Source organism: Streptomyces sp. NPDC090127, from assembly GCF_044746945.1.
Classification (GTDB): Bacteria; Actinomycetota; Actinomycetes; order Streptomycetales; family Streptomycetaceae; genus Streptomyces.
Genome location: NZ_JBIVDE010000008.1, coordinates 283,296 through 338,210, shown reverse-complemented (window position 1 = coordinate 338,210; position 54,915 = coordinate 283,296). Strand labels below are relative to the sequence as shown.

General features: G+C 72.3%; 52 protein-coding genes, 1 tRNA gene and 2 pseudogenes (1 of these 55 cut by a window edge). 30 read left to right on the top strand and 25 right to left on the bottom strand.

The features are described from left to right. The 3 genes from ACIPPS_RS28250 to ACIPPS_RS28240 all read right to left on the bottom strand — a co-directional run. Positions 1 to 1,314, bottom strand: partial view of a DHA2 family efflux MFS transporter permease subunit gene (locus ACIPPS_RS28250; protein ID WP_401437555.1) — the 5' portion only. The gene continues 333 nt to the left of window position 1, outside the view; the window shows 1,314 of its 1,647 coding nt (coding positions 1–1,314); it begins with the start codon at positions 1,312 to 1,314; the stop codon falls past the left edge of the window. Positions 1,315 to 1,431: 117 nt separating this feature from the next. Further along, positions 1,432 to 1,917 (bottom strand): MarR family winged helix-turn-helix transcriptional regulator, encoded by a 486-nt coding sequence (locus ACIPPS_RS28245; protein ID WP_401437552.1) that lies wholly within the window; start codon positions 1,915 to 1,917, stop codon positions 1,432 to 1,434. 38 nt (positions 1,918 to 1,955) lie between these two features. Further along, positions 1,956 to 2,360: a MerR family transcriptional regulator gene (locus tag ACIPPS_RS28240; RefSeq protein WP_401437756.1), complete on the bottom strand. Its 405-nt coding sequence runs from the start codon at positions 2,358 to 2,360 to the stop codon at positions 1,956 to 1,958. A gap of 115 nt (positions 2,361 to 2,475) precedes the next feature. Between ACIPPS_RS28240 and ACIPPS_RS28235 the strand changes: the two are divergent. After that, positions 2,476 to 3,570, top strand: a pseudogene (locus ACIPPS_RS28235) (alkene reductase); the annotation flags it as partial. Between the two features lie 205 nt (positions 3,571 to 3,775). Here the strand turns inward: ACIPPS_RS28235 and ACIPPS_RS28230 are convergent. Continuing rightward, complete coding sequence (locus tag ACIPPS_RS28230; RefSeq protein ID WP_401437550.1) at positions 3,776 to 4,675, bottom strand: NAD(P)-dependent oxidoreductase; 900 nt, start codon at positions 4,673 to 4,675, stop codon at positions 3,776 to 3,778. Positions 4,676 to 4,724: 49 nt separating this feature from the next. Here ACIPPS_RS28230 and ACIPPS_RS28225 point away from each other — a divergent pair, with 49 nt between their 5' ends. The 5 genes from ACIPPS_RS28225 (at position 4,725) to ACIPPS_RS28205 (ending at position 8,513) form a co-directional block, all read left to right on the top strand. Beyond that, positions 4,725 to 5,078 (top strand): winged helix-turn-helix transcriptional regulator, encoded by a 354-nt coding sequence (locus tag ACIPPS_RS28225; RefSeq protein ID WP_401437547.1) that lies wholly within the window; start codon positions 4,725 to 4,727, stop codon positions 5,076 to 5,078. A 370-nt stretch (positions 5,079 to 5,448) separates the two neighbouring features. Then, positions 5,449 to 6,876, top strand: a complete 1,428-nt coding sequence (gene rox / locus ACIPPS_RS28220) for a rifampin monooxygenase (protein ID WP_401437544.1) — start codon at positions 5,449 to 5,451, stop codon at positions 6,874 to 6,876. Between the two features lie 94 nt (positions 6,877 to 6,970). Then, a complete protein-coding gene (locus ACIPPS_RS28215; protein WP_401437542.1) occupies positions 6,971 to 7,474 on the top strand; it encodes a helix-turn-helix domain-containing protein in 504 nt (167 codons plus the stop codon). Positions 7,475 to 7,502: 28 nt separating this feature from the next. Further along, positions 7,503 to 8,081 (top strand): hypothetical protein, encoded by a 579-nt coding sequence (locus ACIPPS_RS28210; RefSeq protein WP_401437539.1) that lies wholly within the window; start codon positions 7,503 to 7,505, stop codon positions 8,079 to 8,081. A gap of 87 nt (positions 8,082 to 8,168) precedes the next feature. Further along, the gene (locus ACIPPS_RS28205) at positions 8,169 to 8,513 is read left to right on the top strand and encodes a DUF2516 family protein (RefSeq protein ID WP_401437537.1); all 345 of its coding nucleotides are present in this window, start codon (positions 8,169 to 8,171) and stop codon (positions 8,511 to 8,513) included. Between the two features lie 105 nt (positions 8,514 to 8,618). Here ACIPPS_RS28205 and ACIPPS_RS28200 read toward each other — a convergent pair whose 3' ends face one another. The 3 genes from ACIPPS_RS28200 to ACIPPS_RS28190 form a co-directional block, all read right to left on the bottom strand. Then, entirely contained in the window at positions 8,619 to 9,872 is a 1,254-nt protein-coding gene (locus tag ACIPPS_RS28200; protein ID WP_401437534.1) for a PP2C family protein-serine/threonine phosphatase, read from the bottom strand. 258 nt (positions 9,873 to 10,130) lie between these two features. Then, positions 10,131 to 11,252, bottom strand: coding sequence for a C40 family peptidase (locus ACIPPS_RS28195; RefSeq protein ID WP_401437531.1), 1,122 nt, complete (start codon positions 11,250 to 11,252; stop codon positions 10,131 to 10,133). Between the two features lie 226 nt (positions 11,253 to 11,478). Then, entirely contained in the window at positions 11,479 to 12,291 is an 813-nt protein-coding gene (locus ACIPPS_RS28190; protein ID WP_401437528.1) for a class I SAM-dependent methyltransferase, read from the bottom strand. A 325-nt stretch (positions 12,292 to 12,616) separates the two neighbouring features. Between ACIPPS_RS28190 and mshA the strand changes: the two genes are divergently transcribed. The 3 genes from mshA to ACIPPS_RS28175 all read left to right on the top strand — a co-directional run bounded on the left by mshA (position 12,617) and on the right by ACIPPS_RS28175 (position 16,256). Continuing rightward, positions 12,617 to 13,960, top strand: a complete 1,344-nt coding sequence (gene mshA, locus ACIPPS_RS28185) for a D-inositol-3-phosphate glycosyltransferase (protein ID WP_401437525.1) — start codon at positions 12,617 to 12,619, stop codon at positions 13,958 to 13,960. Next, positions 13,953 to 14,444, top strand: a complete 492-nt coding sequence (locus ACIPPS_RS28180; protein ID WP_401437521.1) for a YbjN domain-containing protein — start codon at positions 13,953 to 13,955, stop codon at positions 14,442 to 14,444. Before mshA ends, ACIPPS_RS28180 begins: the two co-directional genes overlap by 8 nt. Positions 14,445 to 14,597: 153 nt before the next feature. Beyond that, positions 14,598 to 16,256 (top strand): glycosyl hydrolase family 28-related protein, encoded by a 1,659-nt coding sequence (locus ACIPPS_RS28175; RefSeq protein WP_401437519.1) that lies wholly within the window; start codon positions 14,598 to 14,600, stop codon positions 16,254 to 16,256. Here the strand turns inward: ACIPPS_RS28175 and ACIPPS_RS28170 are convergent. Next, positions 16,246 to 17,667 (bottom strand): MDR family MFS transporter, encoded by a 1,422-nt coding sequence (locus ACIPPS_RS28170; protein ID WP_401437517.1) that lies wholly within the window; start codon positions 17,665 to 17,667, stop codon positions 16,246 to 16,248. The two genes, ACIPPS_RS28175 and ACIPPS_RS28170, sit on opposite strands and share 11 nt — an antisense overlap. A 146-nt stretch (positions 17,668 to 17,813) precedes the next feature. Here ACIPPS_RS28170 and ACIPPS_RS28165 point away from each other — a divergent pair, with 146 nt between their 5' ends. The 7 genes from ACIPPS_RS28165 to ACIPPS_RS28135 all read left to right on the top strand — a co-directional run bounded on the left by ACIPPS_RS28165 (position 17,814) and on the right by ACIPPS_RS28135 (position 23,342). Further along, the gene (locus tag ACIPPS_RS28165; protein ID WP_401437514.1) at positions 17,814 to 18,572 is read left to right on the top strand and encodes a phosphoglyceromutase; all 759 of its coding nucleotides are present in this window, start codon (positions 17,814 to 17,816) and stop codon (positions 18,570 to 18,572) included. A 175-nt stretch (positions 18,573 to 18,747) separates the two neighbouring features. Then, a complete protein-coding gene (locus ACIPPS_RS28160; protein ID WP_401437512.1) occupies positions 18,748 to 18,840 on the top strand; it encodes an LPXTG cell wall anchor domain-containing protein in 93 nt (30 codons plus the stop codon). Beyond that, entirely contained in the window at positions 18,833 to 19,387 is a 555-nt protein-coding gene (locus tag ACIPPS_RS28155; protein ID WP_401437510.1) for an RNA polymerase sigma factor, read from the top strand. The genes ACIPPS_RS28160 and ACIPPS_RS28155 overlap by 8 nt, the downstream gene beginning before the upstream one ends. Beyond that, positions 19,384 to 19,722 carry a hypothetical protein gene (locus ACIPPS_RS28150; RefSeq protein WP_401437508.1) on the top strand — a complete coding sequence of 113 codons (339 nt, stop codon included), beginning with the start codon at positions 19,384 to 19,386 and terminating at the stop codon, positions 19,720 to 19,722. The genes ACIPPS_RS28155 and ACIPPS_RS28150 overlap by 4 nt, the downstream gene beginning before the upstream one ends. A 130-nt stretch (positions 19,723 to 19,852) precedes the next feature. After that, positions 19,853 to 22,087: an FG-GAP repeat domain-containing protein gene (locus tag ACIPPS_RS28145; RefSeq protein WP_401437506.1), complete on the top strand. Its 2,235-nt coding sequence runs from the start codon at positions 19,853 to 19,855 to the stop codon at positions 22,085 to 22,087. An 88-nt stretch (positions 22,088 to 22,175) separates the two neighbouring features. After that, a complete protein-coding gene (locus ACIPPS_RS28140; protein WP_401437503.1) occupies positions 22,176 to 22,613 on the top strand; it encodes a glutaredoxin domain-containing protein in 438 nt (145 codons plus the stop codon). A gap of 354 nt (positions 22,614 to 22,967) precedes the next feature. Continuing rightward, positions 22,968 to 23,342 (top strand): VOC family protein, encoded by a 375-nt coding sequence (locus ACIPPS_RS28135; RefSeq protein WP_401437500.1) that lies wholly within the window; start codon positions 22,968 to 22,970, stop codon positions 23,340 to 23,342. Between the two features lie 178 nt (positions 23,343 to 23,520). Here ACIPPS_RS28135 and ACIPPS_RS28130 read toward each other — a convergent pair whose 3' ends face one another. Together ACIPPS_RS28130 and phoU are read right to left on the bottom strand one after the other, a co-directional pair. Further along, complete coding sequence (locus ACIPPS_RS28130) at positions 23,521 to 23,673, bottom strand: hypothetical protein (RefSeq protein ID WP_401437498.1); 153 nt, start codon at positions 23,671 to 23,673, stop codon at positions 23,521 to 23,523. Between the two features lie 221 nt (positions 23,674 to 23,894). Beyond that, complete coding sequence (phoU, locus tag ACIPPS_RS28125; RefSeq protein ID WP_401437495.1) at positions 23,895 to 24,575, bottom strand: phosphate signaling complex protein PhoU; 681 nt, start codon at positions 24,573 to 24,575, stop codon at positions 23,895 to 23,897. 265 nt (positions 24,576 to 24,840) lie between these two features. Here phoU and ACIPPS_RS28120 point away from each other — a divergent pair, with 265 nt between their 5' ends. Beyond that, positions 24,841 to 26,070 (top strand): sensor histidine kinase, encoded by a 1,230-nt coding sequence (locus tag ACIPPS_RS28120; protein WP_401437493.1) that lies wholly within the window; start codon positions 24,841 to 24,843, stop codon positions 26,068 to 26,070. Further along, complete coding sequence (locus ACIPPS_RS28115) at positions 26,067 to 26,747, top strand: response regulator transcription factor (protein WP_017242433.1); 681 nt, start codon at positions 26,067 to 26,069, stop codon at positions 26,745 to 26,747. Before ACIPPS_RS28120 ends, ACIPPS_RS28115 begins: the two co-directional genes overlap by 4 nt. A gap of 279 nt (positions 26,748 to 27,026) precedes the next feature. On the opposite strand, the gene ACIPPS_RS28110 is transcribed toward ACIPPS_RS28115, so the two are convergent. Beyond that, positions 27,027 to 27,719, bottom strand: coding sequence for a DUF461 domain-containing protein (locus ACIPPS_RS28110; RefSeq protein WP_401437491.1), 693 nt, complete (start codon positions 27,717 to 27,719; stop codon positions 27,027 to 27,029). A gap of 879 nt (positions 27,720 to 28,598) precedes the next feature. Here ACIPPS_RS28110 and ACIPPS_RS28105 point away from each other — a divergent pair. The 6 genes from ACIPPS_RS28105 to ACIPPS_RS28080 all read left to right on the top strand — a co-directional run bounded on the left by ACIPPS_RS28105 (position 28,599) and on the right by ACIPPS_RS28080 (position 35,327). Then, on the top strand, positions 28,599 to 29,081 hold the full coding sequence (locus tag ACIPPS_RS28105; protein ID WP_003953493.1) for a CarD family transcriptional regulator: 483 nt from the start codon (positions 28,599 to 28,601) through the stop codon (positions 29,079 to 29,081). Between the two features lie 406 nt (positions 29,082 to 29,487). Continuing rightward, positions 29,488 to 30,237, top strand: coding sequence for a 2-C-methyl-D-erythritol 4-phosphate cytidylyltransferase (gene ispD, locus ACIPPS_RS28100; RefSeq protein ID WP_401437489.1), 750 nt, complete (start codon positions 29,488 to 29,490; stop codon positions 30,235 to 30,237). After that, entirely contained in the window at positions 30,227 to 30,730 is a 504-nt protein-coding gene (ispF, locus tag ACIPPS_RS28095; protein ID WP_401437486.1) for a 2-C-methyl-D-erythritol 2,4-cyclodiphosphate synthase, read from the top strand. Before ispD ends, ispF begins: the two co-directional genes overlap by 11 nt. 215 nt (positions 30,731 to 30,945) lie before the next feature. Continuing rightward, positions 30,946 to 32,343: a cysteine--tRNA ligase gene (gene cysS, locus ACIPPS_RS28090; RefSeq protein WP_401437483.1), complete on the top strand. Its 1,398-nt coding sequence runs from the start codon at positions 30,946 to 30,948 to the stop codon at positions 32,341 to 32,343. Positions 32,344 to 32,419: 76 nt separating this feature from the next. Beyond that, entirely contained in the window at positions 32,420 to 33,379 is a 960-nt protein-coding gene (rlmB, locus tag ACIPPS_RS28085) for a 23S rRNA (guanosine(2251)-2'-O)-methyltransferase RlmB (RefSeq protein ID WP_401437480.1), read from the top strand. A gap of 328 nt (positions 33,380 to 33,707) precedes the next feature. Then, positions 33,708 to 35,327: a DoxX family membrane protein gene (locus ACIPPS_RS28080; RefSeq protein WP_401437477.1), complete on the top strand. Its 1,620-nt coding sequence runs from the start codon at positions 33,708 to 33,710 to the stop codon at positions 35,325 to 35,327. A gap of 390 nt (positions 35,328 to 35,717) precedes the next feature. On the opposite strand, the gene ACIPPS_RS28075 is transcribed toward ACIPPS_RS28080, so the two are convergent. From ACIPPS_RS28075 to ACIPPS_RS28065, 3 genes are all read right to left on the bottom strand, one after another. Continuing rightward, the gene (locus ACIPPS_RS28075; RefSeq protein ID WP_401437475.1) at positions 35,718 to 36,437 is read right to left on the bottom strand and encodes an NDP-sugar synthase; all 720 of its coding nucleotides are present in this window, start codon (positions 36,435 to 36,437) and stop codon (positions 35,718 to 35,720) included. Positions 36,438 to 36,510: 73 nt separating this feature from the next. Further along, positions 36,511 to 36,924, bottom strand: coding sequence for a hypothetical protein (locus tag ACIPPS_RS28070; RefSeq protein WP_401437472.1), 414 nt, complete (start codon positions 36,922 to 36,924; stop codon positions 36,511 to 36,513). Positions 36,925 to 37,112: 188 nt separating this feature from the next. Continuing rightward, a complete protein-coding gene (locus ACIPPS_RS28065) occupies positions 37,113 to 38,210 on the bottom strand; it encodes an ABC transporter ATP-binding protein (RefSeq protein WP_401437470.1) in 1,098 nt (365 codons plus the stop codon). A 183-nt stretch (positions 38,211 to 38,393) separates the two neighbouring features. On the opposite strand from ACIPPS_RS28065, the gene ACIPPS_RS28060 reads away from it, so the two are divergent. Continuing rightward, a tRNA-Thr gene (locus ACIPPS_RS28060) sits at positions 38,394 to 38,467 on the top strand. A gap of 65 nt (positions 38,468 to 38,532) precedes the next feature. On the opposite strand, the gene ACIPPS_RS28055 is transcribed toward ACIPPS_RS28060, so the two are convergent. Next, positions 38,533 to 39,933: an NAD(P)/FAD-dependent oxidoreductase gene (locus tag ACIPPS_RS28055; protein WP_401437468.1), complete on the bottom strand. Its 1,401-nt coding sequence runs from the start codon at positions 39,931 to 39,933 to the stop codon at positions 38,533 to 38,535. 139 nt (positions 39,934 to 40,072) lie between these two features. On the opposite strand from ACIPPS_RS28055, the gene ACIPPS_RS28050 reads away from it, so the two are divergent. The 3 genes from ACIPPS_RS28050 to ACIPPS_RS28040 all read left to right on the top strand — a co-directional run bounded on the left by ACIPPS_RS28050 (position 40,073) and on the right by ACIPPS_RS28040 (position 42,490). Beyond that, a complete protein-coding gene (locus ACIPPS_RS28050) occupies positions 40,073 to 40,738 on the top strand; it encodes a DsbA family protein (protein ID WP_401437466.1) in 666 nt (221 codons plus the stop codon). 202 nt (positions 40,739 to 40,940) lie between these two features. After that, positions 40,941 to 41,834, top strand: a complete 894-nt coding sequence (locus tag ACIPPS_RS28045) for an aminoglycoside phosphotransferase family protein (protein WP_401437464.1) — start codon at positions 40,941 to 40,943, stop codon at positions 41,832 to 41,834. Positions 41,835 to 42,013: 179 nt separating this feature from the next. Continuing rightward, the gene (locus tag ACIPPS_RS28040) at positions 42,014 to 42,490 is read left to right on the top strand and encodes a GNAT family N-acetyltransferase (RefSeq protein ID WP_401437462.1); all 477 of its coding nucleotides are present in this window, start codon (positions 42,014 to 42,016) and stop codon (positions 42,488 to 42,490) included. A 123-nt stretch (positions 42,491 to 42,613) separates the two neighbouring features. On the opposite strand, the gene ACIPPS_RS28035 is transcribed toward ACIPPS_RS28040, so the two are convergent. The 4 genes from ACIPPS_RS28035 to ACIPPS_RS28020 all read right to left on the bottom strand — a co-directional run bounded on the left by ACIPPS_RS28035 (position 42,614) and on the right by ACIPPS_RS28020 (position 45,947). Next, positions 42,614 to 43,759 carry a methyltransferase gene (locus tag ACIPPS_RS28035; protein ID WP_401437460.1) on the bottom strand — a complete coding sequence of 382 codons (1,146 nt, stop codon included), beginning with the start codon at positions 43,757 to 43,759 and terminating at the stop codon, positions 42,614 to 42,616. 356 nt (positions 43,760 to 44,115) lie between these two features. Next, positions 44,116 to 44,334 carry a hypothetical protein gene (locus ACIPPS_RS28030; RefSeq protein WP_401437458.1) on the bottom strand — a complete coding sequence of 73 codons (219 nt, stop codon included), beginning with the start codon at positions 44,332 to 44,334 and terminating at the stop codon, positions 44,116 to 44,118. 126 nt (positions 44,335 to 44,460) lie between these two features. Beyond that, positions 44,461 to 45,303: a helix-turn-helix domain-containing protein gene (locus ACIPPS_RS28025; RefSeq protein WP_401437456.1), complete on the bottom strand. Its 843-nt coding sequence runs from the start codon at positions 45,301 to 45,303 to the stop codon at positions 44,461 to 44,463. Next, positions 45,300 to 45,947, bottom strand: coding sequence for a DUF6879 family protein (locus ACIPPS_RS28020; RefSeq protein WP_401437454.1), 648 nt, complete (start codon positions 45,945 to 45,947; stop codon positions 45,300 to 45,302). The genes ACIPPS_RS28025 and ACIPPS_RS28020 overlap by 4 nt, the downstream gene beginning before the upstream one ends. A 72-nt stretch (positions 45,948 to 46,019) precedes the next feature. On the opposite strand from ACIPPS_RS28020, the pseudogene ACIPPS_RS28015 reads away from it, so the two are divergent. After that, a pseudogene (locus ACIPPS_RS28015) lies at positions 46,020 to 46,277 on the top strand (GNAT family N-acetyltransferase); the annotation flags it as partial. A 157-nt stretch (positions 46,278 to 46,434) separates the two neighbouring features. On the opposite strand, the gene ACIPPS_RS28010 reads toward ACIPPS_RS28015, so the two are convergent. Together ACIPPS_RS28010 and ACIPPS_RS28005 are read right to left on the bottom strand one after the other, a co-directional pair. Beyond that, complete coding sequence (locus tag ACIPPS_RS28010) at positions 46,435 to 47,433, bottom strand: zinc-binding dehydrogenase (RefSeq protein WP_401437452.1); 999 nt, start codon at positions 47,431 to 47,433, stop codon at positions 46,435 to 46,437. Between the two features lie 63 nt (positions 47,434 to 47,496). Further along, positions 47,497 to 48,738 (bottom strand): FAD-dependent oxidoreductase, encoded by a 1,242-nt coding sequence (locus tag ACIPPS_RS28005; protein WP_401437753.1) that lies wholly within the window; start codon positions 48,736 to 48,738, stop codon positions 47,497 to 47,499. Positions 48,739 to 48,972: 234 nt separating this feature from the next. Here ACIPPS_RS28005 and ACIPPS_RS28000 point away from each other — a divergent pair, with 234 nt between their 5' ends. After that, positions 48,973 to 49,641, top strand: a complete 669-nt coding sequence (locus tag ACIPPS_RS28000) for a pentapeptide repeat-containing protein (protein ID WP_401437449.1) — start codon at positions 48,973 to 48,975, stop codon at positions 49,639 to 49,641. A gap of 349 nt (positions 49,642 to 49,990) precedes the next feature. Here ACIPPS_RS28000 and ACIPPS_RS27995 read toward each other — a convergent pair whose 3' ends face one another. From ACIPPS_RS27995 to ACIPPS_RS27980, 4 genes are all read right to left on the bottom strand, one after another. Beyond that, complete coding sequence (locus ACIPPS_RS27995; RefSeq protein WP_401437447.1) at positions 49,991 to 50,491, bottom strand: hypothetical protein; 501 nt, start codon at positions 50,489 to 50,491, stop codon at positions 49,991 to 49,993. A 403-nt stretch (positions 50,492 to 50,894) separates the two neighbouring features. Then, on the bottom strand, positions 50,895 to 52,256 hold the full coding sequence (locus ACIPPS_RS27990; RefSeq protein WP_401437750.1) for an FAD-dependent monooxygenase: 1,362 nt from the start codon (positions 52,254 to 52,256) through the stop codon (positions 50,895 to 50,897). 146 nt (positions 52,257 to 52,402) lie between these two features. Continuing rightward, positions 52,403 to 53,068, bottom strand: coding sequence for a response regulator (locus tag ACIPPS_RS27985; protein ID WP_401437445.1), 666 nt, complete (start codon positions 53,066 to 53,068; stop codon positions 52,403 to 52,405). Next, the gene (locus ACIPPS_RS27980) at positions 53,065 to 54,183 is read right to left on the bottom strand and encodes a sensor histidine kinase (protein ID WP_401437747.1); all 1,119 of its coding nucleotides are present in this window, start codon (positions 54,181 to 54,183) and stop codon (positions 53,065 to 53,067) included. Before ACIPPS_RS27980 ends, ACIPPS_RS27985 begins: the two co-directional genes overlap by 4 nt. Positions 54,184 to 54,915: the final 732 nt, after the last annotated feature.

Genomic DNA, 54,915 nt, shown 5'->3' with positions numbered 1-54,915 from the left:
GGTCAGGGACGTGGTGCGGGCGGCGGCCAGGGTGGAGAGGACCGCGATGCCGAGGGCCATGCCGATCTGCTGGGTGGTGTTGAACAGCCCCGAGGCGAGGCCGGCGTCCGACTCCTTCGCGCCGGACATGCCCAGCGAGGTGAGGGCGGGCAGCGCGAGGCCGAAACCGGCCGCGAGCAGCATCACGGGCAGCAGATCGGTGACGTACGAGGCGTGCACGGGGACCCGGGTGAGCAGGCCGAGCATGACCACGAGCAGCGCGAGCCCGGTGAGGAGTACGGCGCGCTCGCCGAAGCGGGCGTTGAGGCGGGCCGAGACGCCCAGGGACACCGCGCCGATGACCAGGGCGGCCGGCAGCATCGCGAGACCGGTCTCGGCGGCACCGTAGCCGAGGACCTTCTGGAGGTGGAGCGCGACGAGGATCTGGAAGGAGAAGAGGGCGGCCACCATCAGCATCTGGACGAGGTTGGCTCCCGAGACGCTGCGCGAGCGGAAGATCCGCAGCGGCATGAGCGGGTGGGCAGCCCGCGCCTGGCGGAGGACGAAGCCGGCGAGGAGGGCGAGGGAGAGCGCGCCGAGGCCGAGCGTGTGGGCCGAACTCGCCCCGTACTCCTCGATCTTGACGACCGCGTAGATGCCGGTCATCAGTCCCGCCGTGACGAGCGGCGCGCCGAGCAGGTCGACACTGCCGCCGCCGGCGCGTCCGGCACGGTCGGCGGGCAGGGCGCGCAGGGCGACCAGGAGCGTGGCGGCGCCGATGGGGAGGTTGATGAAGAAGATCCAGTTCCAGGTGAGCGCGTCGGTCAGGACCCCGCCGAGGACCTGACCGATGGAGGCGCCGGCGGCCCCGGTGAAGCTGAACACGGCGATGGCCCTGGCGCGTTCGCGGGGTTCGGTGAAGAGCGTGACGAGGATGCCGAGGCTCACGGCGGAGGCCATCGCGCTGCCGACGCCCTGGAGGAAGCGGGCGGCGATCAGGATTCCGGGCGAGGTGGCGACGCCGGCGAGGAGGGAGGCGGCGGTGAAGACCGCCGTGCCCGCGAGGAACATCCGTCGGCGGCCGATCAGGTCGCCGAGGCGGCCGGCGAGCAGCAGCAGCGAGCCGAACGCGATCAGGTAGGCGTTGACGACCCAGCTGAGGCCGACCGGGGTGAAGCCGAGGTCGCTCTGGATGGCGGGCATGGCGACGGTGACGATGCTGCCGTCGAGGATCGTCATCAGCATGCCGGTGGCGAGGACGCCGAGGGCGAGGGAGCGGGAACGGGAGCCGGAGGGCGATCCGGAAGGGGCGGCGGGCGATGCGGTGGCAGGCATGGCGGGTCTCTCCTGTGCGTGGGAGGCAACAAGAAAGACCGTAGCAGATAGTTCTGTTGCAGACTATCTTTTACGGATCGAGAGGGCGGGGGTCCTGTTCCGGGGCTCCTGTTCCGGTCAGCCCTTCTGGCGGGCCCGCCGGGCCGGCCGCGCGCTCTCCGCGGGGGTCTCCAGATGGCCGGTGACCAGGCGGTTCAGTGCGCGCAGCAGTACTTCGCGCTCCTCGTCGGGCAGGGCCGCAAGGGCGCTCTCGTGCACCCCGTCGACGATCGTCTGGCTCTTCGCGGCGACCTTCGCCCCTTCCTCGGTCACCGCGATGATCCGGGCCCGCCGGTCGGTGCTGGACGGCCGGCGCTCGGCGAGCCCGGCCTTCTCGAGGGCGTCGACGGTGACCACCATCGTCGTCTTGTCCATGTCGCCGATCTCGGCGAGCTGCGCCTGTGTGCGCTCCTGCTCCAGGGCGTGCACGAGGACGCAGTGCATCCGGGGGGTGAGTCCGATCGCCCCCAGCTCGGCGCTCATCTGCGTCCGCAGGACGTGACTGGTGTGATCCAGGAGGAAGGAGAGGTCGGGCTCGGTGCGGGTGGGTGCCATGGCCGTCATGGTGACCAGGGTACGGCCAGTGAGTCCGTAGCGGATTATCAGGAAGCGGACGACAGGGTGGCCGCGTGGGCGGTGGCCGTGTCGGCGTGCGCCGCGGCTGCGTCGATGACCTCGTCCAGGACGTCGCGGGAGCGCACCAGGTCGGCGATGAGCCGGTCGATACGGTCCCGCTCCTCCGAGAGCTCGGTGACGAGCTTGGAGGTGGCGATCCGCGAGGGTCCCCCGTCGGCGTCGCGCATGCAGGGGAGCAGGCGGGCGATCTTCTTGCTGTGCAGACCGGCCGCGTACAGCGCCTGGATGCGGATGACGCGGTCGACCGCCCAGTCGCCGTAGCTGCGGTGGCCGCCGGGGGTGCGCTCGGCGGTGAGCAGGCCCTGCATCTCGTAATAGCGCAGCGAACGCTCGCTGACGCCGGTGCGCTCCGCCAGCTCGCCGATCCGCATTCCCCGCCCCATCTTCCCGCTCCGTCTCCCCGTCCCGCTTCCCGCGCCGTGCGCGCCGTACCTGCCGCGCGGGGGACTTGAACCTGACACCGATGACAACTTCTACGGTACGCGCATGACGACCACGGACGCAGTACGCGAATCCCGCCTCTTCGAGCCCACCCGCCTCGGCGAACTGGCCCTCCCCAACCGTCTGGTGATGGCGCCCATGACCCGCAATCGCGCCGGTGCCGACGGCGTGCCCCGGGAGATCATGGCCACGTACTACGCGCAGCGCGCCTCTGCCGGCCTGATCGTCGCCGAGGCCGCCACGCCCAACGAGGTGGGCCTCACCTACCCGAACATCCCGGCCATCCACCGGCCCGCGCACGTGGCCGGCTGGCGGCGCGTCACCGAGGCGGTCCGGGACGCGGGCGGCCGGATGTTCCTCCAGCTCCAGCACGGCGGCCGGATCGGGCACCCGGACAACAGCGGACTGACCCCGATCGCCCCCTCGCCGCTCGCGCTCCCGGAGCCCGTCCACACGCCGAGCGGCTTCCAGGACTCCGTCGTACCCCGGGAGATGACACTCGACGAGATCGGCTCCACGGTCGCCGACTTCGCCGCCGCCGCGCGCAACGCCATCGAGGCCGGGTTCGCGGGCGTCGAGGTCCACTCGGCCAACGGCTACCTCCTCCATCAGTTCCTGGCGAAGGGCACCAACCACCGCACGGACGCGTACGGGGGCGCCGTCGCCGGACGGATCCGCTTCACCCTGGAGGTGGTCCGAGCGGTCGCCGAGGCGATCGGCCCGGAGCGGGTGGGGGTACGGATCTCGCCGGGACTGACCGTCAACGGCATCGAGGAGGGCGACACCGAGGCGATCTATCCGCCGCTCGTCGCCGCGTTGGCGGAGCTGGGCCTCGCGTACCTGCACGTCGTGTACGCCGACCCCGGCAACGTGCTCTTCCGTGAGATCCGCGCGGCCTGGCCCGGCACGCTCGTCGCCAACCCGATCCTGTCGCGTGAGGCGGTCGCCGAGGGTGGAGGGCGGCGGGAGGGGGAGGCTCTGCTCGCGGCCGGCGCCGACCTGATCGCCCTGGGTCGCCCCTTCCTGGCCAACCCCGACCTGGTGACCCGCCTCCGCACGGGCGCGGCCCTGAACCCCGTACGGGACCGACACCTCATGTACGCGGGTGGCGAGACGGGTTACACGGACTACCCCGCCCTGACGGACCTCCCGGCGCCCGCCGACGACCCCGAGGCCCCCGCCTTGACGGACCTCCCGGCGCCCGCCGACGACCCCGAGGCCCCCGCACCGACCGCCGGCCTCCCCGCCCTCCCCGCCGCTCCCGCTCCCGCATCCGCTCCAGCTCCGGCCCCCGCTCCCGCTCCCGCTCCCGCTCCCGCTCCCGCTTTCGCGTGAGCGCGTCAGGTCAGCGGTGCTTCCTGCGCCGGTCCAGGATGTCGGTGATCCGGAGGAACCCGTCGCCGCCGTGGCCCTCCTCGATGGCGCGGCGGGCGAGCCCCTCCGCCGCGCGCAACACGCCGGCGTCGATGCCGTGTTCCTCCGACGCGTGGACGATGTGGGCCATGGAAGAGGCCGCCGAGGTGAGCGGGTTGTTCGCGCCGGAGAAGACGCCGTTGTCCACCTCCTCCGCGGCACCCTCGAAGATCGGCGGCAGGATCGCGCCGATGCCCTGGGCGAACGGCGCCAGCTCCCGCGCGCTGATTCCCTCCGCCCGCGCGACCGCCAGGGCGTGGGCGTACCCCGACATGGCGGTCCAGAAGATGTCGAGCAGAGCGATGTCGTACGCCGCCGCCCGGCCGAGATCCTCGCCGAGGTGGGTGTGGGTGCCACCGAGGGTGTCCAGTACGGGACGGTGTTCGCGGTACAGCTCCGCCGGGCCGCTGTGCAGGAACACCGCGGCCGGCGTGCCGATGGTCGGGGTCGGGGTCATGATGGCGCCGTCCAGGTAGCGGACGCCGTGCTCGGCCGCCCAGGCGGCGGTGGAGCGGGCGCGGGCGGGGGTGTCGGCGGTCAGGTTGACCACGGTCCGCCCCTTGAGCGCGGTGGTGACCGCCTCGCGCCGCAGGATGGTGTCCGAGGCGTCGTAGTTCACGACGCAGACCACGGTCAGCGGGCTCGCCGCGACCGCCTCCTCGGCGGACGCGGCGCCGAGCGCACCGCGCGCGACCAACTCCCGCTCACGGCCCGGTGTCCGGTTCCAGACGGTGGTACGCACCCCGGCGTCCAGAAACGCGCCTGCCAGGGCCCGGCCCATCGGCCCGAGGCCGAGTACGGTGACGGAGCGCTGCTCGGTGGGTGTAGACATGGTTCGACTCCCGTAGACATGGTGACGATCAGTGAGAAAAGGGGCGGGAATGACGCGCGGCAGGGCCCAGGACGTCGAGGTCTGCGGAGTGACCGCGGCGATCGCGGTCATCGACGGCAAGTGGAAGACGACCCTGCTCTGGCTGCTGGAGCCGGGTCCGCGCCGCCCGGGCGAACTGCGCCGCCAGCTCGCCGGTCTCAGCGAGAAGGTGCTGACTCAGTCGCTGCGCGAGATGGAGACCGACGGCCTTGTGCACCGGCGGGTGTACGACACGCTGCCGCTGAAGACCGAGTACTCGCTGACGGAGTTCGGCCAGGAGCTCGCGACGGCACTCGCGCCGCTCTCCGACTGGGGCCACCGCCGCCTGGAGAGGCTCACCGACACACGCTCGGCTGCCTCCTGACGTATCCGCACCGTCATCCTCCCTCCGCTTCTCCACCAGGTTCGCTGCCGTGTGGTCCGCAGCCAAGTACCCACTAAAAAGTGGCTAGGTGGGAGGGGAGGGGGAGGTCGAGGAGTGCCGGGGGTCCGGACCGGCGTGCCTCCCCGCGAAGGCCCCTGACATGACGAAAGGCAAGGAGCGTGAGCCCCTTGCCATGATCAAGATATAGCGCACGGGGGGCCTTGCGGCAAGGCCCCAGGTGTGATGCAGAATCAGCGGCCTGAGCCGGCGCCTCCCGTTTCATTGCTGTATGCGCTGTCCACGCTGTACGCGCGGTATGCGGCATATACGGGGGCCTGGCTGTTGTCGACCACTGCTTCTGGGGGATCTCTTGATGGACGTCATCGTCGTCGGCGGCGGACCGACCGGTCTGATGCTGGCCGCCGAACTGCGGCTGCAGGGCGTGCAGGCGGTCGTGCTGGAGCGGGACGCGGAGCCGACCGAGGTGGTCCGGGCGCTCGGCCTGCACGCGCGCAGCGTCGAGGTCATGGACCAGCGCGGCCTGCTGGAACGATTCCTCCCGCTCGGCCGGCAGTACCCGCTCGGCGGCGGCTTCTTCGCCGGCATCGACAAGCCCGCGCCGCGCCTTGACACCACGCACCCGTACGTCCTCGGCATCCCGCAGCCCCTCGTCGACCGCCTGCTGGCCGAGCGCGCCGTCGAACTCGGCGCGGACATCCGGCGCGGTTGCCGACTGGTCGGGCTGGACCAGGACGAGGACGGCGTGACCGCCGAACTCGCCGACGGCACCCGGCTGCGCTCGCGCTACCTCGTCGCGTGCGACGGTGGCCGCAGCACCGTACGCAAGCTGCTCGGCGTCGGCTTCCCCGGCGAGCCCAGCAAGGTCGAGACGCTGCTGGGCCAGATGGAGCTGACCGCGTCGCCGGAGGAGCTGGCGGCCGTGATGGCCGAGGTCCGCAGGACGCAGAAGCGGTTCGGTGTGGTGCCCTTCGGCGAGGGCGTGTACCGCGTCGTCGTGCCGGCCGAGGGGGTGTCGGAGGACCGTACGACGCCGCCGACCTTCGAGGAGTTCAAGGAGCGGCTGCGGGCGGTCGCCGGTACGGACTTCGGCGTGCACTCGCCGCGCTGGCTCTCCCGCTTCGGCGACGCCACCCGGCAGGCCGAGCGCTACCGGGTCGGCCGGGTGCTGCTGGCGGGCGACGCGGCGCACGTCCACCCGCCGGCCGGCGGGCAGGGCCTCAACCTCGGCGTCCAGGACGCGTTCAACCTGGGCTGGAAGCTGGCGGCCGAGGTCAACGGCTGGGCGCCGGAGGGCCTTCTCGACACGTACGAGGCCGAACGCCACCCGGTGGCCGCCGACGTGCTGGACAACACCCGGGCGCAGATGGAGCTGATGTCCCTGGGGGCGGGCTCCCAGGCGGTGCGCCGACTGCTCGCGGAGCTGATGGACTTCGAGGAGGTGAACCGGTACCTGATCGAGAAGGTCACCGCGCTCGGCGTCCGTTACGACTTCGGCGAGGGCCACGCGCTGCTCGGCCGACGCCTGCGGGACGTACAGCTGAAGCAGGGCCGCCTGTACGAACTCACCCGCACCGGCCGCGGCCTGCTGATCGACCGGACCGGCACCTTCGCGGCGACGGGCTGGGCGGACCGCGTCGACCACGTCGTCGACGCCACCGAGGAACTGGACGCCCCCGCCGTCCTCCTCCGCCCGGACGGCCACGTGGCCTGGGCCGGCGAGTCCCAGGAGGAGCTGCTCGCGGCCCTGCGACGCTGGTTCGGGGCGCCTACCGGCTGACCGGATCGCGGCCGGCTGTGGCCGTTCGGGTGAAGCGCGACACTATTGCAAGCGGGTGCTTGCAATAGTTAGCGCTAGCTGGCATGGTCGCAGCATGGCATCGCTCAACGTCGGCAATCTTGGCGAGTATCTCCGTGAGCAGCGGCGCACCGCGCAGCTGTCGTTGCGGCAGCTCGCCGACGCCGCCGGGGTGTCCAATCCCTATCTGAGCCAGATCGAGCGCGGCCTGCGCAAGCCGAGCGCCGAGGTGTTGCAGCAGGTCGCCAAGGCCCTGCGGATCTCCGCCGAGACGCTGTACGTGCGGGCCGGGATCCTCGACGAGAAGGAGCGGGACGAGCTGGAGACGCGCGCCGTCATCCTGGCCGATCCCTCGATCAACGAGCGGCAGAAGCAGGTGCTGCTCCAGATCTACGACTCCTTCCGCAAGGAGAACGCCGCCGAGGCGGCCGTGGACGCGGCGGCAGCCGCTGCCGCTGCCGCGGACGCAGCAGCGCACGCCGCCGCCGACGCCGACGCCGCAGTCCAGGCGGAAGCCGCCGCCGAGGCGGATACCGCCGGGGGCGACGCCGGTCCCGATGCCGAACCCACCGCGAGCTAGTACGTACACATCCGGGAGGACCACCACCATGGCCATCATCGAAGAACTGCGTACCCCCCTCTACTTCGCCGCCGGTACCGCCGACCTCGCCGTCCAGCAGGCCAAGAAGGTCCCCGGCCTGATCGAGCAGATCGCCGCCGAGGCCCCCGCGCGGATCGACGCCGTGCGCAACACCGACCCCAAGGTCGTGCAGGACAAGGTGACCGACCGGGCCAAGGAGGCCCAGGCCACCGTCCAGTCGAAGCTCGCCGAGGTCGTCGGCAGCCTCGACACCGACCTGAAGAAGCTCGGCGAGACCGCCCAGGACCTGGCCCTGCGTGGCGTCGGCGTCGCCGCCGAGTACGCGGTCAAGGCGCGCGAGAAGTACGAGGAGGTCGCCGCCCACGGCGAGGAGGCCGTCCGGGCGTGGCGCGGTGAGATGGCCGAGGAGATGACCGAGATCGCCGTGGTCGTCGAGCCCGAGCCGGCGCGCACCCAGGAGACGAAGGCCGAGGTGCCCGCCCAGGACGCCGCCGCCCAGGAGCAGGCCGAGAAGAAGGCCGCCGCCCGCCGCACCGCCGCCCGCAAGAGCCCCGTGAAGAAGCCGGTCACCGCGACGGAGAAGTAACCCGGGGGCACCAATCAGGGTGACCGGTGCGTTGTACCGGGTACCTTGGCCGCGAGGCGCTCCATCCACTCACGAGGCGGTTCAGACATGTTGCGCGCGGGATTCGACTCCATCATCTGGCTGGTGATCGGCCTCGTCTTCATCGGCATGGCCGTCACCGCGCTCGTCTTCGCGGCCATGGCGCGCGAGGACGCGTACCGGGCCGCCGACAAGCAGACCAAGAAGTTCTGGCTGATCCTCCTGGGCATCAACCTGGTGCTGAACCTGCTGCTGCCCATGCTCTTCCTGCAGATCGCCGGGCTCATCGCCGCGATCGTCTTCATGGTCGACGTCCGGCCCGCCATCAAGCAGGTGTCCGGCGGCGGCGGAGGCGGCCGACGCGGCGGATCCAGCAGCGACGGGCCGTACGGTCCGTACAACGGCGGTCGGTAGTCGGTGGTCGGCGGCCCGTAGCCGGCGGCCGGTAGTCGGCGTCCGGCAGCCGGCGGACCCTAGCCGTAGTCGGCGGCCCGTAGCCGTGGCCCTAGGGGCCCGGGGTTATCCCCGGGCCCTTTCCAATGCCAGGACCGCCACGTCGTCCGTCAGCTCGCCGCCGTTCAGCGACCGCACCTCGGCCACCGCCGCCTCCAGGAGCTCCTCGCCCCGCAGGCCCTCCGCCAGCTGCCGGTTGATCATCTCGACCATCCCGTCCTGGCCGAGTCGCGGCGAGCCCGGTCCCGCCGAGCGCCCCTCGATCAGGCCGTCCGTGTACATCAGCAGGCTCCACGACCCGCCCAGCTCCACCTGGCGGCGCGGCCAGCGGGCGCGCGGCAGCAGGCCGAGGGCCGGGCCGCCGTCCTCGTACGGCAGCAGCAGCGCGGGCCGGCCCTTGCGGGCGATCAGCGGCGCGGGGTGGCCCGCCAGGCAGAGGCCCGCCCGGCGGCCGTCCGGCGCGATGTCGACCGTGCAGAGCGTCGCGAAGATCTCCTCGCTCTCCCGCTCGTGCTCCAGGACCTGCTGGAGCGTGGAGAGCAGCTCGTCCCCGCACAGTCCGGCGAAGGTCAGCGCCCGCCACGCGATGCGCAGCTCCACGCCGAGCGCCGCCTCGTCCGGGCCGTGCCCGCAGACGTCGCCGATCATGGCGTGGACGGTGCCGTCGGGCGTACGGACGGTGTCGTAGAAGTCCCCGCCGAGCAGGGCGCGCGAGCGCCCGGGCCGGTAGCGGGCGGCGAACCGCAGGTCGGAGCCCTCCAGGAGCGGCGTGGGCAGCAGCCCGCGCTCCAGCCTGGCGTTCTCCTGGGCCCGCAGCCGTGACTCGGTCAGCTTCACCTGCACCGCGTCGGCCCGCTTGCGCTCGACCGCGTACCGGATCGCCCGGCTCAGCAGCCGGCCGTCGAGCTCCTCGCGGAAGAGGTGGTCCTGGGCCCCCACCCGTACCGCCTCCGCCGCCAGCTCCGCGTCGGTCGAGGCCGCGAGGGCCAGGACGGCGTGGCGCGGGGCGAGCCGCAGGATGTGGCGCAGGGGCGCGAGCGGGTCGTCGGCGGCCGCGCGGGGGCCGGGCAGGGCCAGGTCGACGAGGATGCAGTGCACGTCGTCGGTGAGCAGCCGCTCGGCCTCGGTGAGATTGCGCGCGGTACGGATCCGGACGCGGGTCCCGTCACCCGCGTCGAGCATCTCGGGTACGGCGAAGGCACCCGCCGGGTCGTCCTCGACGACCAGAAGGGTGAGATCGGTGCCGGTGCCTGTCGCAGCGGCGACAGCGCCGGGCGCCGCAGCAGAGACGATTCTCTGGCGCGGTACGGGTACGGGCATCGGTCGCGGTTTCCTTCCCTCCCCCCGAGGGCGCGGCGGGGCGACGAACGACGTCCCGCCAGACGGGGACCATAGCGGTACCGCACCGGCGAACGGAATGGCGATCACGGTACGGGCACCGATGAGCCCTTGGCATATGCCGCGCATGCGGAGGTTGTTGCCCCTGGGGCCATGACGAACATCACGCCGGAGCGGGCGGCGGAGGCCGCCGCTCCGGGCGCGCGACGTGAACGGCGTCACGTGGGGCCCGGAAGGTGGTCACTCCGGGCGGACCACGCCCAGGATCTCCATCGAGCCCGCGCCCGCGAGCGTGACGTCCCGGCCCGGGCGCGGCGCGTGGACGATCGCGCCGTTGCCGACGTACATGCCGATGTGGCTGGCGTCCTTGTAGTAGACGATCAGGTCGCCCGGCCGCATGTCCTTGATGTCCACCTTGGGCAGCAGCCGCCACTGCTCCTGCGAGGTGCGCGGGATGGGCCGGCCCGCCGAACCCCAGGCCCGCTGGGTCAGCCCCGAGCAGTCGTACGAGTCCGGGCCCTCGGCGCCCCAGATGTACGGCTTGCCGATCTGCGCCGTCGCGAACTCCACCGCCCGCTTTCCCTGCGGCGTCGCCGTGGTGTCCAGGCCCTTGAGGACGCCGGTGTTCACCCAGGCGGTCTGCTGGCGGTACTGCTCCTGCTGCTCGAGGCGCCGCAGCCGCTCCAGCTCCTCGGCCGCCAGGTCGGACTCCAGCTTCTTCGCCGCCGCTATCTTGCCGTCGATGTCCTTCTTCGCCGCCGCCTGCTTGACCCGGTTGGCCTCCAGCTTGGTCCAGTTGGTGCCCGCGTCCTTGGCGTAGACGGTCAGCTGGGCCTGGGTCCTGGTCATTTCGGCGATCAGGTCCTTGGTGGCCTTCTGGCTCTCCTTGAACCGGCCGGCGTTGTCCAGGAAGAGCTGCGGGTCGTCGGTGAGGACGAACTGCGCGCCCTCGGGGAGGCCGCCGTTGCGGTACTGGGCGCGGGCCGCGGCGCCCGCCTGGGCCTTGAGCGCGTCGATCTTCTCGCGGCCGGCCACGATCATCTTCGCCAGCCGCACGATCTCGGCGGACTGCTCCTTGGTCTGCTCCTCGGCGAGGTTGTACGCGTCGGTGGCGGCGGCGGCCTGCCGGTAGAGGCCGTCGATCTCCTTGCGTACCTCTTCGAGGGTCTTCTTCGGCGCGGCGGGCGGCGCGGGCGGCGCGGGCGGCAGCGGCGCGGCGGGGGCCTGCGGGGCGAGCGGCGCCTGCGGCGCCAGCGGTGCCCGGGGGGCGGCCGAGGCCTGGAGCGTCAGCGCGGGTGAGGTCAGGACCGTCACGGCGCAGACCACGGTGATCGCGGCGTTGACACAGCGGCGTCGGTTCACAAGCTCCCCCTCGTACGGCCCGCACCGGTATCTGATTTACCGTCAGTAACTTAGCGGTGACCTTGGCGATAGTGCCATGCGGCACGTCAAAGCAACAGGGGATACCGGGCCCTGTCGGGTCACTGTCCCTCAGACGGGACGGATGGGGAGGGAGTTGCGTTCCCTTCGTACCGTGAATTCATCGCCCGTTGGCCGCGGCGGCGGCGTCGGCGCGACCCGTCGCCGGCTACCTTCGCGGCGCCAGCGCCTCCCAGTGGACCGTCACCTCGCCCTGGCGCCGCCGCCGGAGTCCGTCCGCGAGGGGCCAGTCCGCCGCCAGATCGCGTACGGCACGGATCCAGCGCTGCCGCGCGCCCAGCGAGGCGTACGGGGCGGCCGCCGCCCACGCGCGGTCGAAGTCCCGCAGGAACGCGTGGACCGGCTCGCCCGGCACGTTGCGGTGGATGAGCGCCTTCGGCAGCCGCTCCGCGAGGTCGGAGGGCCGCTCGAGCGAGCCGAGCCGGGTCGCGAAGGTGACCGTCCTCGGCCCGGACCGGTCGAGCGCCACCCACACATGGCGCCGCCCGATCTCGTCACAGGTCCCCTCGACGAGCAGCCCGCCGGGCGCGAGCCGCGCGCACAGCCGCGCCCACACGGCGGCGACCTGGTCCTCGTCGTACTGCCGCAGGACGTTCGCGGCCCGGATCAGCGCGACCTCGCCCGGTACCGGGACCTCGAAGCCGCCGTGCAGGAAGGTGAGGCCGGCGCGCTCGTACGGCTGGGCGGCGGCGACCCGGGCCGGTTCGATCTCGATCCCGACGACCTCGGTGCGCGGATCGGCCGTCCGCAGCCGGGCCAGCAGCTCCACGGCGGTCCAGGGGGCGGCCCCGTACCCCAGGTCGACGGCGACGGGCGGCTCGGCGGAGCGCCGCAGGGCGGCCCCGTGCGCGGCGGCGATCCAGCGGTCCATGCGGCGGAGCCGGTTGGGGTTGGTCGTCCCGCGAGTGGCCGTACCGACCGGACGGGTCACGGCGGGGCGGTGGGTGGAGCGCGGGGCCATGGAACGAGGGTACGGGCCGGGGCGGGGGCGGGGTCCCACGTCGAGGGGCGGGGGACGGCGGCCCACGTCGAGGGGCGGGGGACGGCGGCCCACGTCGAGGGGCGGCGCCCCCGGCAATGAATTGGCAAAGAGGAAATGGATGGCGCGATTCCGGTGTTGTGCGGGCTGGAAGGTGCCTCGCGCGCCCCCGTCGCCGTGCCCGCTCCACCCGTGCCGTATCCGCTCCACCTCCGCCGTATCCGCTCCACCCCCGCCGTACCCGCCCCACCCGCTTCACCCACCCGCCGTACCCGCTACGCCCCCACTCAGCGGAAGGACCGTCGACGTGAGCCAGTACGTGTCCCGGCTCGCCGGCTCTCTGGCGACGCCGCCCCGGCTCCGGCTTCCCGGACGTCATCGAGGTCCGCGCCGGGTGGCCATGCTGAGCGTCCACACCTCGCCCCTCCACCAGCCGGGCACCGGCGACGCGGGCGGCATGAACGTGTACATCGTCGAGCTCGCCAAGCGGCTGGCCGCGATCAACATCGAGGTCGAGATCTTCACCCGGGCCACCACCGGCGGCCTCGCCCCGGTCGTCGAGCTCGCGCCGGGCGTTCTCGTACGGCATGTGGACGCCGGCCCCTACGAGGGTCTCGCCAAGGAGGAGCTGCCGGCCCAGCTCTGCGCCTTCACGCACGGCGTGATGCAGGCCTGGGCGGGCCACCGGCCCGGCCACTACGACCTGGTCCACTCCCACTACTGGCTCTCCGGGCACGTCGGCTGGCTCGCCGCCGAGCGCTGGGGCGTCCCGCTCGTCCACGCCATGCACACCATGGCCAAGGTCAAGAACGCGGCGCTCGCGGAGGGCGACACACCCGAGCCCGCGGCCCGGGTGATCGGCGAGACGCAGATCGTCGACGCCGCCGACCGGCTGATCGCCAACACCGCCGAGGAGGCCGACGAACTCGTCCGCTTCTACGAGGCGGACCCCGGCAAGGTCGCCGTCGTCCACCCCGGCGTGAACCTGGACCACTTCCGCCCGGCGGACGGCCGCGCCGCCGCCCGGGCCCGCCTCGGGCTGCCCGCCGACGCCTTCATCCCGGTCTTCGCGGGCCGCATCCAGCCGCTGAAGGCCCCTGACATCCTGCTGCGCGCCGCCGCCCGCCTCCTGGACGAGGATCCGTCGCTGCGCACGCGCATGGTCGTGCCGATCGTCGGCGGGCCGAGCGGCAGCGGGCTCGCCAAGCCCGAGAAGCTCCAGAAGCTCGCCGCGCGCCTCGGCATCGCGGACATCGTCCGCTTCCACCCGCCGGTCGGCCAGGACCGCCTCGCGGACTGGTTCCGGGCGGCATCGGTGCTGGTCATGCCCTCGTACAGCGAGTCCTTCGGCCTGGTCGCCATAGAGGCGCAGGCGGCCGGGACCCCGGTCGTGGCGGCGGCGGTCGGCGGCCTCCCGGTCGCCGTACGGGACGACGTGACCGGCTTCCTGGTCCAGGGCCACAACCCGGCCGACTACGCCCGCGCGCTCGGACGGTTCGTCGCCGACCCGGCGCTGACCGCCCGGATGGGCGCGGCGGCGGCCCGGCACGCGGAATCGTTCGGCTGGGACACGGCGGCCTCGGGCACGGCGGACGTGTACACGGCAGCGATGCACGATCACCGCCGTCGCGTACGCTCGCATCATGGCTGAGCAGGATGTGCGGCGGGTCGTCGAGGACACCTTCAAGGACGCCGAGCTGGAGTGGGAGTCACCCGAGCCCGGCTCGTACGTGGTGAAACTCCCCGGCACGCGCAAGCTCTTCACCACCCTCTCCCTGCGCGTCGGCCGCCACTCCCTCTCCCTCAACGCCTTCGTCATCCGCCACCCCGACGAGAACGAACCGGGCGTCCACCGCTGGCTCCTGGAGCGCAACCTCAAGCTGTACGGCGTGAGTTACGCGGTCGACAGCCTCGGCGACATCTACCTGACCGGCAAGCTGCCGCTGGCCGCCGTCACCCCGGAGGAGCTGGACCGGCTGCTCGGCTCGGTCCTCGAAGCGGCGGACAGCTCCTTCAACACGCTGCTGGAGCTGGGTTTCGCGAGCGCGATCCGGCGTGAGTACGAGTGGCGGGTCTCGCGCGGCGAGTCGACCCGGAACCTCGACGCGTTCACGCATCTGACCCAGAAGCGGTAGCGCGCCACCGCCCTCGCCTGATTCCGTACGACCCCTTCCGTACCCTGCGGGGCCGTGCCATGCTCTCCGCCAACGCAGACCTGAACGTCGTTCAGATACATGAATGACGTGGCTGCTGTGACAGGCCGGGCCGGGAGAGGGCGGGCGGGGCTCATGGGAATCAGCAGGAGACAGTTCGTGGGTGGCGCCATCGCCGTCGGGGCGGCGGCCACGACGACGGGCTTCACCACCCCTTACGGGACGGACCCCCCGCGCACCGCCCGCCTCTGGCGCGAGTTCGTCGACGCCCCCTACACGCACCCCCAGATCCCTTACGTCGGCCGCGCCGGCGCCCGCCGCGGCGCCGCGCGGCTCGACCGGCCGCCGGTCGTCGCGAACGTCCTCTCCCACGGCGCCCGCCCCGACGGCTCCGCCGACTCGGCCGCCGCCATCAACCGGGCCCTCGCCGCGGCGGGGGAGCGCGGCGGCGGCACGGTGCTCGTCCCGCCGGGGACGTACCGCATCGACGACTTCCTCCGCATCGGCCACAGCGACGTCGTGCTGCGCGGCGCGGGGTCGGGGCGCACGAAGCTGTTCGCGACGAAGAACCTCACCGAGCTGGTCGGCGCGTACGGTTCGCGCTACGGCGGTGACAAGTCCTCCTGGTCCTGGGCCGGTGGCCTGATCTGGCTCGCCCCGCAGGCCCGGCTCGACTCCCTCCTCGCAGCGATCCGCGCCAGGGCCTGGCCCTTCGAGGGCTGGACCGGCAACCGGCGCGACGCGTGGGAGACCCTGACCACCGTCCGCCCGGGCCGGCGCGGCGACTGGTCGATCACGGTCGACGACCCGTCAGCCGTGCGCCGGGGCGCGGTGGTTCTGCTCCGCCTGGTCGACGACGCCGACCACACGCTCCTGGAGCACATGGCGGGCGGCGGCGCCGGACCGGAGTCGTACCACTGGGACGACAAGACCAAGCTGACGTCGTACGTACCCCACGAGTGGCCGGTCCGCGTGGTCTCCGTGCGGGGCCGCACCGTGACGCTGGAGCGCCCGCTCCCACTCGACGTACGCCCGGAATGGGACCCGCGCCTGACCACGCTCGCGGCGCCGCTCACGGGCGCGGGCGTGGAGGGCCTCACGCTCGAAGCGGTCGAGACACCCCAGTCCGCGCACCTCCTGGACAAGGGCTACAACGGCGTCACCTTCCAGTGCGCGTACGACTGCTGGGCCGACGACGTCGTCGTACGGCACGTGGACAACGGCTTCGGTCTGGTCGCCGCCTCCGCCTGCACGCTGCGCCGCACCCGGGTCGAGGGCCGGGGCGCCCACCACCCGTACTTCTGCCGCGAGGGCGCGCACGACAACCTGATCGAGGACTTCCGGATCGCGGCTCGTACGGTCCCCGCCCCGGCGGGCACCCAGCTCCACGGCATCAACGTGGAGGGCCTGTCCAGCCACAACGTCTGGTCGCGCGGGGTGATGGAGATGGGCACCTTCGACACGCACCGGGGCATGCCGTTCGCCAACGTACGGACGGAGATCACGGTCGAGAACAACGGCCGGCACGGCGGCGACGCGTCGGCGGGCCCGCTCTACGGAGCGCGGTTCACGCACTGGAACGTGACGGTGACGAACGGCCGGGCGGGCCTGGTCAAGATCGACACGATCGCTCCGTACAGCGCGACGGTCGGGATCAGCGAGGTGCGGGAGTTCGACCAGATCGACGTACCGGACTTCACGGGGGAGCTGCACGCGCGCGTGGAGGCGTACGGGGATCCGGGGTCGGTACGCCCCCGGAACCTGTACGAGGCGCAGCGACTGCTCAGGCCTTGAGGGAGGCGGAGGGCGCTGTCCCTCCGGAGGACGCTGTCCCTCCGGAGGGCGCTGTCCCTCCGGAAGGCTCCGGGGCGACGGCGGTGGGCCCCACGGCGGCGGGTGCCACGGCGGCCGGCGTCTCGTCGACGGGTGCTCCCGGGCGAGGCGTCTCGACCACGGCGGCGGCCGAGGGGTCGTGGTCGTCGTGGTCGTCGTCCTCGGCCAGCGCCTTGCGGAGCCGCGTCGTGTAACCGAGGGCGGCCACGGCGCCGATGACCGCGGTGCCCATCCACAGGAAGTCCGGCCCCGGTCCGTCGACGACCCATCCGGCGAGGATCGGAGCGAGGAAACCGGACAGCGCCCAGGACATGCCCATGACGCCCTGGTAGCGGCCGCGGGCGTGCTCGGGGGCGAGCTTGGCGGTGGCGGCGGCGTTCGTCGGGACGTGGACCATCTCGCCGATGGTCCACACGATAACGGTGACGGCGAACAGCAGGGGCGTACCGGCCAGCGCGGTGGCTCCCGTACCGAGGGCGAAGAGCAGCGAGGAGACGGTGAGCAGCATCGCCGGCGAGCGCTTCTCGGTCACCTTGTTGACCAGTAGCTGGAACGCGACGATCACGACGCCGTTGACGGCGATGACCGCGCCGTACGCGGAGGGTTCGAGCCCTTCGGCCGCCATGGAGAGGGGCAGGCCGACCCAGGGCGTGGTGAAGACGAGGCAGACGAGGAGGTTGAGGAGGACGAGCGTACGGAAGGGGGCGTCGCGCAGGACGTCGAGGACGCTGACGCGGTCCTTCTCGACGATCTTGCCGGCCGTGTCGCGACGGGCCTCGGGGCGGGTCTCGGGGAGGCGCAGGAAGACGATCAGGGCACAGAGGGCGACCGCGACGGCCTCGACGACGAAGAGGGTGCGATAGCCGAGGAAGATCGCGGCGCCGCCACCGAAGGCGGCGACGGCGAAGCCGAGGTTGAGGGCCCAGTAGTTGAGGGCGAAGGCCCGGCGGCGGTCGTGCTCGGGGACCATGTCGGTGATGGTCGCCTGGATGGAGGGTCGGACGGCCTGCATGGAGACGCCCATGAGCAGGACGACGGCGGCGACGCCCCAGGCGGTGGTGGTCAGGGCGAGGGCGACCGCGCAGGAGGCCGTCACCAGATGCATGGTGACCATCGTGGGCCGGCGGCCCCACTTGTCGGTGAGGGTGCCGCCGAGCGGCGAACCGGCGACGCCGCCGAGGCCGTGCAGGGCGACGACGAGGCCGGCGAACCAGGCGGAGTGGCCGAGCTCCTGGGTCAGGTACAGCGACAGGAACGTCAGGACGAAGGCGCCGGTCCGGTTGACGAGTGTGGAGAGCCAGAGCCACCAGAATCCGCGGGGGAGACCGGAGACCGTGGCACGGGCTGATCGTCTGAGCGAGTCGATGGACATGTGTGGCGGACTCCCCGTGCCTGTAAGCGTCGCTGTACGGACACGTAACTTACGAGTTGGGGGTTCCCGGACGCCACTGAATTGACGCCGACCGTCAACCGTCCACGGTGCGCACGGCGCCCCGGGCGTCGATTAGGCTCGGGCGCATGGCCGACGCACCGTACAAGCTGATCCTCCTCCGCCACGGCGAGAGCGAGTGGAACGCGAAGAACCTGTTCACCGGCTGGGTGGACGTGAACCTCACCGAGAAGGGCGAGAAGGAGGCGGTCCGCGGCGGTGAGCTGCTCAAGGACGCCGGCCTGCTGCCCGACGTACTGCACACCTCCCTCCAGAAGCGCGCGATCCGCACGGCGCAGCTGGCGCTGGAGTCCGCCGACCGCCACTGGATCCCGGTCCACCGCTCCTGGCGCCTGAACGAGCGCCACTACGGTGCGCTCCAGGGCAAGGACAAGGCGCAGACGCTCGCGGAGTTCGGCGAGGAGCAGTTCATGCTCTGGCGCCGCTCGTACGACACCCCGCCGCCGGCGCTCGAGGACGGCACGGAGTTCTCCCAGTCGGACGACGCGCGCTACGCGACGATCCCGCCGGAGCTCCGCCCGCGCACGGAGTGCCTGAAGGACGTCGTCGAGCGGATGCTGCCGTACTGGTACGACGGCATCGTCCCGGACCTCCTGGACGGCCACACGGTCCTGGTCGCGGCCCACGGCAACAGCCTTCGCGCCCTGGTCAAGCACCTGGACGGCATCTCGGACGAGGCCATCGCGGGCCTGAACATCCCGACGGGCATCCCGCTGGTCTACGAACTGGACGAGAACTTCAAGCCCCTGAACCCGGGCGGCACGTACCTCGACCCGGAGGCGGCGGCCGCGGCGATCGAGGCCGTGAAGAACCAGGGCAAGAAGTAACCCTGACGCACGGAAGCCCCCTGCTGCCGGATTCCCGGCGGGAGGGGGCTTCTTCGTGCCCGGCTTCCACGCTCCGGCCGTCCGTACGGACATCCGGTCCGGGTGAATCCTTTCGGTGGGGTGTCGCCTCCTATACATGTGCCGACGGACGTCGGCGCCGGAACAGGAGGTCGTCGTGATCATCGGAATCGCCGTCGCCGTCGGAGCCGTGCTGCTGTGCACGTGCGGCTATGTCGTCCTGCGCAAGCGGAAGCAAGCCCGTGGCTGACCGGTCCTGGCCCGGTGAGCGGCTGGTCGTCGCCGCTCAGTGCGGTGACGTCGACGCGATCACCGCGCTGGTCTCGGGCTCGCACCCGAACGTGCGGCGGTTCGCCCACTCGCTGTGCGCCACCCCCGAGGACGCCGAGGACGCGGCGCAGGAAGCGCTGATCATCCTCTATCGCAAGATCGGGATGCTGCGGGCCTCCGGTGCGCTCGCGTCGTGGATGTTCCGCATCGTCCGCAACGAGTGCCTGCGCCGCGCGCGGTCGACGCGGCCTCACGTACCCCTGCCGGACACGGCCGTGAGCTCCGCCGAGGACGTGGTGCTGGACCGCATCGAGGCGAGCGCGGTGGCCGCCGCGGTCGCCGCCCTGCCGGCCGAGCAGCGCCGCGTGCTGATCATGCGGGACATCCAGGGCCACAGCGGCCGCGTGGTCGCAGAGACGCTCGGCCTCAGCGTCGCCGCGATGAAGTCGCGGCTGCACCGCGCCCGTACCGCCGTTCAGCACTCCCTCCGTGCCACATCCGAACCGGCGTCCGGAGACACCACATGACGACGACCAGGGCCGACGGCCCTGACTTCGCGAGTGCGTCCCTCACCCGTCATCTGGTCCGGGGCGCGGTCGGCTTCGGCGGGCTGATCGGCGCGGTCGCGCTCCTCCCCGCCGTCGGCCCGATCAGCCTGCTGCTCCTGCCCGTCGGTGTCCTCGCCCTGCGCGGCTGCCCGATGTGCTGGACCGTCGGCCTGATCCAGACCGTCTCCCGGGGCCGGCTGCGGCGGCGCGCCTGTGAGAGTGGGCGCTGCACGCTGACGGTCGCGGACCGGGCCGGGCCGCGCCGGGCCGCGCCGGGCCACGAGAAGTCCCCTAAGGAACGAGAAGTCCCTTAGGGAGAGGAAGTCCCCTACGGAATCGAACGGTTCACCGAAGTCCGCGGAAATCGCGTACAACCAACCGCGTCGATCATGAGTCTGATCAGGCGCCAAAGATGCCGCGTCCGCTCTTTCCGTAGGGGTCACCTTGCAGTTCCGTTCCACCGGTTCCCGTTCCCGTTCCCGTCTCGCCGCTGCCGTCACGGCCGTCCTCGCCGTCACGGCCCTCGGCGCCGGCACGCTGGCCACCGCCCCGGCCGCGTTCGCCGCCACCCCGTTCGCCGTCTCGGCCGCGGACGACCAGGCCGCCGACCTTCCTGTCTTTCCGAAGGACGCCGCGCTCGGCGGTTCGGGCGGGAGCGGATTCCTCACGTACTCCTTCACCAGCGATGGGACCCGAGAACTGCGCTGGACGGCGTACGCGAGCGGAGCGGTGACACTGCTCCAGGTTCCCGACGGCGGCGGCTGGGCCAGGTCGGGCACGGACGTGGTCGCCATCGGAGACGACGGGTGGACGTCCCAGATGCGCTCCCTCACCCTGCGGAACATGGCCGACCCGAGCGCGCCGGGCGTGGACATCGACCTCCGCGCCCTCGACGCCAACTACGTGGCCGTACTGAGCCCGACGAGCGTGCTCGCACAGGTGCGTGAGGGCGATGGCCCGGCGGAACTTCACGTCGTGAGCAAGGACGACACCACGACGTCCACGCGCAAGATCGCGGGGCTGCCTGCGGACGCCACGGACTTCTTCACCAGCGCACCGGTCAAGGACGGCATCGCCCTCGTCGGGTACGAGACGGGTCCGGCGAACGCGCGGACCGGCGGCCGTGCCGTGATCGACGTGACAACCGGGACGGTGACCGAGACGTACGCCTCCACCGAGTCCGGGTTCGGCTTCAGCGGTCTGATGCTCTCGGATTCGCATGTGGCCTGGCTTGACTACAAGGCCGGCGCCGGACTGTTCGTCACCTCCATCGACCGTGCGACCCGCGAGCAGAAGCAGATCGACCTGGGCGCCCGCGACGACGAGTGGAACTACGAACTCGTGGGTGGCTGGTTGGTGTACGGAAATGCCTGGAGGCCGGTCCGCGCCGTCTCCCTGGCCACCGGCGAGATCCGCGAACTCGCCGACAAGGTCTCCGCCTCCTCCGCCGACGCCGACGGTACGGCGGTGATCCAGGCCACGAGGGCCGCCGATGGCGAAGGGCTGTTCCGGATCTCTCCTGCGGCGGACGGCACCCCCACGGTCACCAAGATCGCGGAAGCGGGCGCACCGGTCAGTGTGAAGATCGAGCAGGTCCACATCCCCGAGGTGGCAAACATCGACCGGACCGGCGGCACGGTGACGTTGGGCTGGACGTTGTCGCGGCCCAACGCGCGGTTGGGAGTCGCGCTCGTACACAGCGCCACGGGGAAGGAGTTCCGGACGCACGTGAACGCCCCGACCTCCGGTTCCCGCTTCGACTTCAGCTGGAACGGCACCATCGGTGGGGTGGATGCACCGAACGGCACGTACGTGGTGACGGCGGATGCGACACCGCTGGATGGCATCGGTGAGCCCGGCTACCAGACCTCCCTCATGACCCTCACCCGCACCCCCAACGCGCACGACTACACCGACAACGGCTCCACCGACGTCCTCGCCCGGGACGCCGCCGGCGTGCTGTGGCGCGACGACCTGCGGGACCGGCCGGTGAACGGCCAGACCACGACCGCCCAGCGGGTCAAGGTCGGCGCGGGCTGGCAGACGTACAAGCAGATCGAGGCCGTCGGCGACCTCGCGGGCAGCCAGAACGGCGACCTCGTCGGCCTCGACACCACCGGCGTGCTCTGGCACTACCTCGGCAAGGGCGACGGCACCTTCGAGCCCCGCGTGAAGGTCGGCGCCGGCTGGGGCATCTACAACCAGCTCGCCGGCGGCTCGGACCTCGACGGCGACGGCCGCGCCGACCTCGTCGCCTCGGACACGGCCGGTGTGCTGTGGTTCTACAAGGGCACGGGCTCCACGACCGCGCCCTTCGCCGCCCGCGTGAAGGTCGGCGCCGGCTGGGGCGTGTACAACCAGGTCACCGCCGTCGGGAACATCGCCGGTACGGCCGCCGGGGACCTGGTCGCCCGCGACAAGGACGGCGTCCTCTGGCTCTACCAGGGCAACGGCCGCGGCGCCTTCGACGCCCGCGTGAAGATCGGCGCCGGCTGGGGCGCCTTCAGCCAGCTCGTGGGCGCCGGTGACGTCGACAGCGACGGACGCCCGGACCTGATCGCGTACGGGACGGGCGGTACGTACGTCTACCGCTCGACCGGGTCCGCCACCGCCCCCTTCACCCGTACGTCGACGTCGCTGTACGCGGGCGAGGGCGCCAAGTTCAACAGCGTGGCGTAAGGCCCCTTTCCCTGCGGGACCGGGTCGTCGAGGTCATGCCCGAGGCCCGGGTCCCGCAGGGCCCGGGCCCTCGGTAGCCTTGATCCTCATGATGCGCGCCTGGATCCTGCCCGGACTGCTGGTGCTCGTCGGCTCCGCCATCGCGACCGCCGAGATTCTCGGCGGATCGCCTGTCGCGGCCGCAGCACTCCTGCTGCTGTTCGTGCTGATCGCGGCCACGAACTCGCCCCTGGTCTTCCCGAGGTCGGTCAGCGCGCAGGAGGCACAGCGTCGCAGCGCGCTCGACGGTCGGCCGATCGTCTACTGGCGTCCTGGCTGTCAGTACTGCCTGCGCCTGCGCACCCGGCTGGGCCGCGACGCCGGCCAGGTGCACTGGGTCGACATCTGGCGTGACCCGGCGGGAGCGGCGGAGGTCAGGGCGGCCAACGACGGCGACGAGACCGTGCCGACCGTCGTCGTGGCCGGCGAGGCGCACACCAACCCCGACCCCGCCTGGGTGCGCGAACAGCTCTCCCGCCTCACCTGATCCCGGGCTCTGGATCCCCGGCTCTGGATCCCGGGCTCAAGGGTCCGCCGTCTGTCGCAACGCCCTTCCCGCCCGCCAACTCCGCCCCCTGTCAGCCCGGTTGGCGATTCTCGCGGCGCGTCGATGGTCGGCGCAATCCCGTTGTCCGCGGGCAGGTCATCGCGTAAGGTCCCCGATGTGATCACCGGATCGGCGACTCTTCGCCACGCACGGATGGGTCAGCCGGTGGAAGGCTGATCCCGCAGTGGGGGTGTGTACGACACCCCCGCCGTTCGGCACGTGGACCTCCCTGTGCTCTCCGCACCCCGAGTCCACCCTTCACTCCGTGCCGAACACACAGCGAGGTCACACCACATGGCAGTCAGCTTCAACCACACCATCATCGCCGCCAAGGACCGCAACGCGTCCGCGCTCTTCTTCCGGGAGCTGCTGGAGCTCCCCGAAGCGCCGTCCTGGGGCCCTTTCGTCAACATCCAGCTCTCCGACGGCGTCCTGCTCCAGTTCGCCGAGCCGCCGGTGGACATCCAGATGCAGCATTACGCCTTCCTCGTCGACGACGAGCTCTTCGACCGTGCGTACCAGCGGCTCTGCGACGGCTCCGTCGAGCACTGGGCCGATCCGCAGATGCGGCGCCCGGGCGAGGTCAACAACGAGCACGGCGGCCGGGGCGTCTACTTCATGGACCCCGCCGGCCACGCGATCGAGCTGATCACCCGCCCCTACCTGTAGCGGTAGCGGTAGCGACAGCGGGATGGGTACGGGTACGGGTATGCGGTAGTCCTCGCCTCTGAGCCGGTCGCCGAGCCCTCGCGCCCGGCCCCGAGCGCGGCGAAGGCGCCCGGCCCCCGAGCCGCGGCGAAAGCGCGTGGGCCCCGCCCGGTTCGTCCGGGCGGGGCCCACGCGGCCCTCAGGAACAGCCCCCGCACTGGCACGGCCCGCCGGACTGGCAGCCGCAGCCGCAGCCCGGACCGCACGAGCAGCCGCTGAGCCGGAGAACGGGCAGGAACTCCGCGTCGAGCGGGATCACCTGCTGGGGGTCGGTGGTGGCGGAATCGGCCATGGGTCCCCTCCTCGGAGGCGTACGTCGCCTCTCCCCATTGCATGCCCACCCACCCGGGCGCATCAACGGCGCACAGGAGTGCGAACGCCCCGCCCAGGCCCGGCGGCCTCCTCCGACCTACGCGCCCGACCTACGGCCCCGGTCTACGCGCCCGACCCACGGCCCCGGTCTACGCGCCCGACCCACGGCCCCGACCCACGCCCCCGACCCACGCCCCCGACCTACGCCCCCTCGACCGGCGCGTCCGTCGGCTGGAGTTCGTCCGCGTGCTCACCCGTCACCAGGTACACGACACGCTTCGCGACCGACACCGCGTGGTCGGCGAACCGCTCGTAGTACCGGCCCAGCAGCGTCACGTCGACGGCCGTCTCGATGCCGTGCTTCCAGCGGTCGTCCATCAGGTGCTGGAAGAGCGCCCGGTGCAGCAGGTCCATCTCGTCGTCGTCCTGCTCCAGCTGGAGCGCCAGGTCGACGTCCTTGGTGATGATGACCTCCGCCGCCTTCGCCATCAGGCGCTGCGCCAGCTGCCCCATCTCCAGGATCGTCGCGTGCAGGTCGCGCGGCACGGCCGTCGCCGGGAACCGCAGCCGCGCCAGCTTCGCCACGTGCTGCGCCAGGTCGCCGGAGCGCTCCAGGTCGGCGCTCATGCGCAGCGACGTCACCACGATCCGCAGGTCCGTCGCCACCGGCTGCTGGCGGGCCAGCAGTGCTATCGCCCGGGCCTCCAGGTCGTGCTGCAGGTCGTCGACCTTCTGGTCCGCGGCGATCACGCTCTCCGCGAGCTTCAGGTCCGCGTCGAGCATGGCCGTCGTGGCGCGCCCGATCGCGGACCCGACCAGGCGGGCCATCTCGACCAGGCCCTCGCCGATCGAGTCAAGTTCCTCGTGGTACGCGTCCCGCATCGATGTCCCTCTCTCACAGATGTCCGGGGTTCCCCGTGGTGCTCGGAACTCCCACGCTCCCACGTTCGGGGCCGTACGAGTCCGGAGCCTCCACCCCAAGTGAATGAGCTCTTTCACCCCGGTGAACTCTGGGCGACGTACGCCGTCGTTCCGCTCGGCCCAAATGAACCGGCACAGTCCCCACGGTGAACTCTGGGCGACGACTGTTCGAGCAGCCACTCGGACGGCTGGGAGAGTGTCTGTCGGGCCGCATAACCTTGAGGGCATGGACGTGAACGCGGCAGTCGCCGCATTGGCAGCGATCGCCGGGGTGTGCACCGGCGTGATCGCCATGCTGGCGTTCCGCTGGAGCGAGCGCGACCAGGCGCGACCCACCCGGACCTCCCTGCACACCGATGCCGTGCTCCCGCCCGGTGTCGACACGGTGCTCTCCGTGCTGCGCTCCTCCGCGGTCGTGCTCGACGAGAGCGACTCCGTGGTCAAGGCCAGCTCGGCGGCGTACGCGCTCGGCCTGGTCCGCGGCGGAAAGCTGGCCGTCGAGCCCATGCTCAACATGGCCCGTGACACCCGGCGCGACGGGGAGATACGCCAGGTCGAGCTCGACCTGCCCCGGCGCGGCACCGGACGCGGCGAGGCCCTCGCGGTCTCCGCCCGGGTGGCTCCGCTCGGCTCCCGCCTGGTGCTGCTTCTGGTCGAGGACCTGACCGAGGCCCGCCGTATCGAAGCGGTGCGGCGCGACTTCGTCGCCAACGTGAGTCATGAGCTCAAGACTCCGACAGGTGCGCTCTCCCTGCTCTCCGAGGCCGTCATGGACGCCTCGGACGACCCCGAGGCGGTCACCCGCTTCGCCGGCCGGATGCAGATCGAGGCGACCCGCCTGACCAATCTCGTACAGGAGCTCATCGACCTCTCCCGGGTGCAGAACGACGACCCGCTGGAGGACTCCGAGCCGGTCCGGGTGGACGAACTGGTCGCCGAGGCCATCGACCGCTCCCGGCACACGGCCTCCACCAAGCAGATCACCATGGCCTCCGGAGGCACCGCCGACCTGCACGTCTGGGGCAGCCGCGGCCAGCTCGCCGCCGCCCTCGGCAACCTCGTCGAGAACGCCGTCAACTACTCCCCGGCCCGTACGCGGGTGGGCATCGCCGCCCGCCGCGTGGCGGCCCCCGGCGGCGACCTGATCGAGATAGCGGTGACCGACCAGGGCATCGGCATCTCCGAGAAGGACCGCGAGCGGGTCTTCGAGCGCTTCTACCGCGTCGACCCGGCCCGCTCCCGCGCCACGGGAGGTACGGGACTCGGCCTGGCCATCGTCAAGCACGTGGCCGCCTCGCACGGCGGGGAGGTCACGGTCTGGAGCACCGAAGGCCAGGGCTCCACCTTCACCCTGCGGCTGCCCGAGGCGGCCGCCGTACGGGAGCGTCGCCAGCCCGCCTCTCCCACCCCTGATCTCATGACCGAACCGCTCCCTGCCCCGGAGGTCCTTCCGTGACCCGAGTGCTTGTCGTCGAGGATGAGGAATCCTTCAGCGACGCCCTGTCGTACATGCTCCGCAAGGAAGGCTTCGAGGTCGCGGTCGCCGCGACCGGGCCCGACGGCCTCGACGAGTTCGAGCGCAACGGGGCGGACCTCGTCCTCCTCGACCTGATGCTGCCGGGCCTGCCCGGCACCGAGGTATGTCGCCAGCTGCGCGGCCGATCGAACGTCCCGGTCATCATGGTGACCGCCAAGGACAGCGAGATCGACAAGGTCGTCGGGCTGGAAATAGGAGCCGACGACTACGTGACGAAGCCCTTCTCCTCGCGGGAGCTCGTGGCCCGCATCCGCGCGGTCCTGCGCCGCCGGGGCGAGCCGGAGGAGGTCACCCCCGCCGCCCTGGAGGCCGGTCCGGTCCGGATGGACGTGGACCGCCACGTCGTCACGGTCTCCGGCGGCAAGGTCGACCTCCCGCTGAAGGAGTTCGACCTCCTGGAGATGCTGCTGCGCAACGCGGGCCGTGTGCTGACCCGTATGCAGCTGATCGACCGCGTCTGGGGGGCGGACTACGTGGGTGACACCAAGACCCTCGACGTCCACGTGAAGCGCCTGCGCGCCAAGATCGAGCCGGACCCGGGCGCCCCGCGCTATCTGGTGACGGTCCGCGGCCTGGGCTACAAGTTTGAGCCGTAGACGGCCGGGCGGTAGCCCTACGGGGCCTACGGGGCCTACGGGGCCTGCCCACGGGGGCTGTGACGGGAGCCGCGGGCGGCCATGGCCGGACGTGAAGGGGCGCCCCGCCGGAGTGATCCGGCGGGGCGCCCCTCGCGCGTGTACGGGCCGGTGACCGACCCCTGCGCGTGCGGGTCAGTCACCGGGCGCTGTACGGACCGGTCAGGACCGGCCGCCGTGCGTACGGGTCAGGACCGGCCGCCGTGCGTACGGGTCAGGACCGGCCGCCGTGCGTACGGGTCAGTGACCGGCCGCGTGGCTCGCGTCGCCCGAGGGGGTGGCGGTGCCTGTCGGGGTGGCCGTGCCCGACGGGGTGGCGGTGGAGCCGCCCTCCGTGCCGTGGTCGCCCTCCGCGCCGTGGCCGGCCTCGCCGGTCGGCGTCGCGCCCTCGGTCGGCTTCGCGGCCGGGGGCTGCGGGATCTCGGTCGGGCCGAAGTCCTTGAAGTAGCTGCTCGCCGGGACGACGAAGGCCTGCAGGGAGACGTCGCCCGTCCTGCTCAGCTTGAAGACGACCTGCTGCGCGCCGCCGTCCTTCACGGCCTCGTGGCCGTTCTCGATCGTGGCGGTGGCGTTGCCCTTGCCGCCGATGACGACGGAACCGCCCGCGGGAATGGTGATCGGGCCGGTCCCCTCGGCCGCCTTGAGCTTCACCGGCGCGGCGGAGCCGCCCAGCGTGATCGAGTCGAGGGTCTGCGGCGTGCTGCCGTTGTTGAACACCGTCGCGGAGACGACGGCGGGACCCGGCGCGCCGGCGGTCGGCTGGGTGATCACCAGCGCGTTCTGGATCTTGACGTCTTCCACGGTGACGGCGGCGTTGTCCGGCCGCACGCCGAGTGTCTGCGCGTCGTTGCCGGCGCCACAGGCGGACAGCGAGGCGATCGAGATGACGATGGCGGTGGCGGCGAGGGCGCCGCGTCGAAGGCTGCGGCTCACGGCGGCGGCATCTCCTAGGACGTACGGACGGGCATGGACGGCCGGCTGGAGTCGTGCACGGGACCAACCGGCTGAGGGCGAGCTAAAGGTGCGTCAGCGCGCTTAGGTTACCGAGCCACCCTCTCCCGCCCGTACCCGACCCGCCCCTTCACGCACCCACCACGCGGCACACCGGCCCCTTCGCGCGGCACACCCGGCCGCCGTCACGCGCCCACCCAGCCCCTTCACCCGGCACGCCCGACCCCGGTCACGCGACACACCCGGCCCCGGCCCCTTCACGCCGCGCACCCAGCCCCTTCACCCGGCACGCCCGACCCCGGTCACGCGACACACCCGGCCCCGGCCCCGCCCCTTCACGCCGCGCACCCCGCCCCTTCACGCGACACACCCGGCCCCGGCCGCCGCCCCGCCGCACTTCCGGAAGCCCTCCCCATCCGTCCCCGCCATGGCCGGATCACGTCTCATTGAGACTCCGTTCACATAACCGACTTGATCAATTCGACGACCGCCCCCGCATTCCACCGCCCGCCCCAGGGAAAAACGCGTCTCACACCGATGGGTGATCAATTCGGGATTCGGTCCGGGATGCATCCGCACGGGTGACCGATCCTCGAACGGAGTACAGGAAGTTGTACACTCCGAAACCGGCAAAACGGGGCATCCCGGCCTCTCTGGGACGCCCCGGAGGGGTGTGACACCGGCGTTTCTCTCCGTCCGCGCAGCCGCTCCGACCTGCGAATACCGCCTTCCGGAAGTCCTTCGCAGCACGATCGCGTCGCTGTTGTCAAGCCCTGAGATATGCCCTGACCTGCGAAAACGCCATTCAGAAGAAGCAGTTTCCGTGTTACCCTGGATAGCCACGGAAGGGGTACCTGTCACATGACGTTCAAGGTTGGCGACACCGTGGTCTATCCCCATCACGGGGCCGCGCTGATCGAGGCCATCGAAACTCGCCAGATCAAAGGCGTGGACAAGACCTACTTGGTGCTCAAGGTCGCCCAGGGCGACCTGACGGTTCGTGTGCCGGCGGACAATGCGGAGTTCGTCGGTGTTCGCGATGTAGTCGGTCAGGACGGGCTGGACCGGGTCTTCGAGGTGCTGCGCGCGCCGTACGCCGAGGAGCCCACGAACTGGTCCCGACGCTACAAGGCGAACCTGGAGAAGCTCGCCTCCGGCGATGTCATCAAGGTCGCCGAAGTGGTCCGCGACCTCTGGCGCCGGGAGCGCGAGCGCGGACTCTCCGCAGGTGAGAAGCGGATGCTCGCCAAGGCTCGGCAGATCCTGGTGAGCGAGCTTGCTCTCGCGGAGAACACCAACGAGGACAAGGCCGAGGCTCTCCTCGACGAGGTCCTCGCGTCCTGAATGAAGCGATGCCGCGGTGCCCGTTGGCGTGCTGTGCCCCACACAGCGCTGCCGCCGGGCGCTGCGGCATGTTTCGTTCCTCCCGCCCCCTCGCACATCGCGCCGCGAGTCGCTCCCGCACGTCGCGAGTCGCTCCACGCGCGGCTTCACGCGCCGCGAGTTCGTCCTGTCATGAGCCCGGTGACGTCCGAGGGTGACGTCTCAGCTCCGGGGGAGGTGACGTACGTCTCGTGACGCGTCCGTCCACGAAACTCCCGTATTCCCGCCCCCTCGCGTCCCACGTCCCCTGTGCCGCGTGCCACGCCCCGACCGTCGTCACGGAAGGGGCCCGGTCAAGGCGTCGCGCCCAGCACGCTCAGGCCATACCCACGTGGGCCGAGGAAACAAACCTGCCGGAGTGCAACCGATGACAGACGAAACGCGTCCCTCACGGACCGCCGTGGTGATCCCCGCGGCGGGCAGGGGCGTACGCCTCGGCCCGGGCGCCCCCAAGGCGCTCCGCGCGCTGAACGGCACCCCCATGCTCATCCACGCCGTCCGGGCGATGGCGGCCTCCCGCGCCGTCTCCCTCGTCGTCGTGGTCGCTCCCTCCGACGGCGCCGCCGAGGTCAAGAACCTCCTCGACGACCACGCCCTGCCCGAGCGCACCGACTACCTCGTCGTCCCCGGCGGCGACACCCGCCAGGAGTCCGTACGCCTCGGACTCGCGGCGCTCCCCGAGGACGTCACCACCGTCCTCGTCCACGACGCGGCCCGCCCGCTCGTCCCCGTCGACACCGTCGACGCGGTCATCGAGGCCGTCCGCGACGGCGCCGTCGCCGTCGTCCCCGCCCTGCCGGTGTCCGACACCGTCAAGGAGGTCGAGCCCGCGGCCACCAAGGGCGACCCGGAGAGCGTCGTCGCCACCCCCGAGCGCTCCCGGCTGCGCGCCGTCCAGACACCGCAGGGCTTCGCGTACGACACCCTCGTCAACGCCCACGCGACCGTCGCCCTCACCGGTGACGGCGCCACGGACGACGCGGGCATGGTCGAGCGGCTCGGCGCGCCCGTCGTGGTCGTACCCGGCCACGAAGAGGCGTTCAAGGTGACCCGCCCGCTGGACCTCGTCCTCGCCGAGGCCGTACTCGCCCGCCGGAGGGCCAACGATGGCTTCTGAGCTCCCCCTGATCCCCCGTACGGGCATCGGCACCGACGTGCACGCCTTCGAGCAGGGCCGCGAACTCTGGTGCGCGGGCCTCCTCTGGGACGGCCCGGAGAACGAGGGCTACGGGCTCGCCGGGCACTCCGACGGTGACGTCGCCGCCCACGCCGCCTGCGACGCCCTCTTCTCCGCCGCCGGCGTCGGCGACCTCGGCGCCCACTTCGGCACCTCCCGCCCCGAGTGGTCCGGCGCCTCCGGCGTCACCCTGCTGGCGGAGGCGGCCCGGATCGTGCGCGCCGAGGGGTACGAGATCGGCAACGTCGCCGTCCAGGTCATCGGCGTCCGCCCCAAGGTCGGCAAGCGTCGCGACGAGGCGCAGAAGGCCCTGAGCGCGGCGGTCGGCGCCCCCGTCTCCGTCTCGGGCACGACGACGGACGGCCTCGGCCTGACCGGCCGCGCGGAAGGCCTGGCCGCCATCGCGACGGCCCTCGTCTACCGCACCGCCTGACGGAACGGGCGCGCACCGCACCGCCCGACGGGACCGGCGCGCGCTCCGACCCGTACGGGTACCGGCCGCCCCCGGTACGGATACCGGCCGCCCCCCCGTACGGGTAGCGGCCCCCTCCCCGTACGGGTAGCGGCCCCGCCCCCGTACGGAAAATTCGTGCCCCGCTACCCGCGATCGGTCGCGGGGCACTACCACACGCCCACTACCCTGGAGTGGTGACTATTCGCCTGTACGACACCAGCGCCCGGCAGATCCGTGACTTCTCCCCGCTCACACCGGGCCACGTCTCGATCTACCTCTGTGGCGCCACCGTCCAGGCCGCCCCGCACATCGGCCACATCCGGTCGGGGCTGAACTTCGACATCATGCGCCGCTGGTTCGAGTACCGCGGTTACGACGTCACGTTCGTGCGCAACGTCACCGACATCGATGACAAGATCATCGCCAAGGCGGCCGACCAGGGCCGCCCCTGGTGGTCCATCGGCTACGAGAACGAACGCGCCTTCAACTCCGGCTACGACGCCCTCGGTTGCCTGCCGCCCACCTACGAGCCCCGTGCCACCGGCCATGTCACCGAGATGGTCGAGATGATGCGCGGACTCATCGAGCGCGGGCACGCCTACGAGGCGGACGGCAGCGTCTACTTCGACGTCCGCTCGTTCCCCGGCTACCTCGCGCTCTCCAACCAGGACGTCGACGACCTGCGCCAGCCCGACGAGGGCGTCTCCGGCAAGCGCGACCCGCGCGACTTCGCCATGTGGAAGGCGACCAAGCCCGGCGAGCCCGACTGGGAGACGCCGTGGGGCCGCGGCAGGCCCGGCTGGCACCTGGAGTGCTCGGCGATGGCCCACAAGTACCTGGGCTCCGCCTTCGACATCCACGGCGGCGGCCTCGACCTGATCTTCCCGCACCACGAGAACGAGATCGCCCAGGCCAAGGCGTACGGCGACGACTTCGCCTCGTACTGGGTGCACAACGCCTGGGTCACCATGAGCGGCGAGAAGATGTCGAAGTCGCTCGGCAACTCGGTGCTCGTCTCCGAGATGGTCAAGAACTGGCGCCCCATCGTCCTGCGCTACTACCTGGGCACCCCGCACTACCGCTCGATGATCGAGTACAGCGAGGAGTCGCTGCGCGAGGCCGAGGCCGCGTTCGGACGCATCGAGGGCTTCGTCCAGCGCGTCACCGAGAAGGCGGGCAAGACCGTGCCGCCCGCCCCCGACGTGCCGCCCGCCTTCGCCGAGGCGATGGACGACGACCTGGGCGTGCCGCAGGCGCTCGCGATCATCCACACCACCGTCCGCCAGGGCAACAGCGCGCTCGCCGCCGACGACAAGGACGAGGCCATCGCCCGCCTGGCCGAGGTCCGTGCCATGCTCGGCGTCCTCGGCCTCGACCCCCTCGACCCGCACTGGGCCGAGGAGAGCGACCGGGGCGAGGAGCTCCACGGCGTCGTCGACACGCTCGTCCGCATGGTGCTCCAGCAGCGCGAGTCGGCCCGCGAGCGCAAGGACTGGGCCACCGCGGACGCGATCCGCGACCAGCTGGGCCAGTCCGGCCTCGCCATCGAGGACAGCCCCGACGGCCCCCGCTGGACGCTGGGCAACCGCTGATGATGTGCCGCTCGGGGAGCCGGGCGGCACACTTCACTTACAGACCTATGTACGCAACACCGAGGATTAGGTAGTCATGGCCGGGAACAGCCAGCGCAGGAACCGCCGCACGTCCAACAAGAAGGGCGCGACGGTCGGCAGCGGTGGCCAGCGGCGCAAGGGCCTCGAGGGCAAGGGCCCCACGCCGCCCGCCTCCGCCCGCAAGGGTCACAAGAAGAACCGCATCGCCAGCGCCCAGGCGAGGCAGGCCGTCGCCCGGCGGCCCGCCCCGCGCCGAGGCGGCCCCAAGGGCACCTCGGAGATGGTCGTCGGCCGTAACCCGGTCTTCGAGGCGCTGCGCGACGGCGTTCCCGCGACCACGCTCTACGTCCAGCAGTTCATCGACAACGACGAGCGCGTCCGCGACGTGCTCAAGCTCGCCGGTGACCGGGGCAACATCAACCTGATGGAGGCCCCGCGCCAGGAGCTGGACCGGATGACGAACGGCCTGAACCACCAGGGCCTCGTCCTCCAGGTCCCGCCGTACGAGTACGCGCACCCCGAGGACCTCACGGCGGCCGCCTACGACGCCCACGAGGACCCGCTGATCGTCGCCCTCGACGGCGTCACCGACCCCCGCAACCTCGGCGCGATCGTCCGCTCCGTCTCCGCCTTCGGCGGTCACGGCGTGGTCGTCCCCGAGCGCCGCGCGGCCGGGATGACCGCGGGTGCCTGGAAGTCCTCGGCCGGCACCGCCGCCCGTACACCGGTCTCCCGCGTCACCAACCTGACCCGCGCGCTCGAGGGCTTCCAGAAGGAGGGCCTGACGGTCGTCGGCCTCGCCGCCGACGGCGAGCACACGGTCGAGGACCTGGAGGCGCTGGACGGCCCGGTCGTCATCGTCATCGGCAGCGAGGGCAAGGGCCTGGGCCGCCTGGTCGGCGAGACCTGCGACTACCGCGTCCGCATCTCGATGCCCGGTGGCGCCGAGTCGCTGAACGCCGGTGTCGCCGCGGGCATCGTTCTCTACGAGGTCGCCCGCCGCCGCGCGAACTGACCTCGGCGCACGACGCGACGGACGGGCCCGGCTCCCTGAGCTGGGCCCTTTCGCGTACGCGGGCACGGGCCGGGCCGGACTCGGCAGGGCCCCGCCATGGCTCCCGCACGGGTTCCGGCCTGGGCTCCCGTACGGGTTCCGGCCTGGGCTCCCGTACGGGTTCCGCGCCGGGCTCCGCCATGGCTCCCGTACGGGTTCCGCTCCGGGCTCCGCCATGGCTCCCGTACGGGTTCCGGTACGGGCTCCGGCCCCGGTGGCGCGATCTTGACGGGTCTCGGACATTCCCAGCCCGTCAAGGCAGTGTCCAAACCCCGCGTCACTCGGTTAGATGAGTGTGGACACCAGAACGCCCCGGCCGGGGTTCGACGATCAGCCCGCGCTGAGCATGCTCAAGGTGGATTCCGATCCCGCGCAGGTCATCGTGAACCACGCCAGCTTCCGTGTGCGGCTCGCGCCGGCCCAGCAGCCGAAGTTCGCCGCCTCTCGCGGCCCGGCCCTCGCCGGAGCGGCAGCCGCCGCGGCGGGCGGAGCCGCCGGACGCCGCCGCCCCGTCGTGTGGAGCGGCAAGTCCGCCCCCGGAGCCACCGGCCTGCTCCAGGCCGTGCGGGAGTCCTCCGTCTCCACCCTGGAGCCCCCCGGCCACCTCGACGCGGGCGCCACGCAGGCCATCCCGCGCATCGACGACACCATGGAGACCCCGGTCGTCCCCGTGGAGCCGGGACCGCTGCTGCCCCCGATGCGGCGCGCCGAGGGTGCCTTCGACCCCCCCTACGACGGCGGCCCGTACGAGCTGTCGCGCGACGGGTCGTACGGCGACGGGTACGGCGACCGGGACGGCGACGGATACGGCCCGGACGGCGAGCAGCTCCGCGACCGCCCGCACCGCCACGGCGCCGACCCGGTCCGGCACGCCTACTACCCCGGGCGCCGGATGAACCTCGGCGTCGTGCTCCTCCCGCTCCGCGTCTTCCTCGGCTTCATCTCCATCTACGCGGGCATGGGCAAGCTCTGCGACCCCGTCTACTTCGACGGCGGCGAGCGCGGCTCCATGGTCAAGTGGCTCAACTCGCTGAACCCCTGGGCCCTCGCCGAACCGCTGCGCGACTTCGCCCTCCAGCACCCGGTCGGCGCCGGACTGACCGTCGCCTTCCTCCAGGTCGTCGTCGGCGTCCTCACCGTCTTCGGCCTCTGGCAGCGTGTCGCCGGAGTCATCGGCGCGGCGCTGTCCGCGGCCCTGCTCCTGACCGTCAGCTGGAAGACCGTCCCGGTCTACGACTCCGCCGACATCATCTTCCTCGCCGCCTGGTCCCCGCTGATCATCGCGGGCGCCCCCGTCTACTCCATCGACGGCCGCCTCGCCGGCGAGGCCTGGCGCACCCTCGGCCCCCGCTCCGAGCTGTGGGAGCTGCGCCGCCGGGTGCTGCGCCGCGGTGCGCTCGTCGCCTCGGTCGTCGTCGGCCTGACGCTGCTCATCGGCTCGGTGCTCGGCGGGGCCGTACGGTCGGCGGAGATGGTCACCGTGCCCGGCCCGAACGACGACCCGATCAACCACCTGCCCGGCCGGACCCTCCCGCAGGAGCCCGGCGAGCGCGCCCCGTCCCAGTCGGCCTCCTCGCGGCCCAAGCCGTCGGCGACGGAGGGCGCGAGCGGGGAGAGCGAGAAGGGCAGGACGGCCGAGCCGAGCGAGACCGCGCGGGAGACCGGCCGGACCGCGGAGAGCCGTCCGACCGCGACGCAGGGCACGGGCGGCACCCGTACGCCGACCCAGTCGAGGCCGGTGGCCCCGCCGTCGACCAGCTCGGGGCCGACGAGCTCGGGCGGCTCCACCGGCTCCACCGGCACCGGCAGCGGCGGCGGAACGGGCACGAGCGAACCGACGAGCGGCGGCTCGACGTCGAGCGGCGGCAGCGGCGGGAACAGGAACCCGATCGGCGGCCTGCTGGGCTGAGCCCCAGGCCCGTCGGCCGCACGGAAGCCAGAAGGGCGGCACCGCGAGACGGCGGTGCCGCCCTTTGGCGTACGGAGGTGGGGGGCGGGGGCTTGCCGACCGAACCCGTCAGCCGGGCGACTTCACCAGCCGGAGCTGCCGGCCGGACCGCAGGCCGGACCAGCGGGATGGTCAGCCGGGCCTGTGGCCTGTCGGCTGTCGCCGGAGCCGTCAGCCGGGCCTGTGCCCGTCGGCTGTCGCCGGAGCCGTCGGCCGGAGCCGTCGGCCGGGTCAGCCGGGACTGTCGGCACTCCGGAGGCGTCGGCCGGGGCGGCCATGGGAGCCGTCAGGCTCACCCCCGGGGCGGCCATAGGAACCGTCAGGCGGACCCCTGGCCGGCCGTAGGAGCCGTCAGGCGGAGCCCTGGGCGGCCAGTTCCTTCGCGGCCTCGGTGAGGTCCTTCGCGGTGTCGATCGCCCGCCAGTAGGCCCCCTGGGGCAGCGGGAAGCCCGCGAGGCTGCGCTCGCGGGCGAGCCGGGGGAAGGTGGTGCGCTCGTGGTCGCCCCGGTCGGGGAGGAGTTCGGTGAACGCGGCGGAGAAGACGTACACGCCCGCGTTGATGAGGTACGGCGACGGCGGCGACTCGATGAAGTCGGTGATGTGCCCGAAGGCGTCGGTCTCGACGGCGCCCCACGGGATGCGGGGGCGGGCGAGGGCGAGGGTGGCGGTGGCGTCGCGTTCGGCGTGGAAGGCGGCCATCTCACGCAGGGAGAAGCGGGTCCAGATGTCGCCGTTGGTGGCGTACCAGGGCTGCGCGGGCTCGGGCAGGTGCGCGGCGGCGTACTTGAGGCCACCGCCGCGGCCGAGCGGCTCGGGTTCGACGACGGTCTTCACGCGCAGCGGAAGATCGGCGGAGGCGAGCCAGTCCTGGAGCACCTCGGCGAGGTGGCCGCAGGACACGACGGCGTCGGTCACGCCCTCGGCGGCGAGCCAGGACAGCTGATGGCCGATGATCGGGGTCCCGGTGCCGGGGATCTCGACCATCGGCTTGGGGCGGTCGTCGGTGTACGGGCGCAGGCGCGAGCCCTGGCCGCCTGCCAGGATCACGGCCTGCGTCGGGGAGGTTTCCATACCGCGAACGATATGCGCACCTCATGAGGCAGCCGTTCAGCGTCGCGAACGCGATCGCGGGTGGGCTCGCGACTCAGCTCGCGTACATGACGCCGGTCGCGAACGAGGTGTCGCAGACCGGGCGCGAGTAGGACTGGGCGCGGGTGGGGCCGTAATGGCGTACGGCGGCCTTGCCGAGGGCGCGGGCGATGGACATGCAGTGCTTGGCGAGCGAGGGGCTGTTCTCGATCTCGCGCTGGAGGTGCGTCAACGCCGTGCCGGGGTCCTTCTCCTGAAGTTCGGCGAGGAGGCGGTCGCGCAGAATATCCTGCGGGGCACGGGACTTGGCGGGGACGGAGACGTCCTCGGAGGATGCGGTGAGCATCTGGGCGTCGGAGCCCTGGCCGGCCCACGGGACGGCGGACACCGCGAGCGTCCCGGAGAGCACCAGGACGACGGGCAGGACGAGGGCGAGAGAGCGGCCGATTCGGCGGGCAGTGTGCGTCACGCAGGCGAGCGTAGCGGCCAGTGAAGATATGGCGACATTTAGTCACTCTCGCGGGGGATGGTTCGAGGCGGCTTTTCGAATCCCGCGTTGACGAAGGTGTCTGAATTGGCTGTTGTGCCGGGGTATTTGTCGACATAGGCGAACGGCCCCACATCTGCAAGAGATGCGGGGCCGTTCGGCAGGGCGGCTCAGCCGGAGAGGCGCTCGCCGGTGGAGGTGGAGAAGACGTGCAGCTCGTCCGGGCGGGGCACGACGTGGAGCGTGGAGCCCTTCTCCGGGACGGCGCGGCCGCCGACGCGGACGACCAGGTCCTTGTCCTCGCTGCCGACGCGGGCGGAGCCGTAGACGTAACCGTCGGCGCCGAGCTCCTCGACGACGTTCACGGAGACGGCCAGGCCCTCCTTGCTGGTGGCGCCCGAGACGTCGAAGTGCTCGGGGCGGATGCCGACCGTGACGGTCGTGTCGCCCTTGGCGGAGGCGGCGGAGAGCGCGTCACGGGAGACCGGGACGATGCTGTTGCCGAACTTCACGCCGCCGTCGGTGATCGGCACCTCGATCAGGTTCATCGCGGGGGAGCCGATGAAGCCGGCGACGAAGAGGTTGGCGGGGCGGTCGTACATGTTGCGCGGCGAGTCGACCTGCTGGAGGAGACCGTCCTTGAGGACGGCGACGCGGTCGCCCATGGTGAGGGCCTCGACCTGGTCGTGGGTGACGTACACCGTGGTGATGCCGAGGCGACGCTGGAGCGAGGCGATCTGCGTACGGGTGGAGACACGGAGCTTGGCGTCGAGGTTCGACAGCGGCTCGTCCATGAGGAAGACCTGCGGCTCACGCACGATGGCGCGCCCCATCGCGACGCGCTGGCGCTGACCGCCGGAGAGCGCCTTGGGCTTGCGGTCGAGGTACGGGGTGAGGTCGAGGATCTTCGCGGCCTCTTCGACCTTGGCGCGGATCTCGCTCTTGTTGACGCCGGCGATCTTGAGCGCGAAGCCCATGTTGTCGGCGACGGTCATGTGCGGGTAGAGCGCGTAGTTCTGGAACACCATGGCGATGTCCCGGTCCTTGGGCGGCAGGTGCGTGACGTCGCGGTCACCGATGCGGATGGAGCCGCCGTTGACGTCCTCGAGACCGGCGAGCATGCGCAGGGAGGTCGACTTGCCGCAGCCGGAGGGCCCGACGAGGACGAGGAACTCGCCGTCCTCGATCTCGATCTCGAGCTGGTCGACGGCGGGCTTGTCGGAACCCGGGTAGAGCCGGGTCGCCTTGTCGAACGTGACAGAAGCCATGGTGGCGTGTCCCTTCACCGGCAGGAACGTGCCGGACGATCCGTAGTGGAAGGAAGTGGTGGGTCTAGTCCACCTGAGTGAACTGGGGGCGACGCTACCCGGCCGGAGGGGATCTGTCAGTACTCCCGGACCGGTGAGATTCCCGACCGGCCAGGGGCGCTCGTTGGTTACACTGCACTCGCTGCCTCCTTAGCTCAGCTGGCCAGAGCACCGCTCTTGTAAAGCGGGGGTCGTCGGTTCGAACCCGACAGGGGGCTCAAGGGCGAAGGCCCCCGACCGTCGTGGTGGGGGCCTTCGGTGTGCGAGGGGTGGGTTCCGGGGGTTAGCGGCCCGAGACGTGGTCGGCGAGGGTCGCTATGCGGGAGGTGGTCGTCGTGTGGGTGGTGGATTCCGTGCGGTCGGCCGTGCGGTAGGCCGCGTACATGGCCTGGACGCCCAGCCAGCGCAGGGGTTCCGGCTCCCATTTGCGGACCTTGTGGTTGACCCAGGGCAGGGCCGTCAGGTCCGTGGGGCCCGACTGGCCCGAGTCCTGCTGGATCAGGTCGCGCAGAGTACGGGCCGCCAGGTTCGTGGTGGCGACCCCCGAGCCGACGTAACCGCCCGCCCAGCCCAGGCCCGTGGAGCGGTCCAGGGTGACCGTCGCGCACCAGTCGCGCGGGACGCCGAGGACGCCCGACCAGGCGTGGTCGATGCCGATGCCCGCGAGGGACGGGAAGAAGCGGACCAGGATCTCCCGCAGCGCCTCGATCGTCTGCGGCTGGGTGCGGCCGTCGTTGTCGGTCTTCGAGCCGTAGCGGTACGGGACGCCCCGGCCGCCCAGCGCGATACGGCCGTCCGCGGTCCGCTGGGCGTACATGTACGCGTGGGCCATGTCGCCCAGGGTCTCGCCGCCCTGCCAGCCGATCCCTTCCCACTGGGCGTCCGTGAGGGGTTCCGTCGCGATCATCGAGGAGTTCATCGGGAGCCAGGTGCGGCGCTGGCCCGTCAGGGAGGCCGTGAAGCCCTCTGTGCAGCGCAGGACGTACGGCGCGCGGACCGTTCCGTACGGCGTGATCGCGTGCTTCGGCTTGATCTCCGTGACCGGCGTCGACTCGTGGATCGTGACGCCCAGCGCCTCGACCGCCGCCGCCAGGCCCGTGACCAGCTTCACCGGGTGCAGGCGGGCGCCGTGCGGGGTCCAGGAGGAGCCGACCGCGCCGGCCACCCGGATGCGCTCGGCGGTCTCGCGGGCGCCGTACAGCTCGCGCTCCTTCTCGCCGAACGCGATCTCCACGGCGTGGGAGGCCTTCAGGCGCGCCAGTTGGGCGGGGGAGTTCGCGATCTCCAGCACACCGCCCCGGTGGATGTCGGCCTCGATGCCCTCGGCGGCGCAGACCTCGATGACCTCGGTGACCGTGTCGTTCATGGCCTGCTGGAGCCGGACCGCCGCCTCGTGGCCGTGCAGCTTCGCGTAGCGGCCGCGGCCCGCGATGCCGTTGTAGAGCCAGCCGCCGTTGCGGCCCGACGCGCCGTAGCCGCAGAACTTCGCCTCCAGCACCGTGATGTTGAGGAAGGGAACGGCCTTCTTCAGGTAGTACGCCGTCCACAGGCCGGTGTACCCGCCGCCGACGATGCAGACGTCGGCCGTGGCGTCCCCGGGCAGCGGCTCGCGCGGGGCGGGGGCGCCCTCCTGCGCGTACCAGAACGAGATGCCGCCGTTGACCGTGCTGCTCCTGCTGACCATGGGCCGGAGGGTACTGGATGGTCGGGGGCCTTGGGCCCTTGGATCGGGGTCTTTCGGCGGCGCGGGTGGGGTGGGGGCGGCGCCTAGGTTCGGAGGTGCGGATTTCGTTGCCGTACCGCTGTTCCGAAAGGACCTTTTCATGCCCGTACGCAGGACTGTTCACGTGGTCGTGGCGCTGGCCGCGGCCGGGGTCGTCGGGCTGGCGGGGGCGGGGTGCTCGTCGCCCTCGGTGGCGTCCGCGTCCCCGTCCACACCCGTTGCCGGTACTGGCCTGACGACCGTCGTGGAGGGGCCGAAGATCGTCGTCGGCGAGGCCGACGCACCCCACACGGCGACCGTGTACCTGGACCCGCGCTGCAGCTACTGCGCCAAGTTCGAGGAGAGCGGTGGCGTGGCGCTGGCGGAGGCGGCCGGAGACGGGAAGGTACGGATCGAGTACGTCGTCGCCTCCTTCCTCGACGCCCGCTCGGGCGGTACGGCGTCGGCCCGGGCCGCGAACGCGCTGCGCGCGGCGGCGGAGGCCGGGAAGTTCGCGGAGTTCCAGTCCGCGCTGTTCGCGGGCGGCGGCGCGGAGGACCCGCTGCGGGTCGCCGATCGGGTGGAGGGGCTGCGGGGCGCCGACTTCGACCGGGCGGTACGGGAGGACTCGTACCGTGGCTGGGTCGCGTCGGCGGAGAAGACCTTCGAGGACTCGGGCGTCGGCGGCACCCCGACCGTGCTCGTCGACGGGCAGCAGGTGGGGGTCGGCGGCGCCTTGTACGACCAGGGCGCGTTCGCGCGGGTGTTGCGGGATGCGGGGGTGTAGCGGGACGCGGGGGTGTGAGGGTTCGGTCGGTCGCTGTCGGTCGCTGTCGGTCGCTGGTGCGGTCGCTGGTGTCGGTCGCTGGTGTTGGCCGGTGGTGTCGGCCGCCGGCTGAGAGTGCCGCCGTGTCGCGCGCGTGGCGTGTTCTCGTGCCTGTGCGACGCCACGCGCGCGTGGCGTCCCCCGCCGTGTGTAGCGTCGTCGCGTGATCGAGATTCCGGCCGAACTGGCCGCGTCGCAGGCGAAGTACAACGGCGAGGCCGGTCGGGCGTTCGTCGCCGCGCTGCCCGCACGGGCACGGGAGTTCCTCGACCGGTGGGGGCTGCGGGTGACCGGGCCCTCGATGTACGGGGTCGCGTCGCTGGTGCTCCCTGTGACCCGGAGCGCGGACGGTACGCACGCGGCGCTCAAGATGCAGCTCCTCGACGAGGAGAGCGCGGGGGAGGCCGAAGCGCTGCGGATCTGGGACGGCGCCGGGGCCGTACGGCTGCTCGCCGAGGACGCGGAGACCGGCACGATGCTGCTGGAGCGGCTGGACGAGGGCCGGCATCTGTCGACGCTGGGTGACGCGCGGGAAGCGGTACGGATCCTCGGGGATCTGCTCGCCCGCCTGGTCGCCGTACCCGCTCCTGCGGGGCTCCGCGGGCTCGGGGACATCGCGGCGCGGATGGTGGCGGACGCCCCGGACGCGGCGGCCCGGCTCGGCGCCGAGGACGCCGCGCTGCTGCGGGACTGCGCGGCGGCGGTACGGGAGGTCATGGGCGAGCCCGGCGACCGGCTGCTCCACTGGGACCTGCACTACGACAACATCCTGGCGGCCGAGCGCGAGCCGTGGCTGGCGATCGACCCGAAGCCGCTCGCCGGCGACCCGGGTTTCGACCTGCTCCCGGCGCTCACGGACCTGTGGGACGTGGATCCGTCGGCCGGGACGCTCTGGCGCTTCGACCTGCTGACGGAGCGGCTCGGACTCGACCGGCAGCGGGCGCTGGCGTGGACCCTGGGCCGCGTGCTGCAGAACGGCCTGTGGGACGTGGAGGACGGCGAGCCGGCCCTCGACCGTGACCAGGTCGCCATCGTCCGGACGTTGCGGGGCGGGTGAGAGGGAGTGGGCGAGGGGGAGAGTGGGCGAGGGGGGAGTGGGTCAGGGGGGAGTGGGCGAGGGGGAGCGGGTCAGGGGCGAGTGGGCGAGGGGGAGCGGGTGAGGGGAGCGCCTTTGGGGGTGGGCAGCGCGCTGTAAAGAGTTGGTGCGGCCGTGGCGGCGCGGTGCAGGCTGGGCCCATGATTCGTACCGCCACGCCCGCCGACGTGCCCGTGATCCACACGATGATCCGCGAACTCGCCGCGTACGAGAAGTCCCTCCACGAGGCCCGCGCGACTCCCGGGCAGCTGCACGAGGCGCTCTTCGGTCCCCACCCCGCGGCCTACGCCCACCTCGCGGAGACCCCCGAGGGCGAACCGGTCGGCTTCGCCGTCTGGTTCCTGAACTTCTCGACCTGGCGCGGTGTCCACGGCATCTACCTGGAGGACCTGTACGTCCGTCCCACCAGCCGCGGCGGCGGCCACGGAAAGGCCCTGCTGGCCGAGTTGGCGCGGCTCTGCGTGGAGCGCGGGTACGAGCGCCTGGAGTGGTCCGTCCTGAACTGGAACACGCCGTCGATCGACTTCTACGAGTACCTGGGCGCCCGGCCGCAGGACGAGTGGTCCGTGTACCGGCTGACGGACGACGCCCTCCACAGGCTGGGGACGGGCGAGTAGGGCGTCGCGGGGCCGCATCGCGCCCCGATGAACGCGCGCCCCGGGCATCCCAGAGCGGGCGTGGCGGTGGCCCCGACCACCCGCCACGGGGGAAGCGGACGACCGAGGCCGGTCAGGGTGCGGTCAGCCGGTGGTCGGGAGCGGCCGGTCCGGCGTGTCCAGCCAGACCCACTCACGGGTACCTGGGGCGGTGCTCAGTCCGAACTGTTCCGGCCCGGGCCGGCCGGCGTGGGTCCACCACATGTGTGCCGCCTCCACCTCGTTCCAGAGACGACGGGGGCCGTACTGCCACACGGTGAACTGGTCGTCCGACTTCCCGTCCCAGTCCATGGCCGCCCAGGACGTGGCGTCGGTCGTCGCGACCCACAACCTGGACTCCACCCCGTCCACGTCGGGGTTGTCCTGCCAGGTCCACCACACGTCACGGAGCTGGAGGCCCATGGCGGACTGGGCGGCCCAGTCGTCTCCGGTGACGGCCCAGGGGGAGAGCTTGGTCCGATACTCGTTCGGCTGGTGGTCGGCGCGGACCACGTCCCGGGAGATCCGCAAGTCCCTGCGCTGGTTCCACATGAGCATGAACGCCGCGTGGGGGGAGAACCGGCCCGCCGCGTCGCCCTGGACGCCTACCTCCAGGCGCAACAGGCCGTAGCACAGCCAGGGCGTCTCCCACGGCGTGAGCACGATCCCGCCGGGCCGGGTCTGTTCGACCCACGCCCGGGGCACCGACCGCACGGAGCACGTGGCCTCCACCCGGTCGTACGGTTCGGAGGACGTGTGACCCCGGGCGCCGTCCCCGGAGACGACCGCCGGCGCCAGGCCCGTCTTCCGCAGACGCACGTCCGCGTCCGTCGCCAGGACCGGGTCCACCTCCACCGTGGTCACGTTCTCCGGGCCCAGGCGGTGAGCGAGGAGACCCGCGTTCCACCCGGTCCCGGTCCCGATCTCCAGAATCCTGTGACCTTCGGCCAGGTCCAGCATGCTGAGCATGCGGAACACGATGCTGGGTGCCGACGCGGACGACGATGCCCACCGCTCCCCGTCGCCAGGGTCCTTGCCGTCGTTGATCTGGGTCACCACGGAGCCGTTGGCGTAGGCGGCCCGCAACCACGTCTCCGGGGCCTCTGCCCGGGTGCACGGTTCCAGCTCCTCCCCCAGAAAGATGCGCTCTGGCAGGAACCGGTGACGGGGGACCGCCCAGGCCGCGCGCTCCCACTCAGGCCCCAGCGGGGCGTCCAGGTCGTTGTTCACCGCGCCGAACAGATCGCGCATGGCGACACGGCGGTGTCCCACGCGAACCGCGATCAAGTCACCGGGCGGTGATCGCCACGGCCAAGGCCACGACGCTGACCGCGCCAGCGAGGGTGACCGCCAGGGCCGGGAGCCGCCTCACGCGGAGCCCTCCAGCCGCTCCACCAGGGCCACGTCCTCGAATCTCCTGGCGAAGGTCGTGTGGCCCCTGTGGCGGCCCGCGTGCTCCATGCACTGGTCATCCACCTTGTTCACGTCAGTGTCCGGTCGGGCCTCCCAACCACACGCGCCGTACAGGCAGTGGGCCGACGCCGTTGCCTCCGACTCCGGATGACGCTTGATGCGGTGCGTCACGAACCGGAGAACCGTCCGGACCGTCACTGCTCCACCGCCGTCACCGGCGTGGCGAACAAGCGGGCCTGGACCAGCTCCTCCGGGGTCGGCTCCCGCAGTTCCTCCGGCGGGACCGCCCACTCTCGGCCCCCGCCCGGCGGACGCAGATACACGCTCCCCTCGTACCGCCGGTCCACCCGACCCAGCGTCCCGTTACGGTCCACCGCGTACCGACTGGTGGCCGGTCTCCACTCCTCGTTCATGCCTCACCGTCCCTCCAGCGCTCCGAATGCCTCGGACCACACCGGGACGGTATGAGCCCCGGGTGCTGCTTGGCGGCCCTGATTCACCTTGATTCGAGCGCCGCCGGGGCTTCTTCGGGATGATTCTCAGCTGAGGTCGAGTGCCCGCCGGGCGCGTGCGATCACGCGATGGGCTTCCGCCCCGTAGACGGCGGAGTCGGCGAGTGTCTGCCAGACCCGCTGGTACACGCCGACGGTCGCGGAGTCGTCCAGCCACAGCTCCGCGTGCCAGTCCTCGGCGATGGCCAAGCGGTCGTCGTACAGCCAGAACGCGTTGGCCGGCGGGAGCTTGAGAGGGGCTCCCAACGGGACGATTCCCAGGGTGACGGTGTCGAGCCCCAGCACACCCATGAGCCGGTCGAGTTGGGCAGCCAGGACCGGCGGCGGGCAGACCAGGGCGTGGAGGGCGGCCTCCCACATGATGACGTGGAAGGTCTTCCCCGGCTCGTAGAGCAGTTCCTGGCGCCGCACGCGTGCCCGTACAGCCTCCTCCACATCCCGGACGGACTGGTGAAGGTCGACGTACTGGCTGAAAACGTGGCGGGCGTAGTCGGGTGTCTGGAGCATCCCGACGACCATGGAGCCCTGCCAGGCCCGGAATGTTCGGGACCGCTCGTACTCAGCGGTGAGAGCGTCCTGGACGGGCTTGTGTCCGGCGGCAAGCTGGCGCCGCCAGGAGCGGGATCGGGACTCCAGCGTCCGCAGGCGGGTGATCAGTTCATCGGCGGCCTCCGGATGCCCTGTTGCCTGTGCCCACGCCTGGAGGTCGTCTGCTGTGGCGGTCTGCCGCCCTGTCTCCAGCTTGCTGACCTTGGACTGGGGCCAGAGCAATACCGCCGCCAGTTCGCGCCCTGTGAAGCCCCGTGCGGCGCGCAGCTCACGGAGCCGCGCGCCGAGGGCCACTCGGGCCTGCTGAAAGTCGTTGCTCACTCGGCGGAAGGTACCTGGCCCGTGAACTCGTCGTACCGGACGGCGTGGTGCCATGCGGCGTCGCGGATCTGGCAGGCGCGCAGGACTTCCACGGGGTCCGTGACGAGTTCGACGCCGGTCATCCGGTCGTCGTCATCGAAGTGGAGCCGCGCGATGACGCGTGAATCGAACAGCCAGAAGTCCTCTTCAGGGAGTTTCAGCCGCTCTGCGTCGCTCCGCCACAGGTTCCGGATGTCTTCTCCCACGGCGCTGTTGCGACGGGCGTTGTCGAGGAGGTACCGCTGCCCCAGGGTCGGCGGGTTGTCCATGACGCGTACGCGCTCGAACCGCTTGCCGAGGGCGGACTGTTCGCGCCGGGAGACGCACCACGGGTCGTCCAGGTCCCACCCGGCATCCTCGCCCCGAGCGAACCGACCGTAGGTCTCGGTCTCCTCGTCCGACTGGTATCGGCGGCGGGTCTCAAGCCGCCAGGCGGTGTGCTCGAAGGTGCGGAACATCCCGCCGAACTCTTCGAAGCTGATCACCGTCGGCACCCGGTCCACGTCCCTCGGCGCGAAGTCGGCCAGGAGCACGCGCGGCACCACCACGAACCCCTCCCCGGGCTTGACGTTGCGGAGTTGGGTTACGTCGTCCGGGTCGGTCACAGCGTCTCCCTGGAGTATTCGCAGGTCAGCACCCATTGGAAGTGGCTAGGTGGGCGCTGGTGGACCTTGCCCGCCGTGGCCGCCGCGACGGTCTGGTCGGCCGGGCCGGGCAAGCCCGGGCTGCTGGAGCCGGTGGGCGTGCACGCCGACCATCGCGGTCGCGGCTACGGGACGGCGATCAGCGTCGCCGCCGCGGCGGCGCTGCGTGAACTGGGTGCATCAAGCGCACTCGTCAGCACCCCGACCTCGAACGCTGCCGCCGTCGCCGCCTACAGGGCAGCTGGATACGAGCCGTCGTCCGAACGGCTGGACGTGAGCCGAGCCGACTGAAAATGATCAGGCGGCGGTATCGGACAGGCCCGCGTCGCTGATCCTGGCTGGGCCCGAACGCCCTGTAAGGACAGGGTCGGCGCTCCGCGACGACGCCTGGGCCGAGCTGTCCGGCTGCCCCCGGAACCCCTCGCCGTGGGGCAGCCGTCCCCTGGCGCTACGGGACCAGTACCACCTTGCCGATCGTGGCCCGGGTCTCCAGGGCGCGGTGGGCCGCCGCCGCGTCCGTGAGGGGGAAGGTGTGGACCGCCGGGCGCAGGGTGCCGGCGGAGGCGGCGGCCAGGGAGGCGGTCTCCAGGTTGCGGATGTCGCCTCCCGCCAGCTGGATCATCTTCGGGCCGAGGACGGACTCCGAGGTGATGCCCCGGGCCGTGAGCTCCTCCTCCGTGAAGGTGAGGGGCTCGCCGTCCTCGATGCCCGTGCTGGACCAGCCGAAGACCAGGTGCAGACCGCCCTTGCCCAGCAGGTCGACCGCCGCGCGGCCCGTGTCGCCGCCGACCGAGTCGAAGACGACCGTCGCCGTCCGGGAGCCGAGGAAGGCGCGGACGCGCTCCGGCCAGTCCGGGAGCTTGTAGTCGACGGCCAGGTCGGCGCCGTTCTCCGCCACCCGGGCCACCTTCTCCGGGCCGCCCGCCAGGCCGATGACCGTGGCGCCCGCGTTCTTCGCGTACTGGACGAGGAGGGTGCCGATGCCGCCCGCGGCGGCCGGGACGATCGCGACCGACTTCGGGCCCAGGTCGGTGAACTGGAGGATGCCGAGCGTGGTGCGGCCCGTGCCGATCATCGCGACGGCCTCCGCCTCGCCGAGGTGGTCCGGCAGGGCGTGCAGCTTCGCGGCGTCCACCACGGCCAGCTCCGCGTAGCCGCCCGGTGCCATGCCCAGGTGGGCGACGACGCGCCGCCCGAGCCAGGTCGGGTCCGTGCCCTCGCCGAGTGCCTCCACCGTGCCGGCGACCTCGCGGCCCGGGATCGTCGGCAGCTCGGCGGGGGCGGGGTACGGGCCGGTCTGCCCCATGCGCAGGGCGGTGTCGAGGAGGTGGACCCCGGCCGCGGCGACCGCGATCCGTACCTGCCCGGGGCCCGGGGTCGGGTCCTCTGCCTTCTCGTACGTGAGGTTCTCGGCCGGGCCGAAGGCGTGCAGACGGATCGCGTGCATGGTGAACTCCCCGAAAGGCGGTCGGTGTCGGCTGGTTCTTCGTGACGCGTACAGCTTCCGACCTCAAGTGGACTTGAGGTCAAGCCTCTTCGTCCGGAGCGCCAGCGAGACCGCCTCCACCGCGCTCGTGAACGACACCTCCGACAGCACCCCGGGCGCCGCCACCTCGTCCCCCACCAGGTACACCCCGTCGCCCCGGTCGATCGCCGGCCGGTCCCGCCAGGTCGTACCCGGGCGGTCCAGCGCCCCCGTACGGCCGGCGGAGACCGCCTCCCGGCGCCAGACCTCCCGCTCGCGCCAGCCGGGGAAGGCGAGGTCGAGGAGGCGTTCGGCGTGGGCCAGGCCGTCCGCCTTGGACGCGTCCGGGGCGATCGGGAGCTGCGCCTGGAGCAGCTGTTCGCCGACGGGCGCGAGGGAGGGGTCCTGGGCGGTGAAGCGCTCGATCCAGCCGGGCGCGTCCAGGTCCGACACCACGAACGGGTCGTTCCGGCGCCCCGGTCGGCGGCTCAGCGCCAGGTCGAGGAGGACCGTACGGCCGCCCTCGTGACTCCCCGTACTCCCCGTACCCCCCGTACTCCCCGTACCCCCCGTACTCCCCGTACTCCCCGTCCTGAGGCCCGGCTCGGCCAGCAGTCGGGCCGCCGCCGCCAGCGAGGTCGCGACGACGACCGGGCCGTCGGAGACCGGTAGCGCGTCGAGCCGGGACGACGTCTCGATCCGTACGCCCAGCTCCCGGGCGCGCGCCGCCATCCGCTCCACGAGCCGCCCCCAGCCGCCCCGGACGTACCGCGCCTCGGGCGGCAGCGCGGCGGCCCGGTGCAGTCGTTCCTGTACGAAACGGGCCGAGAGCGCGCCGGGGTCGTGGTGGAAGAGGGCGACCCCGCTGTACGCGGCGGCCTGCGCGGCCGCCTCGGCGCCGGCGACCCGCGTGGCCCAGCTGCGGAAGTCGACGTCGACGGGGGCCTGTTCGGCGGTACGGAGCGTGTGGCGCAGGAACCGGAGCGGAGGGGTGCGGCGCAGCGCGCCCGCCCGGTGGAAGCGGAAGCGGGCCGCCTCGCGGGGCGGCAGGGGCGCGAGCGGGCCGAGGAGGTCGCGCTGGGCGAGCCAGGTCCAGTGGGGGCCTCGGCGGTAGAGCGCGTGCGGGCCCTCGTTGGTGCGGTAGGGGCCCTCGGCGGTCCGGGCCCGTCCGCCGAGGGTGTGGTGGGCCTCGTGGAGGGTGACCCGGGCGCCGGCCTCCGCGGCGATGACGGCGGCCGTGAGGCCGGCGAATCCGCCGCCGATGACGGTGATGGCCTGTCGGTTCATCTGGTGCTCCCTCGTGTCGTCGGTGGTGCCGCCGGTGGTCACGTCGGTCGTGACGCCGGTGGTGAAGTCGGTGGTGAAGTCGGTGGTGAGGCCGGTGGTCACGTCTGGCGTGACGCCGGTGGTGACGTCTGGCGTGACGCCGGTGGTGACGTGTCGGCGGTACGGAGGGGACGTGGGCGGGGGTGCCGGATGTGACATCGGGCCGTTGTCAGTGGCGCACGTCACCATGGGGACATGACGACGGGCAGGAAGAAGATCGCGGCCGCACGGCGGGCGGAGGTGCGGCTGCCGCCCCTGGTGGCGTACGAGGGGAGGGGGCTCGAGCCGGACGGGGACTACGACGGGCTGGAGTTCCAGGGGCTGGACCTGGCGGGGCAGAGCGGGGCGGGGGCCCGGTTCCTGGACTGCGCCGTGCGGGACTGCGCGGTGGACGAGACGCGGCTGAGCAGAGCCCGCGTCCTGGACTCCGTCCTGAGCGGGATCCGGGGCGTCGGTACGGATCTGGCGGAGGCGTCGCTGCGGGACGTGGAGGTCGTGGACGCGCGGCTCGGCGGGACGCAGTTGCACGGGGCGGTGCTGGAGCGGGTCCTGGTGAGGGGAGGGAAGATCGACTATCTGAACCTGCGTACGGCGAAGCTGAAGGACGTCGTCTTCGAGGAGTGCGTGCTCGACGAGCCGGACTTCGCGGGCGCGGTGCTGGAGCGGGTCGAGTTCCGGGGGTGCGTGCTGAAGGGGGCGGACTTCAGCGGCGCCCGGATGAAGGACGTCGACCTGCGGGCGGTGGCTCGGCTGGAGATCGCACGGGGTGTGGACGCCCTGTCGGGCGCGGTGATCAGCACGGCACAGCTCCTGGACCTGGCACCGGTGTTCGCCGCCCAGTTGGGGGTGCGGGTGGAGGACTGAGGGGTGGGGCGGGGCGCGTGCCGCGTGCGGCCTGGGGCGGGGCGCGTGCCGCGTGCGGCCTGGGGCGTGGGACGTGCGGCCTGAGGCGGGCGGCGTGGGGGCGGGCGGCGTGGGGCGGGTGCGCCGGGTGGGGGTGCCGGGTGTCGGGGGGGGGCAGGCTCGCCAGGTCGGGTGCTGCGCGCGGTCGACGGTGCCGGGCGCCGGGTGCCGGCGGGCAGGCTCGCCGGGTCGGGTGCTGCGCGCGGTCGACGGGTGACGGGTGCCGGCCGACAGGCTCGCCGGGGTGCTGGGCGCTCTTGCGGTCGCCGGGTGCCCGGTGCGGGGGCTTACGGGCGCAGGCGGGTGCGGGTCACGGGAGGCGGGGGAAGCGGGCCTGGAGGTCCCAGATCACCGGGTTGTCACCGAGGCCCTCGTGCATGTCGGTGAGGTCGGCGATCAGGTCGTGCAGGAAGTCGCGGCCCTCGCGGCGCAGTTCGCGGTGGCTGAAGGTGAGCGGGGGCTCGTCGCCCGGCATCCAGTCGGCCTCGACGTCCACCCAGCCGAAGCGGCGCTCGAAGAGCATGAGGTCCGAGGACTCGGTGAAGTCGAGCTCGGCGTACTGGCGCTTCGCCGACCGGCTGCCGCGCGGGTCGCGGTCCAGCTGCTCGACGATGTCGCACAGCGCCCACGCGAAGTCGAGCACCGGAACCCACCCCCAGGCTGTGGACACCTCGCGGTCGGACTTGGGGTCGGCGAGGTACACGTCTCCGCAGAACAGGTCGTGGCGGAGCGCGCGGACGTCCGCGCGCCGGTAGTCGGTCTGCGGGGGGTCGGGGAAGCGACGGGAGAGGGAGTAGCCGATGTCGAGCACGGAGACGATGGTCCCACGCGCCGGGCGGCGCGCCCGCCGCCGCCTGCGGCCGTAGCCGTAGGACCGCGCCTGCCGGTCTCCGGCCCGTGAGCCCCGCCCGGCCGATGCGCCCTGGCCGGTCCCTGAGCCCCGCCCGGTCCGGTCCATGGGGCCCGGCCCGCGTGCCCGGCCCGCGTGCCCGGTCCGTGGGCCCGGTCCGTGGGCCCGGTCCGTGGGCCCGGGTCGGTCCCTGCGTTCGCTTCGGCCGTGCCCGGTGCGGTCCGTGCGTTCGCTTCGGCCCGGGTGCCCCGCCCCGGGTGCCCCGCCCGGGCGGCCCGCCCGTGCGGCCCACGCGGCCGTGCGGCCTGCGCCCCTGCCCTGCGGTCATACGGCCTGGCCGGTCCGTGCGTCCCGGCCCCCGGCTTCAGTTCCGCGTGCGGGCGTGGAGGGTGCGGGCCAGGCGGGGGCCCAGCCAGCGCTTGAGGCGGCGGAGGGGTTCCAGGCCGTCCGCCGCGCGGTCGATCCGGTAGTAGAGCTGCGGCGGGATGTGCGGAAGCAGGGGCGAGTGGCGTTGGCCCAGGAGCGCGAACATCTGACCCGGGGGCAGCCGCATGTAGCGGGGCAGGTTCTCGTACCACCGGGCGCTGTAGCGGGCCGCGCTCTGCGCCGAGAGCAGCTCGGCGCGCCGCCGCCTGCCGTAGTGCGTGAGCGCCGCGTCGAGCCCTTCGCCTGCCCCGCCGCCCTCGCCGACCCTGCTGGCCCCGCCGGAGTCGCCGCCGGGCCTGACGCCGGCGCTGACGGAACCCCCGGTGGAGGCGCCGGCGGAGCCGCCCGCCCCGCCCACCCCGCCCACCCCGCCCGTGCCGCTCACGTCACCCACGCCGCGCAGGGTCTCCGCCAGGGCGAGGGCGTCCTCCAGGGCCAGGGTGGTGCCGGCGCCGATCGAGTAGTGGGTGGTGTGGGCCGCGTCGCCGAGGAGGACCAGGTTGCCGTGGTGCCAGGTGCGGGTGGTCAGGGTGCGGAAGTGCAGCCACTGCGCCGCGTCGTCCTCCTGCGCGCGGCCGATCAGCGGCTGACCGTCCAGGAGGTCGTGGAACAGCTTCTCCAGGAGGTTCAGGCTGTCGGCCTCGCCCAGCCGGTCGAGTCCGAGGCCCGTCCACGTCTCCGGGGCGCACTCGACCACGCAGGTCGACCGCTCGCCGCTGAACCCGTACGCGTAGCACCAGATCCAGCCGTGCTCCGTCTCCTTGAAGGCGAAGCTGAAGGAGTCGAAGACCTTCGTCGTGCCGAGCCAGATGTAGGGGTTCCGGCCCACGGCGACCTCGGCGCCGAAGTGCCCGGCGTACGCCTCGCGCAGTGCGCTGTTGACCCCGTCGGCCGCGACGACCAGGTCCGCGTCCGCGAGTTCCTGGGCGTCCGGGCCCGGGATCCCGTGCTCGAACTCGACCCGTACGCCCAGGGCCTCCGCCCGCTCCGCCAGCAGCGCGAGCATCCGGCGCCGGCCGATGCCGAAGCCCTCGTCGCCCCGGTGGACGGTCCGCTCGTCGCGGACGATGGCGACGCCGTCCGTCCAGGTGACCGAGGCCGCGCCGATCGCGTCGGCCGACTCCGGGTCGCCCGCGCGCAGCTTGTCGAGGAGACCGGCCCAGTAGGTCACGCCCCAGCCGTACGTCGACCCGGCCGGGTTCCGTTCGTAGACGGTGATCTCGTGGGACGGGTCCTGCCGCTTCATCAGGATGGAGAAGTACAGGCCGGCGGGCCCACCGCCGACGCAGGCGATCTTCACGTGCGCTCCCACGCTCCCACTCAACGACGCTCGGCGGCGCGCGACAGCGCTCGACGGCGTCCGACGACGCGCTCGACGACGCCCGGGGCGGCGGCGAGACGGATGGACTGACTCCCTGCGGTGGAACGGCTACGCACGGTAGCAGTTCAGGGCAGCAGTCGTTGTTCCTTCGCCACGGCGACGGCGCCCGCACGTGTGTCCACGCCGAGCTTCGCGTAGATCCGCCCCAGGTGGGTCTTCACGGTCGCCTCGCTGATGAAGAGCGCGCGGGCGATCTCGCGGTTGCCGAGGCCGTGCGCGAGCTGGCCGAGGATGTCCCGCTCGCGGTCCGTGAGGGTCGGCCCCGCCGCGCCGCGCATCCGGTCCATCACCCGGCTGGCGACCGGCGGCGACAGCGTCGTACGGCCCTGGGCGGCGGAGTGGATCGCGGCGAACAGCTCCTCGGGCCGCTCCGCCTTCAGCAGGTATCCGGTCGCGCCGGCCTCGATGGCGCGGGTGATGTCGGCGTCCGTGTCGTACGTCGTCAGGACCAGGACGTGCACGCCGGAGGCGGCCCCCGCGATCCGGCGCGTCGCCTCGACGCCGTCGATCCCGGGGCCGAGCTGGAGGTCCATCAGGACGACGTCCGGACGCAGCTTGGCGGCCATGGCGACCGCCTCCTCGCCGTTGCCCGCCTCGCCGACGACCTCGATGCCGTCGGCGCTGCCGAGCAGCGCGAGCAGGCCCGCGCGGACGACGGCGTGGTCGTCGCAGAGCAGGATCCGTACGGCCGTCGGTGTCGTCGATGCCGTCGGTGTCGTCGGGACCGTCACGGGCGAACCTCCAGGGGGATGGCGACCGAGAGCACCGTGCCCTCGCCGGGAGTGGACTCCACCGTGAGCGTGCCGCCGAGCTGCCGCGCGCGCACCCGCATGGCGGGCAGGCCGTGGCCGCGTACGCCCCCGCCCTCCCGTGCGCTCGACGGTTCGAAGCCGCGGCCGTCGTCGGCGACGTCGAGGACGACCTGGTCGTCGAGGTAGGTCAGGGTGACGGCGGCGGAGGTGGCGGCGGCGTGCTCACGGACGTTGGCGAGGGCGCCCTGCGCGATGCGCAGCAGCGCGGACTGCACGCGCTCGGGGAGCGGGACCGGCGCGCCGTCGACCCGGAAGGCGGCCGACTCGCGCCCGGCGACCGTGCGCAGCGCCTCCTGGAGACCGCCGCCCTCGGCGAGGTCGGCGGGGGCGAGGTCGTGGACGAAGCGGCGGGCCTCGGCGAGGTTGCGTTCGGCGATGGACTCGGCGGTACGGACGTGGCGGCGGGCGGTCGACGGGTCGCTGTCCCAGGTGCGCTCGGCCGCCTGGAGCAGCATCTGCTGGCTGGACAGGCCCTGCGCGAGGCTGTCGTGGATCTCCATCGACAGCCGCTGGCGCTCCGCGAGGGTGCCCTCACGGCGCTCGGTGGCGGCGAGCTCGCGCCGGGTGCGGATCAGGTCGTCGATCAGCGCGCGCTGGCGGTCGGCCAGGCGTTGCGCGTGGACGAAGACGGCGGTGGCGATCGCGGCGACGGCCGGCGGGGCGACGACGAGATCGGGGTCGAAGCCGTTCTTCGAGAGCTGGACCTGGGCGAAGACCACGAAGGCGGTCAGGAGCGCGACGAGGACGAGGGCGGCCCGGGGCGGGAGGGTGCGCAGGCCGGTGTAGAAGAGCGGCACCGCGCACCAGGCGAAGCTCGGCGCGAGGAGCACCAGCACCATCCAGACCGCGACGACCGTGAAGAGCCAGGCGAGCCGGCGCGGGGTGGCGCGGGTGCCGAGGACGGGACCGAGGACGTAGAGGGCGGCGAGGGCGCCGCAGAGCAGGACGATCCAGGGGCTGCGGTCCTCCCACGGGTGGCGCAGCAGGAACCGGGCCAGGGCCGCGCCGAGGAGCAGGAAGAAGGCGACGTGCATGACCCGCGTGAGCCAGTACGAGTCCGGGTCGGCGTCGGCGTCGGCGGCGGCGGCGTCGGGATCGGGGCCGGGGCCGGGGCCGGGGCTCGTGTCGGGGTTGGTGTCGGCTCCGGCGGTGGTGTCGGCTCCGGCGTCGGGGTTGGTGTCGGCTCCGGCGTCGGGGTCGGCGTGGCGGTGCGGGGAGGGGGCCGGGGGCGCGTCCGGGGCGGGGGCGGCCGAGTTCCGGGGGCCGTCCGCTTCCGGCGGGTGCGCTGTCACTCGTACTCCTCTGACCTGGGGATACGTGTCCATCCTGGCCCAGGAGGACCAGAGGGGCATCAACCGTTCGGCTGACACCCCCGTCGTCCATCATGCGCGACGGCGGCAGCCGGTCCGTGGACCGTACGGGCCCGGGGGCGACCGGAGGATTGAGGGCAGAGCGAAGGAACCGCCCGCTGCGGACGGCGCCGAACGGCTCGCCAGGCGGACAGTTCGACAGCCGAACGGTTCGCCAGGCGGACAGTTCGACAGCCGAACGGTTCGCCAGGCGGACAGTTCGACAGCCGAACGGTTCGCCAGGCGGACAGCTCGACAGCCGAACGGCTCGCCAGGCGGACAGTTCGACAGCCGAACGGTTCGCCAGGCGGACAGTTCGACAGCCGAACGGTTCGCCAGGCGGACAGTTCGACAGCCGAACGGTTCGCCAGGCGGACAGCTCGACAGCCGAACGGCTAGCCCGCTCCTGCTCGACCA

Bases quoted from the DNA above. Each gene is read 5' to 3' on its own strand.
- ACIPPS_RS28190 (WP_401437528.1), bottom strand. From the start codon at position 12,291: ATGGCCCCGCGCTCCACCCACCGCCCCGCCGTGACCCGTCCGGTCGGT.
- ACIPPS_RS28080 (WP_401437477.1), top strand. From the start codon at position 33,708: ATGAGTGTGGACACCAGAACGCCCCGGCCGGGGTTCGACGATCAGCCC.
- ACIPPS_RS28130 (WP_401437498.1), bottom strand. From the start codon at position 23,673: ATGGCCGATTCCGCCACCACCGACCCCCAGCAGGTGATCCCGCTCGAC.
- ACIPPS_RS28120 (WP_401437493.1), top strand. From the start codon at position 24,841: ATGGACGTGAACGCGGCAGTCGCCGCATTGGCAGCGATCGCCGGGGTG.
- ACIPPS_RS28010 (WP_401437452.1), bottom strand. From the start codon at position 47,433: ATGCACGCGATCCGTCTGCACGCCTTCGGCCCGGCCGAGAACCTCACG.
- ispD (WP_401437489.1), top strand. From the start codon at position 29,488: ATGACAGACGAAACGCGTCCCTCACGGACCGCCGTGGTGATCCCCGCG.
- ACIPPS_RS27980 (WP_401437747.1), bottom strand. From the start codon at position 54,183: ATGCACGTCGCCTTCTTCCTGCTCCTCGGCGCGGCCCTGGCCCGGTTC.
- ACIPPS_RS28030 (WP_401437458.1), bottom strand. From the start codon at position 44,334: ATGAACGAGGAGTGGAGACCGGCCACCAGTCGGTACGCGGTGGACCGT.
- ACIPPS_RS28215 (WP_401437542.1), top strand. From the start codon at position 6,971: ATGGCATCGCTCAACGTCGGCAATCTTGGCGAGTATCTCCGTGAGCAG.
- ACIPPS_RS28140 (WP_401437503.1), top strand. From the start codon at position 22,176: ATGATGCGCGCCTGGATCCTGCCCGGACTGCTGGTGCTCGTCGGCTCC.
- ACIPPS_RS28150 (WP_401437508.1), top strand. From the start codon at position 19,384: ATGACGACGACCAGGGCCGACGGCCCTGACTTCGCGAGTGCGTCCCTC.
- ACIPPS_RS28200 (WP_401437534.1), bottom strand. From the start codon at position 9,872: ATGCCCGTACCCGTACCGCGCCAGAGAATCGTCTCTGCTGCGGCGCCC.
- ACIPPS_RS28240 (WP_401437756.1), bottom strand. From the start codon at position 2,360: ATGCGGATCGGCGAGCTGGCGGAGCGCACCGGCGTCAGCGAGCGTTCG.
- ACIPPS_RS28050 (WP_401437466.1), top strand. From the start codon at position 40,073: ATGCCCGTACGCAGGACTGTTCACGTGGTCGTGGCGCTGGCCGCGGCC.
- ACIPPS_RS28135 (WP_401437500.1), top strand. From the start codon at position 22,968: ATGGCAGTCAGCTTCAACCACACCATCATCGCCGCCAAGGACCGCAAC.
- ACIPPS_RS28230 (WP_401437550.1), bottom strand. From the start codon at position 4,675: ATGTCTACACCCACCGAGCAGCGCTCCGTCACCGTACTCGGCCTCGGG.
- ACIPPS_RS28165 (WP_401437514.1), top strand. From the start codon at position 17,814: ATGGCCGACGCACCGTACAAGCTGATCCTCCTCCGCCACGGCGAGAGC.
- ACIPPS_RS28175 (WP_401437519.1), top strand. From the start codon at position 14,598: ATGGGAATCAGCAGGAGACAGTTCGTGGGTGGCGCCATCGCCGTCGGG.
- ACIPPS_RS28180 (WP_401437521.1), top strand. From the start codon at position 13,953: ATGGCTGAGCAGGATGTGCGGCGGGTCGTCGAGGACACCTTCAAGGAC.
- ispF (WP_401437486.1), top strand. From the start codon at position 30,227: ATGGCTTCTGAGCTCCCCCTGATCCCCCGTACGGGCATCGGCACCGAC.
- ACIPPS_RS28210 (WP_401437539.1), top strand. From the start codon at position 7,503: ATGGCCATCATCGAAGAACTGCGTACCCCCCTCTACTTCGCCGCCGGT.
- ACIPPS_RS28065 (WP_401437470.1), bottom strand. From the start codon at position 38,210: ATGGCTTCTGTCACGTTCGACAAGGCGACCCGGCTCTACCCGGGTTCC.
- ACIPPS_RS28000 (WP_401437449.1), top strand. From the start codon at position 48,973: ATGACGACGGGCAGGAAGAAGATCGCGGCCGCACGGCGGGCGGAGGTG.
- ACIPPS_RS28170 (WP_401437517.1), bottom strand. From the start codon at position 17,667: ATGTCCATCGACTCGCTCAGACGATCAGCCCGTGCCACGGTCTCCGGT.
- ACIPPS_RS28245 (WP_401437552.1), bottom strand. From the start codon at position 1,917: ATGACGGCCATGGCACCCACCCGCACCGAGCCCGACCTCTCCTTCCTC.
- ACIPPS_RS28205 (WP_401437537.1), top strand. From the start codon at position 8,169: ATGTTGCGCGCGGGATTCGACTCCATCATCTGGCTGGTGATCGGCCTC.
- ACIPPS_RS28075 (WP_401437475.1), bottom strand. From the start codon at position 36,437: ATGGAAACCTCCCCGACGCAGGCCGTGATCCTGGCAGGCGGCCAGGGC.
- ACIPPS_RS28040 (WP_401437462.1), top strand. From the start codon at position 42,014: ATGATTCGTACCGCCACGCCCGCCGACGTGCCCGTGATCCACACGATG.
- rlmB (WP_401437480.1), top strand. From the start codon at position 32,420: ATGGCCGGGAACAGCCAGCGCAGGAACCGCCGCACGTCCAACAAGAAG.
- ACIPPS_RS28055 (WP_401437468.1), bottom strand. From the start codon at position 39,933: ATGGTCAGCAGGAGCAGCACGGTCAACGGCGGCATCTCGTTCTGGTAC.
- phoU (WP_401437495.1), bottom strand. From the start codon at position 24,575: ATGCGGGACGCGTACCACGAGGAACTTGACTCGATCGGCGAGGGCCTG.
- ACIPPS_RS28225 (WP_401437547.1), top strand. From the start codon at position 4,725: ATGACGCGCGGCAGGGCCCAGGACGTCGAGGTCTGCGGAGTGACCGCG.
- ACIPPS_RS28035 (WP_401437460.1), bottom strand. From the start codon at position 43,759: ATGCGCGATCTGTTCGGCGCGGTGAACAACGACCTGGACGCCCCGCTG.
- ACIPPS_RS28105 (WP_003953493.1), top strand. From the start codon at position 28,599: ATGACGTTCAAGGTTGGCGACACCGTGGTCTATCCCCATCACGGGGCC.
- ACIPPS_RS28005 (WP_401437753.1), bottom strand. From the start codon at position 48,738: ATGAACCGACAGGCCATCACCGTCATCGGCGGCGGATTCGCCGGCCTC.